We start from the raw sequence: 55,608 nt of genomic DNA on the forward strand, positions 1-55,608 counted from the left end.
TCAATCGTGGGCTCGTTCACGTCGATCTTTTGGAAACGTCGCAGCAATGCGCGGTCTTTTTCGAAGTGATTGCGGAATTCTTTGTACGTGGTCGATCCCACGCAGCGGATCGTGCCGCCTGAAAGCGCAGGCTTCAACAGGTTCGAGGCATCCATCGCCCCGCCGCTGGTTGCGCCAGCACCGATAACGGTGTGAATTTCGTCAATAAACAGGATCGCGTGCGGCATCGCTTCAAGCTCGGTGACAACCTGCTTCAAACGCTCTTCAAAGTCGCCGCGATACCGCGTACCAGCCAGCAACGCGCCCATATCGAGCGAGTAAATCACCGCAGGCTCAAGCACCTCGGGAACGTCGCCTTCAACGATTTTGCGCGCAAGACCCTCTGCGATAGCGGTTTTGCCAACACCGGGGTCACCCACATAAAGCGGGTTGTTTTTTGAACGGCGGCACAGGATTTGCACCGTACGGTCAACCTCTGGCCCGCGCCCGATAAGCGGGTCGACCTTGCCGTCTTCGGCCTTCTTGTTGAGGTTGACGGTAAACTGATCAAGCGCGGTTTCTTTCTTGTTTCCGCCCTCTTTGGCAGCCTGCTCCTCATTGGGTGCAGCGTCTTCGCTCCCACCAGCAGCGTTCGATTCGATCTGGCGTCCGCCTTTGCCAATGCCGTGGCTGATATAGCTGACGGCATCGAGGCGGCTCATATCCTGTTGCTGGAGGAAATAGACCGCGTAAGAATCGCGCTCAGAGAACAGCGCCACCAGCACATTGGCCCCTGTCACAGTGTCCTTACCCGAGGACTGCACATGCAAAATCGCGCGCTGGATCACCCGCTGAAAACCGGCGGTAGGCTGCGGATCGGCGTCCTCTTCGGTCTTAAGCGACTGATATTCCTGATCGAGATACTGTTTCACCACCTCGCCAAGCTCAGCCAGATCCACGCCGCATGCGCCCATAACCGCTGCGCCATCTTCATCGTCAATAAGCGCGAGGAGCAGATGCTCCAAAGTCGCATATTCATGACGACGCTCCGACGCGTGGGCGAGCGCGTTGTGAAGTGTGCGTTCTAAATTTTGAGCAAAACTAGGCATGAGAGGTCTCTTTGGGGGTGTCCCTAAGGAGTGAGAGGTAGGCGGGGTTTACAGCAATATGGGGCCGATGTTTGAAAATACGACTCCAAATTGGTGGCGGAGGCGATGAGGCATCATGATCCTGAACTCTTAAACAGAGCATCGGCTGCCGCTCGGTGTTTTGCGGCACGTTCACTATGCACTTGAACTCGCGCAATTTCAGCTTCGAGAAGCTCAACGCGCGCGGCCAATTCATCCTGAGAGTAGGGTGCAAGATCTTCGCTAGCCAATTTGCTAGCAGCATCGCCCTTGGGGCGCGGTAGATCACCGTCTTCCATTGTTTACAAACATCACCCGCACACTGGCTTGCTGTCAATGGCTAAGGCAGGTATTTACCCTAGGCAAAATACGCGTTCGATTGATTATGGCGCATTTGTGCCATGAAGACGCAGATAACACTGCTACATCGTCACGATGCAATCGAGCTTGGGGAACAGCGAATGGTCGGGGCCGCTATGCCAGAATTACCAGTGACAATGCAGGCGATTGGCTTTGAAAAGCCGGGTGGACCACACGTCCTTGCGCTTGAAGAAACGCAGGTGCCCACACCGGGCCCATCTGATGTCCTGATCAAAGTGGCTTTTGCAGGGGTCAATCGCCCTGATTGTGTCCAACGCTCTGGCAATTATCCCGCGCCCAAAGGGGCATCACCCATTCTGGGGCTGGAGGTGTCGGGCGAGGTGGTTGCTGTTGGGCGTGAGGTCCCGCGCGAGCTTATCGGTAGTGTCGTTGCAGCGCTTACTCCCGGCGGTGGATATGCTGAATATTGCACCGCGCCTTGGCAGCATTGCTTGGCGCTTCCTGAAGGTATGGATTTGAAACAGGCGGCCGCTTTGCCAGAGACGCTTTTCACCGTCTGGCACAATGTTTTTGAACGCGGGATGGCCCGCGATGGCGAAACTTTGCTGGTTCACGGAGGCACAAGCGGCATTGGCACGATGGCGATTATGCTTGCCAAAGCGTTCGATCTCAATGTGATCACAACGTGCGGAGATGAGGCAAAATGCGAGGCGGCGCGCGGGCTCGGTGCAGATCTTGCGATCAATTACCGCGAAGAGGATTTTGTCGAAGCGGTTAAAGCACACACAGGTGGCAAGGGCGTCAACATCGTGCTCGACATGGTCTCTGGCGATTATGTCCCGCGCAATCTGCAATGCCTTGCCGAAGACGGACGCCACGTAACTATCGCTGTTCTGGGCGGGGCCAAGGCCGAACTTTTCATTCCAATGGTGATGATGCGCCGTTTGACATTGACCGGTTCGACCCTGCGCCCGCGTTCTGATGCCTTTAAAGCCGCCTTGGCCGATGAGATCGCGAACAACGCTTGGCCGCTCTTCACCTCCGGGGAGCTTGCCCCTGTGATGGATCAAACCTTCCCGCTGGCAGAGGCGGCATCGGCGCATGAACGAATGGAATCGAGCGCCCATATCGGAAAGATCATGTTACAAGTCTCCCCATGAGCTATCCCGTCCTCCAGATCACCGGCGATTACGCCTTCGTTGAAATTCGAAGAGGGCGCGCTGCAGAACGGTGGGAGGACATGGACTTGGTTTACCAGGGGTCTGCCACTCGCGGTACTGAGTGGGAGGGGGCAGAGGGCGAGAAACTGTGGGGGCGCCACTGCCTTTGGCCAAGCGATCCCAACTCCACCCTTTCGCAGCCATATGACGTGTCGTCGCGCGCCGGGCTCGCAGTAGGACAGCCGCGATTGTTGCGCTTCCCGACGCGTGTGGGCGCGTTTCGAGGTTTTGCGCAATTGGAAGCATTGCCCGATGCAGTTCAGGAAGAAAGCCTGCCGCGCCTCTTGCTCCATGAGGATCCGAAAAGCGGCAATTGCTACAAGATCAAACTGACCGCTGCGATGTTGGGTCTGCCGCTTGAGACCAAGCAATACGATATTCTTCAGGGTGAGACGCGGACGCCGGATTTTCTGGAAACCGTGAATTCCAATGGCCGCATACCTGTCCTCCAGATTGGTGAAGGCGCTGAGGCGCGTTTTCTGCCTGAAAGCAATGCTGCGTGCTGGTATCTCGCCTCCGGCTCCCACCTTATCCCGGATGACCGTTTTGCAGAGGCTGATTGCTTGCGCTGGATGTTCTTTGAGCAATATCAGCACGAACCCAATGTCGCGACTTTGCGGTTTTGGTTGCGCTTTGTGGGCGAAGACGCGCTTTCAGAAGAACAGCGCGCGATGATCCCTGCAAAACGCGCCGGAGGGCAAGCGGCGCTTGACCTGATGAATAGCGATCTTGCTAACAAAGCCTTCCTTTGCGGGGACGAGGTGACTCTCGCGGACATCGCTCTATACGCTTATACGCACCTCGCGGATGAGGCTGGATTTGACCTTGGTGCTCTTGCGCATCTCAAAGCGTGGATTGATCGAATCGAGCAGCTTGAGCGGTTTGTGCCCATGGGTTGAATGCCGATGCGCGCACGGACTACGCTACGCGCAAATACCTAGATTTGGCACAATTGAGCTGTTGCATTGCAACATCTGTGTCACAACTCGCTCAATTTTCTCCAAACTGTCATTCCCTTGTGAATCGTTCGTAACAAAGCCGGTCCATTAAATAGTCCCGACGCAAACTGTGATTGCGAGGGACGAACCATGAACGATTTTTTGCTGTCCAAGCTTCCTCCAAGTACGCTTTCAAGGGAAATGGCCAATGTCGCCAATTTTCCTCTCAATGCACCCAAGACACCGGAACCCGAAGGCGGCAAGCGCACACAGTATCGTACGATTTGGATCAGTGACATTCACCTCGGCACCAAAGGCTGCAATGCGCAGATGCTGATCGATTTCCTCGACCGCAATGACAGCGACACCTTGTATCTTGTGGGCGACATTATCGATGGCTGGCGGCTCAAAAAGAAGTTTTATTGGCCCGCGGCGCATAACGATATCGTCTGGCGCCTGCTGAAACGTGCCAAGCGGGGCACAAGGATTGTCTACATCCCCGGCAATCATGACGAAATGTTTCGCCAGTTTTCAGGTCTCAATTTTGGCGGCATTGAAATTCGCCGAGTTGCCTTTCACGACACCGCTGATGGCCGCCGTTTGATGGTGCTTCACGGCGATGAGTTTGATGCCGTCATGCTTTCCCAGCGGTGGCTCGCATTCGTGGGTGACTGGGCTTATCACGCCGCCATGCGCCTGAACCTTGCGGTCAATGCCGTGCGCAAGGCGATGGGCAAGCCATATTGGTCGCTTTCAAAAGCGGCTAAGCACAAAGTCAAAAACGCGGTCGAATTCATCGGCAAATACGAAGAAATCGTCGCCAAAGCGGCGGGCGAACGCGGGGTGGATGGAGTTGTGTGTGGTCACATCCACACCGCCGAAATGCGTGAGTTCGAATTTAACGGCAAGCGGGTTGAATATTGGAATGATGGCGACTGGGTAGAGGGCTGCAATGCTCTGGTTGAGCATCACGACGGGCGCATGGAAATCCTCAACTGGGCTGATGAGATCGCAGCGCGCCCGATTGAAGAAAAGCCGCTTAAGTCAGCAAAAGCCCAAGCAAAAGAAAAGCAAGCTGCATGAATGCACCCATCCCAATTGAGGTTGGCCCAAGCGGATTAACCGGCGCTCTCAAAGCTGCACACGCGTTTAATCCGAGCCCGCCGCACTCAATCGTCATAGTGACAGACGCCTGGCACCCCCAGGTTAACGGCGTGGTGCGGACCCTTTCAAAGACCTGCGATGTGCTGCGCGGATGGGGGCATGATGTGAGTGTCATCTCACCCGATCAATATCGCAGCATTCCCGCGCCCAGCTATCCGGAAATTCGGCTCGCCCTCACAGCTCCGGGAGCGGTGGGCAGGCGGTTGGCGAAGATGAACCCTGACGCGGTTCACATTGCAACCGAGGGGCCCCTTGGATTTGCCGCAAGGCGCTATTGCGTCAAACGGGGCGTGCCCTTCACCACCGCTTATCACACCCAGTTTCCGGATTATTTGGCCCGCCGCACGCGTCTTCCTGCGAGCGTCTTTTGGCCATACATCCGGTGGTTTCACAGGCCTTCACAAAACATCATGGTCGCAACACAGACCATTCGCGAACAGCTTCGCGTGCAAAACCTTGCTCACCTTGTTCATTGGAGCCGCGGGGTAGATCTCGCCTGCTTTTCTCCACGTGCGCCGCGCCCGGTGGAGTATGACGATGTCAAAGGGCCTATCCTCTTATACGTCGGGCGTGTGGCGGTTGAGAAGAACATCGAGGCGTTTCTCGATTGCGATTATCCTGGCGCCAAAGTGGTGGTGGGCGATGGCCCCGCGCGTGCCAGCCTTGAGGCGCGTTATCCGCACGTCAAATTCATGGGTAAGCGTATGGGAGAAGAGCTTGCAAGCTTCTACGCCCATGCTGATGTCTTTGTATTCCCGAGCAAAACTGATACTTTCGGCCTTGTGATGATCGAGGCTCTAGCATGCGGCACCCCGGTTGCCGCTTTCCCGGTGCCAGGCCCTCTCGACATCGTTGAAGAGAAGGTCGGCGCGCTGGGCGACAATCTTGCCCGTGCGATTGATGCTGCGCGATATTGTGACCGCCGCGTCTGCGCTGAATATGGCGCGACCTATTCATGGGAAGCGGCGAGCGAGCAGTTTCTCGCAGGTCTTGCCGCGTTAGAAGGCGAGGCGGCTGCCGGGCCCTAAAGCAATTCCTTGCCCCGGGCGCATCAATCGCCTATCTAATGCTGTGCAACGGCCGCTCCCTAAGGGGCGGCCCTTATTATTTCTAACGGAGACACCCCAATGGCTACCAAGGAACAGCCAAAGCCGCTGATGCCGCATGCCACAGCCACTTGGCTGGTCGATCACACGGGTCTTGGCTTTGAGCAGATTGCCGAATTTTGCGGCATCCACATTCTCGAAGTCCAGGCGATGGCTGATGATCTGGCTGGCAGCAAATACACGGGCCGCGATCCGGTGCACGCCGGTGAGCTGACGCTTGAGGAGATCAAGCTTGGCGAGGACGATCCAGAATATGCTCTTAAAATGCATAAGGCCCCGGTCGAGGTCACCCGCACTAAGGGCCCGCGATATACACCTGTCTCTAAGCGTCAGGATAAGCCGGATGGTATCGCATGGCTTTTGCGCAATCACCCTGAGATTTCCGACGCGCAAATCGGCAAACTGATCGGGACAACGCGCAACACCATCGGCGCCATTCGTGAGCGTTCGCACTGGAACATCCAGAACATTCAGCCAAAAGATCCCGTAACGCTTGGCCTGTGTGCACAGCGCGAACTCGATGCGGTGGTCGCTAAAGCTGCAAAGCGTGCAGGTATCACCGAAGAGGCACCTGTCGCGGATGAAGCGGCGCTCGACACGCGCTCTGACAAGGACAAGCTCATCGAAGAGCTTCGCGCTGAGCGGGCGGCCAATGAGAAGGCTGCGGCACAAGCTGCACAAGAGGCCGAAGCTGAGGCCTGGCTTGCCGAGAAACGCGCTGCCGAAGAAGCAAGCGCGGAAGAAGTGATCGATGCTGAAGCCGCTTTTGCCGCTCCTGCCGAGGAAGCAGCGCCGGCTGAAGAGACAGCTCCGAGCGAAGATTCGGTCAAGAGCCCAGCTGAGCCAGAATCAGGCACCGACATCGGCGGCTAATCACAAAGCTCTTCTCAATCAAAAGGGCGGCCCGCTTGCATGCGAGGCCGCCTTTTTTGTGCCCCTTGCGCAAGGCTAAACCAGAAGTGAGGCGATATCGCTTGCGCGGTGCGATAGGATCACTATGGCTACTGACATGTATGTTAATAACGTCGCTTATCACCATCCCACCCCTTGGGAGACCACGTTTGAGCCTTTGACGCTTCCCGCGATGCTTGAGCGCACGGTGACGCATGACCCGGATGCGCCGTTTCTGCACTTTATGGGCCGTACATTCTCCTATAGCGTGATCCATGCGCAGGCTTTGAAGTTTGCCAATGGCCTTATCGCCATGGGTATCAAGCCTGGCGACCGGGTCGGTCTGTTTTTGCCCAACGTCCCGATTTACGCGAGCGCTTATTACGGTGCCATGATGGCGGGCGCCGTGGTGGTGAATTTCTCACCGCTGTATTCGGTTGAGGAATTGAGCTGGCAGGTTGCTGACAGCGGCACGCGGATGCTTGTCACTGTGGACGTTCCCGAGCTTTATGAGACAGCCGCCCAAGTTCTCGCCTCCTCACAGCTTGAAACTCTTATCGTTGGCTCTCTTGGGTCCATGCTACCCCTGGTTAAGAGCATTGCCTTCAACCTGTTCAAGCGCAGTCAAATCGCTAAGGTCGAATGGGGTTCTGATACGGTTGCTTGGGCAGATGTGTTGAGCGATGCCGGTGCCGATTTGCCGACCATCACACACGAGGACCTTGCCCTTCTCCAATACACCGGCGGCACCACCGGGCGGCCCAAAGGCGCGATGCTGGGACACAGTCAGCTTTCCCAAAACGCGCAGCAGACAGCGGCAATCAATCCCTTTGGGGAGCCGCGTAAGGAAGTCTTTATGGGGGCGCTTCCGTTCTTCCATGTCTTCGCCAACACCTCGCTTTTGAACCATGCCATGGTGAGCGGCGGCTCGATTGCGATGGTGCCGCGCTTTGAGGCGAAGCAAGTGCTTGAGACGATTGAAAAGCTTGGCTGCACTGGCTTTCCGGGCGTGCCGACGATGTTTCAGGCGCTGCTTGATCACCCCGACTTGACCAAAACCGATCTTTCGACCCTCAAGGTTTGCATTTCGGGCGGCGCGCCTATGCCTGCCCAGGTTCATACTCGCTTTGAAGAGGTCACCGGCGTGCGCCTTGTCGAGGGCTACGGCCTCACCGAAAGTTCCGGCGTTGTTTCTGCCAATCCTTATGCTGGCACGCGCAAAAAGGGCACAATCGGACAGCCTGTTGCGGGCACCGAAATCATTTTTCTCGACAAAGAGGACCCGGCCAAACTCGCAGCAGAAGGCGAGCCGGGGGAGCTTGCCTTCTACGGGCCCCAAGTGATGCGCGGATATTGGCAACGCCCCGAAACTGATGCCGATGAGTTCGTGGAACGCGGCGGCAAACGCTATCTTCGAACAGGCGATGTCGCGGTCGTTGATGAAGACGGTTTTCTCAGCATCGTGGATCGCATCAAGGACATGATTGCGGTCGCCGGCTTCAAGGTTTTCCCAAGTGTCGTCGAAGAAGCGGTGATGAAACACGAGGCTGTCAAAGAGGTGCTCGTCATCGGCGTGCCCGATGAATATCGCGGCGAAGCACCGCGCGCCTTTGTGGTGCTTGAACCGGGAATTGATGCAAGCGGCGATGACATCAAAGCGTGGCTGAACGAGCGTATCGGTAAGCATGAGCGGGTTGATCAGGTGGTGATCCGGGAAGACCTGCCCAAAACCATCATCGGTAAGCTCGACCGTAAGGCGCTGCGAGCAGAAGTCCTTTAGGGTGAGCAAAGGCGCTTTGGAGCGTGCAAGTTTTCCAACCCACCAAACGAAAACGCCGCCTCCCTTGCGGGCGGCGACGTCTTTATCTTTGCTAAGGCGCTAAGCAATCAGGTTGCAATAAGCGGCTCTGCGCTTTGTTTGGCGGCTTGCGTCGCCTTGGTAGCGGGCGCAGGTGCAGCGGCAGGTTTGCTGGCGTTTGGCGCAAATCGCCCGTCGACCTGAGCGCCTTGTTCAATTGTCAGCGCGTCATAATGCACATCACCGTCAATCTTTGCGGTTTTGAGGATCACCAGCTCTTTTGCGGTGATCGAACCGGCGATTGTTCCCGACATCCGCGCGCTCTCAGCGGTGATTGCGCCTTTGATGGTGCTGGCTTCGCCTTGAACAATGCTGGCGCACTTAATGTCACCCTCGATCGTACCATCGACATGCAAATCAGCCGATGCACTCACATCGCCTTTGATTGTGACGTCTGAGCCGATCACTGAAAAGGTAGAGTTGTTAGCCATGCCTCGTGCCTTTGGTTTAGCGCTGGGCGCTGGCGGAGCGGCTGGGCTCTGTTCCGCGGGCTTCTTTGAGAACATTGGGGGCACTCTCCAGGAAAGGACGCGGATTGACCGCGCGTCCATTGATACGAACTTCGAAATGCAGGTGTGGTCCAGTTGACCTTCCGGAACTTCCTAAACCACCCAAGGTTGCCCCTGCATTGACGGCCTGACCTACATTCACGCCTATGCTTGCAAGGTGCGCATACCGGGTGACGATGCCATTTGTGTGGGTTACTTCAACAGTGCGGCCATAACCGCCTTTCCAACCAGCGAAAGACACCTCGCCTTTGGCAGCGGAATAGATTGGTGAGCCATATGGCCCTTTGAAATCGATCCCATTGTGCATCGCGCCGCGGCGGTTGAAGGGATCGCGGCGATAGCCAAAATTCGAGGTAATCCGTGTGACGGCCGCTGGAACCACCCGGGGCACACCCTCAAGCGCGAGTTCCAGTGCTGACATACGCTCAAGACTAAGACCAAGACGCTCAAAACGAGGGTCCAAAGACCCATCGGCAGAAGTGGCCAAAAGCTGAAGCGGGCCACCCATCGCGCTTTGCGATTCGGCGCGTGCCGCCCGCTCCATAGCGCGCGGATCAAGGTTGAGTTTACGCAGAGCCTGTTCTGCCTTGCGCGCTCGCCAGTCGGCATAACGGGTCATATTTTCGACATAGGCAAGCTGGCGCGCTTCGATTTCAGCAAGACCTTTGGCCTGCGGGAGGAAAGCGCCGACTTGTTCAACAGTCTTGGCGGTTTCATCCGAGCTGTCGGTCACATTGGTATCGACCGTCTTGATATCGTCGGGGAGCATTTCCGACATGGCTTCAAGAGCCTGCTGCCGGGTTTCAAGGTCAGCGACGACATTTTCGAGATCCCCGCTGTAGGCATCAATACGTTGTTCTGCCTTGGCGACTTCTGCTTTCTGCGCTTGGAAAGAGGCCACCTGCAATTCGGCGGAATATTTATTCCATGCCATCACGCCCATCGATCCGGCCCATCCCACGGCCAATACGATTGCGGCGGTTGCAGCGCCCTTTTGAAGGCCTGACGAGACCTTGATGAAGCGCACTTGCCCCTGAGATCGCATAAAGAACTCGCGGTCGGGGAACCAACCTTCAAGCCTTTCTGCGAATGTACGCTTGGTTTTGATGTCTGACAAAGCGAATGACCCGACTATTTTTGTGTTTTTATTGCGCAGGACGCTAGCGACGGATTCACTAAAGTGCGAATCTCCAACCCCTGCGAAAGGTTGAAACGAAGACTTAGCACGACGAAACGTTCATCCCAGAGCAATCCCCTAATGCGATGCTAATAGCACGGTCAGCTCAGCCTGGGGGACAGCGCTTAGGGATGTCCCGTGTATGAACAGATTTGCCCTCGTTCGTGTGCCGAGTCGCTGCGGAAAATCGCTGCTTTTTGACCGATTCGCGGGCTAAGCGCCCCTAGTGAATGGTGCGTGGAGGGATGATCAGGCATCATTTGCCATCTATCCTGACACTTTCTCAACCTGATGCTAATGGGACCCGCATGAATGAGATATCTTCGATCCCTAATTGCGAATCGGCTTGCGGGTCAGTGACACCGGCAACCGCGTGCCCTGACACCCTGATTGCCCAGCTTGCAGCGGCTGGTCGCACGGCTCAAACCGCGCTTGCGCGCATGACCAGCGATGCGCGCGCTCAGGCCTTGCGCCTTGCTGCCAGGCATTTGCGCGCTGAAGCCAACACGATCTTGAGCGCCAATGCAAAGGATGCAGAAGCGGCGCGCGCAAATGGCCTGTCAAAGGCGATGATCGACCGGTTGACGCTTGATAAGGCCCGGCTTGAGGGGATTGCTGCCGGAGTGGAAGCCGTTGCGAGCTTACCTGACCCTGTTGGCGAGATTATCAATCAAACTGAGCCGGCCAATGGGCTAAAGCTGGCCCGCATCCGCGTGCCGATCGGCCTTATCGGGATCATCTACGAAAGCCGCCCCAATGTCACCGCCGATACCGCTGCGCTTTGTGTGCGTTCGGGCAATGCAGTGCTCCTTCGTGGAGGCAGCGAAGCGGTGCATTCCAACCGCGCGATCCACCAAGCGATGGTTGCCGGGTTGGTCGAAGGCGGCGTGCCCGCAGCAGCGGCCCAATTGGTCCCAACACAAGACCGTGCAGCTGTTGGCGCAATGCTGACCGCCAGCGGGCTTATCGACATGATCATCCCTCGTGGCGGTCGCAGCCTTGTGGAGCGTGTACAGACCGATGCGCGAGTTCCTGTGCTCGCGCATTTGGACGGCATTTGTCACACCTATGTCCACTGCGCCGCGGATGCTGAGATGGCAAAGCGCATCGTTCTGAACGCCAAAATGCGCCGGACAGGGATTTGCGGGGCAATGGAGACTCTATTGATCGACAGCCGATTTGGCGATGCCAAAGCTCTGGTCGCAGACCTTATCGATACCGGCTGCGAAGTGCGCGGCGATGAGCGCATTCAAGCGCTTGATACGCGTGTGATCGCGGCAAGTGAGGGGGATTGGGGCACTGAATTTCTCGATAGCATAGCCGCTGTCCGCATGGTCGACGGGCTTGAGCAGGCAACCGCGCATATCGCTCGGTTTTCCTCCAACCACACCGATGCGATTGTCACAGATGATGAGGCGGTTGCTGAACAGTTCTTGACCACCGTCGACAGCGCGATTGTGATGCACAACGCCTCTTCGCAATTTGCTGATGGAGGTGAGTTCGGGCTTGGCGCAGAAATCGGGATTGCCACCGGGCGCTTGCATGCAAGGGGGCCCGTCGCACTTGAGGGGCTTACCACTTACAAATGGCTTGTACGCGGGACCGGACAGGCCAGACCATAAATGTTCACCGGACTTCTTGGTGGCAGCTTCAACCCTGCGCATGGCGGGCATCGCCGTATCACGCGGTTCACTATCGATGCGCTTGGGTTGGACGAGGCTTGGTGGCTGGTGTCCCCTGGCAATCCGCTCAAGTCCAAGGCAGGCATGGCGCCGCTGAGCGCGCGCCTCCAATCGGCACAAAAACAGGCGGCCCGCGCGCCCATTGTCCCCACCACCATCGAGGCTGAGCTTAGAACACGGTTCACTGTGGATACTCTTCGTGCGCTCCAAAACCGCTATAAATCCCGGAGATTTGTGTGGCTTATGGGGTCTGACAACCTTGCGCAGTTTCACCGCTGGAAGGACTGGCGCACCATTGCGCGCACAATGCCGATTGCAGTGATTGCGCGTCCGGGATATACCAAGGCGGCTATGACGAGCCCCGCCATGGCCTGGCTAAGGCGCTACCGTGTGTCTGTGCCGGTTTTCCGCAAAATGGGGCGAGACGGCTTTGGGAGAGCGCCAGCACTGGTGTTGTTATATTTTGACCCTGACCATCGTTCAGCCACGGCTATTCGCCGCGGGCGCGCTGATTGGGCAAAGGAATATCGCGGCAGCCCTGCGCACCCACGAGTTTTTCGGGATCGACTGACTTTTCGGCAAATTAAGGATCGGGATGCGTGAGGGTTTTGATGACCTTTGCGCAAACCTCATGGTCAAACCTCCTTGCTTGCCAAAAGCCCTGCCAGACCCCATGTTTCAAACCGAACAGGAGAATGAACGTAGCCTATGACACAGGCACAATACGCCTCTGGGAAAGAGGCAACATCCGCTTTCAAAGTGGTATCTGCAATGTCTAAGGGCGATGCAGCCGATGAACTCTATGCATTGATCATGGCCCAGCTGGACGATGATCAAGCGCAGGAAATCGTCTCTATCCCGCTTGAGGGTAAGAGCTCGGTTGCCGATCATATGGTCGTTGCGAGCGGGCGTTCGTCCCGGCAGGTGGCTGGTATTGCTCAAAAATTGGCTGAAAAGGTCAAGCAAGGCGGCTTTGGTCCGGTGAGGATCGAGGGCCTGCCACAAGCTGACTGGGTTCTGGTCGATTGCGGCGATGTTGTGGTCCACCTGTTCCGCCCCGAGGTGCGCAGCTTCTACAACCTCGAGCGCATGTGGTCGTTCGAAGGTGGTGAGCCGCGGCAGGGAAGAGCGTAGTTTGATTGCGCACGCCCATCCGGGCGCGCGTCCTCGCTAAACGTCCTCCGGTCGCTGCGCTCTCTGCGGACCCGCTGCGGGCGGGCGGTCGCCCTTGCGGTCCCTTTCGGGACCGTTTTGCACTGGCCGTCTTGAAAGGTCTCTTCGATGCTTCTCCACATCATAGCTCGCGGGAAAATCGCTCGCTCGCCGGAGGCGGAGCTTGTCGCGCGCTATGAAAAGCGGCTGACGTGGCCGTTGAAATTGACCGAACTTCCTGAAACCGGGGGCAAAGTGCCGTCCCCTCAAAGCCCTCATAAGACCGTCTTGCTTGATGAGCGCGGCAAGGCGCTGGCGTCCGAGAAGCTTGCCTCCACCCTCGAAAATTGGCGCGATACCGGGACACGCGAGGTGCGATTTGTTCTGGGTGCAGCCGATGGTCATTGCGAACAAGAACGCGCCCAAGCCGACCTTTTGTACGCTTTTGGGCCTGCCACCTGGCCCCACCTGCTGGCCCGAGCGATGCTGATGGAACAGCTCTATCGCGCAACAAGCATCCTTGCAGGTCATCCCTATCATCGGGCAGGGTAGCCGCAGTGCGCACACCATTCTTCCTTCTCGGGCTTACCGGAGCCATATCAGCCGCCCTTTTGGTGGCTGTCCCGCAAGGCTGGGCGCAGCGCGATGTCCAATTGCTCGAACCCGAAGAAGCGCAGGCTGAGCTGACCCGTGCGACACGCGAAAGCGAACGTGCAGAGGCGCGCGCAGATCGCTTTGCCAAGGAGGCCGAGACTGCCAATGAGGCCGCGGACAAAATTGCGCGCGAAGCAGCCTCGCTTGCGGCCCGTATCCAAGCCGAAGAAGCCAAGATCACCGCCGCGCGTGCCCGCTTTTCTCTGCTCCAGAATGATCGTAAGCAACTTGCCAAACGTCTCTCTGATCGGCGTGAACCGCTCGTTCGGCTAACAGGCGCTTTGCAGACGACTGCGCGCCGTCCTTTGGCTTTGTCTGCGTTGCAACCTGGTTCGCTCAAGGATCTTGTCTATGTGCGCGCGGTCCTTGCGTCCGCTGTTCCAGAAATCCGAACGCGCACCGCTGCATTACGCGCCGAACTTGAGGAAGGGCGGCGGTTGGAACGCCGCGCCGCCCGAGTGCTTCAAAGCCTTCGCAATTCAGAAAACGACCTGCAATCGCGCCGCACACAGCTCGTGGCTCTCGAAGCAGAGCAACGGCTTGCCTCGACAAAGGCGCGCAGCAACGCGGTGCGTGAAAGTGAGCGGGCACTGGCGTTGGCAGAGGAGGCGCGCGATTTGGATGGGCTCGTCGATACGCTTGGCGAGGCGGCCAAACTGCGCGCTGAGCTTGCAGCGCTTCCCGGCCCAATCGCGCGGCCCGCTGATCTTTCGGCGAGGATAGAGGAGGTCTCGGCCACCCCGAGCACGACGCCAGCCATCCCATCGCGCCCTCCGGGATTTCAGCTCCCCGTTCAAGGTCGCACCCTGGCCGGTTTTGGCGAAGTGCGTGACAGCGGTTTGCGGTCAAAAGGCCTCACCCTTGCTCCTGCGCCTTCTGCCCAAGTGGTCGCGCCAAGCGCTGGTCGGATTGCTTTTGCAGGGCCCTATCGCGGCTTTGGGCGAATCGTAATCATCGAGCACCCCGGCGGCTGGACTTCGCTCGTCACAGGCTTGCAAAGAACAGAGGTTGAGGTGGGCCAAGAGGTCATCGGCGGGGCGCCTTTAGGCGCCGCGAGCGGGGGTGCGGAGCCCATTTCAATTGAGCTGAGGCGTGATGGTGAACCCGTTAACCCACTCAATTATCTTGGTTAATTTGTGGGCAGCGTTAACACTTCTATCCCACAAATGACCCGGTGAGGGACGGTAAATCATGCCACCCAGGTCTCATCTGGCGTTCAGGCCGCGATATCTATACACCTTGGGGTTCAAACAAGGATGCAAGCCCATTATGAAAATCGCCGGTCTTTTGCGCGGCGCTGCACTGGTCACCGCTGTAGCGCTTATCCCAGCCACCACCGCCACTATGGCTCAGGTCGATGGAAGGGCAGGACCCGAACTTGCTAAAATCTTCGCGATTATGCAGCGGGTTCAAGCCAATTATGTAGAGCCTGTTGAAGACGAAGTGCTCGTGCGCGGCGCGATTGACGGCATGCTCTCAGCGCTCGACCCACACAGCGCTTACCTCGATGGCAGCGATCTTCAGCGTTTGACCACTTTGATCGACGGCAATTATTCAGGCCTTGGCCTGTCGGTCGTTCAAGAAGAGGGCGCGGTCAAAGTCATCTCGCCTTTTAAGGGTAGTCCCGCGGATAAGATGGGCATCAAGGCGGGCGATTATATCACGCACCTTGAAGGCAAACTCATCGTTGGCGGCGACCTTGATGATGCGGTTGCGCAAATGCGCGGGGAAGCGGGCACTTCGATCGACCTCACCATCTTCCGCCCCGGCCGGGACGAGCCGCTCGAGCTGACCGTCACGCGCGGGGTGATTGAGCTGGAGCCGGTCACCCACGAACTCCAAGCGGGCAATATCGGCTATATCTCGGTCAATGAGTTTTCCGCTGATGTCGGCAAGGATGTGTACGACGCCTGGGCTGCGCTTCAGACCGAGGCAACCGGGCGCATGAGCGGCCTTGTTCTTGACCTGCGTTCCAACCCCGGTGGTAGCCTGGATGAGGCTGTCGCGCTTACTGATCTGTTCTTGGAGAAAGGCGAGATTGTCTCGCAGCGAGGCCGTTCGTGGGGAGAGACTTTCGAATTCCAAGCCGACGACCTCGACTATTACCTGCGCCGCCGGATGAGCCGTTCTCAAGCTCAGATATTCATGGGTGAGATCGCGCGCGATGTGCCGATGATTGTGCTGATCGATGCCGGTTCAGCTTCGGCCTCTGAGATTGTCGCAGGCGCTTTGCAAGATCATGGCCGTGCTCTCGTCATGGGTCAGCGCAGCTTTGGTAAGGGTTCGGTCCAGACGCTTTTGCCGCTTGGTACAGATTCAGCGCTAAAACTTACCACGGCGCGTTATTACACCCCCAAAGGCAAGTCGGTGCAGGAAGGCGGGATTGCGCCCGATATCCGAGTGCCGCAGCTGTCCGATCCTGACTTTGCCCTTCGTGAAAAGTACCGCACGCGTGAAAGCGATCTTCGCGGTCATCTTGTGAATGAACTTGGCGTTGCGGATGAGGAAATGGTCGAAGACACCGTGGCCGATCCGCGCTTCCAGCTCACAACAGAGCAATTGGAAGAGCAAGGGGTTGAAGACTTCCAGCTGCACTACGCGCTTGAGACACTGCGCCGGACCACGGTGAGTTCGGTGGCCCTCAATTCGCGTGGGTCCAAGGGCGGGTAGTCAAATCGGGGGTGGCTCCCTAAATCAGCGATATGAACGCAATATCCCAAGCACGCGCCCTTGCGGTGTTCATTCCCGCCGGCCTTTTGGGCGGTGCCTACATCTCTGAGTATGGCTTTGGCCTTTTCCCTTGCGAGATGTGTTGGTGGCAGCGTTATCCCCATTTTGCCGCTGTCGCTTTGGGCCTCATCTCATTTGCAGCTCAGCCAGCAAGGGTTTGGGTGGCGCTTGCAGGGCTTGCCATTATTACATCGGGTGTGATTGGTGGGTTTCATGCAGGGGTCGAATATGGCTGGTGGGAAGGGATAACCGGTTGCACAGCCCCGCAAGCGCAGATCGATGTGATGGATATTAACGCGGCCCCCTTGGTGCGCTGTGATGTGGCCCCTTGGGATTTGTTTGGCATTTCACTTGCCGGTTGGAATTTCCTGATTTCTTGCATTGGCGGTGCGGCCGTTGTGGCAATGGCCGCGTATAAGAAGTAGTATGATATTCAGCGTCTTTTTTGGAGTTTCCTTATGGACCGTGATGAACTGCACCGAATGATCCGCGTTGATCAAGCCGGGGAATTTGGCGCAACACGCATTTACGAAGGCCAATTGGCAGTCATGGGTGACCGCGGGCCACAATCCGCTGAAATCCGCCATATGGCCGACCAAGAAGCGGTTCACCGCGCCAAGTTTGACGAACTCATGGCAGAGCGCGGCGTCCGTCCCACCGCTTTGCAACCGTTCTGGCATATGGCCGGTTACGCGCTTGGCGCTGGTACAGCCTTGCTTGGTCCAAAGGCTGCGATGGCGTGCACGGCGGCGGTCGAAACGGAAATCGACAAGCATTATTCCGATCAATTGGACCGCTTGGCAGAAACGAATTCTGAGCCAGAACTGGCTGAGATGATCGAGCAATTCCGCCAGGAAGAGCTTGAACACCGCGATGCCGCACTGGAGCACGGGGCCGAGCAAACGCCTGCCTATCCATTGCTTTCCGGCGCGATCCGCCTGGGTTGCAAGATTGCGATCAAGGTGAGCGAACGGGTTTAAACTCTCTTCAGTCGCGGTTCAGTGACTGCTATCTATCCAGACGCCTCGATTACGCCCTGATTTAGGAACTAACCCATGTCGAAACTCGCCAAGCTTGCCTTTATCGCTCCAATTGTGAGCCTTGCTACTATGGGCACTGCCGTGCCAGCAGCTGCGCAGGACAAGGCCGGTGACCGGGTCAACATGGTCATCGCCTACAGCGAAGAGGAATGTCCTGAACAGTCCGCTGAAAATGAAATTGTGGTGTGCAATATCATTTTGGTCGAAGGTGATCGTTATCGTATCCCCTCAAGCCTGCGCACGAGCAGTTCGCTTGGAAATCAAACGCAAGCACAGCAGTTCGAGAAAGTCCGCTATATCGGTGAGTTTGGCGCGTTCTCTTGCAGTCCGGCAGGCGCTGGCGGCTTTACCGGCTGTACGCAGCAATTCATCGACGCGGCCTTCAAAGACAGAGAGAGCGGCGAGGGTGCGCGCTTTGCTCAGCTGATCGAAGAAGCTCGCCAAGACCGCTTGTCGACCATCGATGGCGACGCAGCAGCAGAACAGAGCCGTGTTGAACAGATTGAGCGTGAATACCTTGAACGTCTAGAGCGTGAACGGTCTGCTGCGCTGCCGGGCGAGGATGGCCCGCCTGCAGTTGTCGAAGACCCAGACGGTTCGCAATAACGCGACTGGGCAATCAGACTTGATAATAGTCGCGATACCAGGCGACGAACTGCTTGATCCCCTCACGCACGTCCGTCTTGGGCGTGTAGCCTGTCAGCTCTGTTAGCAGCGTTGCATCAGCCCATGTGGCAGGCACATCGCCTTTTTGCATTGGCATAAAGTTGCGGATCGCTGTGCTGCCGCATTCCGCCTCAATTGCGTCCACGAAATCGGTGAGCTTCACTGTGTCGCTATTGCCGATATTGACTACGCGGAAAGGCGCGGCGGGGCTCAGCGAATCCCATTCGGGGATGTCTTCGGGTGTCTCTGGGCGCTCAGGCTTTGCATCGATCAACAAGCGAATGCCCCGCACAAGGTCCGTCACATAAGTGAAGTCCCGGTGCATCTCGCCGTGGTTATAAACGTCGATGGGATCGCCGTTCAAAATGCCGCGCGTAAACTTGAACAAAGCCATGTCCGGGCGCCCCCAAGGGCCATAGACAGTAAAGAAGCGGAACATGGTAGTCGGCAGGTTCCACAAATGGGCATAGGAATGCCCCATCGCTTCATTCGCCTTTTTCGTGGCGGCGTAGAAGGTCAGTTGATGATCGCTCTTTTGCTGCTCGTGAAACGGCATATCGGTGTTCGCGCCGTAAGCGGAGCTGGTGGATGCCATCAGCAGATGCTCGACCTCAAGCTCCCTCGCGCACTCCATGACGTTAAACGTGCCCACAAGGTTCGCATCAAGATACGCGCGCGGGTTCTCAAGGCTGTATCGTACACCCGCTTGGCCAGCCAGATGCACGATCACATCGGGCTTTTCCTCCATCGCAAGCGCGTGAAGCGTCTCAAAATCCTCCAACATACCCGCCTTGCAGGTGAAACCCGCATTCTGGAGCAGCATCTGATGCCGCCGCTCTTTAAGCGCGACCTCGTAATAGTCCGTCATCCCGTCATAACCGACGACGCGAAAGCCTTCATCCAAAAGGAGCTGCGACAAGTGGTAGCCGATAAATCCGGCCGAGCCTGTGACGAGGACGGTTTTCATTAGCTGACAGAGATGTCGGGCGCGTCCACCTGCTTCATGCCGACGGTGTGATAGCCGCTATCGACATGGTGGACCTCGCCTGTGACGCCGGATGAGAGGTTGGAGAGCAGGTAAAGCCCCGATCCGCCCACATCCTCAAGCGTTGTCGTGCGGCGAAGCGGCGAGTTCAGCTCGTTCCATTTGAGGATATAGCGGAAGTCGCCAATGCCGCTGGCTGCAAGCGTTTTGACAGGGCCAGCGCTGATCGCGTTCACACGGATGTTCTTGGGGCCAAGGTCATTGGCGAGATACATCACGCTCGTTTCCAATGCCGCCTTCGCCACACCCATCACATTGTAATGCGGCATATATTTCTCAGCGCCATAGTACGTCAGCGTCAGGACCGAACCGCCTTCCTCAGGCATCAATTCCGCTGCACGCTTGGTCACAGCGACAAGCGAATAGGCGGAAATATTCATCGTCATGAGGAAGTTATCGAGGCTGGTATCAAGATATTTGCCGCGCAGCTCATTCTTGTCGGAAAAACCGATCGCATGGACGACGAAATCGAGGCTGCCCCAGCGCTCTTTGATCGCGTCAAAGCCTGCATCAAGCGAAGCCATATCCGACACATCGCATTCAAACACAAAGTCGCTGCCAAGCTCGGCTGCCAAGGGTCCAACGCGCTTGGCCAAAGCCTCACCTTGGTATGAAAAGGCGAGCTCCGCCCCATGCTCGGCAAGCTGTTTGGCAATGCCCCAAGCCAGTGACTTGTTGTTGGCGAGCCCCATAATGAGGCCTTTTTTGCCTTCCATGAGTTTGGTCACGGTGTGTCTTCCTTCTTGCTTGTCTCCAGAACTTCGATTTCATTTTCGGGTTCTGCAAGACTTGCGTTCAATTCTGCTCCGATAACGAGGCCGAGGCCCACTAGCCAGAAAAAGAACAGTGCGATGATGATCCCGGCCATGCTGCCATAGATGAGATCGTAGGTGACTGCCCCGCTCAAGATCGGTGGCATAGCCGCTGTGACGCCTATCCACCACACGACGGTGAACAATGGACCCGGCCATTTGGGATATCTTTTATCCCTATACCGCGCCGGGGTAAGCGACCAGAAAAGGATGTAGAGCGATGCGCCAAGGCCAAGTGCGGGAACCACTCTGGATATTCTGAGCCCGGTAATGGTCTCGGAGAATTGGGGCGAGAAACTGAGGATGAACTGCTGCACAGTGCCGATCAATACGCTGGCGATGAGGGAGACAACCAGGATTACGACCGCCCCCAAAATAAGCGCCGCTGAAAACAATCTCGACTGCCAGAAGGCAAGCTGTGCCTTTGTGCCATAGGCGCGCCTCAGGATCTCACGGATGGTCTCAACCAGGCTTGATACCGTCCAAAGCGCAACCCCTGCACCCAGCCATAAAAGCCAGCCTTGCGGGGCATCGACGATCTCTTCTGCCACAGGCCCGATTGCCCGGCTCACTGTCGGAGGCACTGCGATGAGCACCGCCGTCACCATTTCCAATGCGCGCTCACGCCCGCCAATAATCTCAAACAGGGCTGCGCCGATGATGAAGAACGGGAAGATTGCCAGCATTGAGAGATAGGCGAGATTTCCGGCGTGAATAAATCCGTCCTGCCATGTCCCTGCCACTGTGCGCCGAATAATTTCGAAGGCTCTCGAGCCTGGCCCTGCAAGCTGCAGCAAGCGGTGCCTTGCACCTAATCCGGGTTCGGCAACCGAAGTGTATTGAGCGACCGGTGCGGATTTGGCAAAATGATCCGGCCGCGTAAGCGCCCTTAACCGGCGCGCTTCTGGCGAAAGCGAGCGGACTTCGGTGGCGATATCCGTGCGCTCTTCCGTTTGATCAGGAAGGGGGCTGTGTCCCAAGGGTTGGCTCACAGGCGCGCTCTGTTACAATCCGAACTTAGAGCGCGGTTTGGCCGGGTCTTTCCAATCGCCCAGCTTCTTCTTCAGGCTGTCCAAATCCTCGGGCATTTGAATTTCGAGCGTAACGAGCTGATCACCGCGCGTTGGCTTTTCCGCTGTGCTCTTCTTCTTGGTCCATCCCTTGCCGGTCAGGCGCATAACAGTGCCGCCATTGGCACCGGGTTTCAAAGTCAGCATCACCGGGCCATCGACCGTTGGGCATTTCACTTTGCCGCCATTGATCGCCTCATCAAGAGTGATGGGCAAATCCATCCGGATGTTGTCGCCGTCGCGGATGAAAAAGGGGTGAGAGGCAACTTCCACCATAACGATCCCATCGCCGTGGCCACCGGGCCCTGCGTGCCCCTTGCCTTTTAGCCGCATTTGGGTGCCGTCTTCTACACCTGCGGGGAGTTTCAGGCTGATCGCTTTGCCGTCGGCGAGCGTGATCCGCTGATCTTGTCCTGAGGCCGCATCCACGAAAGGCACGGCCAGCCGGTATTGAATATCTGCGCCTTTTTTGGGTGGTGGCGGGGGTGGCCGCCTTCCGCCAAAGCCACCTCTGGGGGGCTCAGCTGTGCGATTGCGTCCGCCGCCAAACAGGCCTTCGAACAGATCGCCCAGATCCATATCGTCGGCGCCAAAGCCTTGGAATTCCTGATCGCGAAAACCGCCACCTCGCGCGCTGCCATAACCGGCTCCTGCGCCTCTCGGGCGGCCCCCACCCATACCTCCACCCATTCCGGCAAAGGGGTTTAGCGGGTTGCCCTCGGCATCGATCTCACCCCGGTCAAACTGCGCGCGTTTGTCCTTGTCGGAGAGAAGGTCATAGGCCTTGGTCGCGTCCGAGAATTTCTCTGCCGCTTTGGGATTGTCCTTATTGCGGTCAGGATGCAGCTCTTTTGCAAGCTTGCGATAGGCGCTCTTCACCTCTTTTTCAGAGGCGGTGCGGGCAAGGCCAAGGGTGGAATACGGATCGCGCATGGTGTCTTAGCTAGGTGCAACAGTGACTTGAGGCAAGCGTCTAGCGTGCAAAGGTTAAGGTGGGAATATCTTTCCTACCGCGCCTCCGGCTCCTATTTGGCTTCGTATGACCCATGAGAACCGCCTTTTTGCACCTGTTTTGCAGCCCATTTGGGAGGGCAGAACTTTTCCGACCCTGAACAGTGTGCCAAGTGTGCCAAACTTTGACCAACCTGCTGATAAGGAACACATTTCATGATTAACGCCGATAAGCTCAACGAAGCCCAATTGGCAGACAGTGTGATTCCCGCTGGCAGCGATCCATACACGCTGTTTGATGCATGGTTTGCAGAGGCCAAAGAAAGCGAGATCAACGACCCCAACGCGATGGCGATTGCGACTGCGACGAGCGATGGGATGCCGTCTGTTCGCATGGTGCTATTGAAAGGGCACGGGGCCCATGAAAGCGGGGAGGGTGGATTCACTTTCTTCACCAACGCTGACAGCCGTAAAGGTAGCGAAATCCGCTCCAACATGCAGGCGAGCCTGCTGTTCCACTGGAAGAGCCTTCGCCGTCAAATCAGGATCGAGGGGCCTTTGCAAGAGGTCAGCGAGGCCCGCGCCGATGAATACTTCCACTCTCGCGCGTACAACAGCCAGGTTGGCAGTGCCGCCAGTGATCAATCGCGTCCTTTGGCGGACCGTCAGGAATATCTCGACCGGGTGAAGGCATTGCACGCAGAGCATGAAGCGGCTGGAGAAGTGCCACGGCCATCGCATTGGACTGGCTTTACGCTGAGGCCGCGGCGTATCGAGTTCTGGATCGACCGCGACAACCGGCTGCATGACCGGCGGCTCTTCACGCTGTCTGGCGCGGGCGATGCGCTCAAATGGACAGACACGCTGCTGTATCCGTGACGCAGGCTATTCCCTATTGGCACATCGATGCCTTCAGTGCCCGGCCCTTTGGCGGCAACCAAGCAGCGGTGATGGTGCTTGATAAGTGGCTTGCCGATGAAACTCTCATCAATATCGGTGCTGAGAACAACTTTGCCGAGACCGCCTTTCTGGTGCGCGATGACACTGGGGAAGCGGATTGGGAGCTGCGTTGGTTTACGCCGACCTCAGAGATACGCCTTTGCGGCCATGCGACGCTGGCCAGCGGGCATATGCTGCTTAGTGAGCATGGCGGCGAACGCGTAACCTTCCGAACCCGCGAATCTGGCATCCTCGAAGTGAAGCGCGTGGGTGATGGCTATGAGGTGGGTCTTCCTGCCATTGCAACGCAGGCCAGCCAGTGGGGTGAGGCCGCAAAGTGTCTTGGGGGATCGCCGATAGCGATGCAGCGCAGCGACTTGGGCTACAACATCTTCCTCTATGACGATGAAGCAGCAATCCGCGCGCTTGACCCCGATTACCGCGGGCTTGCCGCGCTGGGTGATGAGCTGTTCGTCTGCACCGCTCCTGGAACCGCCACCGACATCGTAAGCCGAGTGTTCGTACCTGCTTACGGCATTGACGAAGACCCGGTGACTGGCGGCGCCCACGCGGTGCTGACGCCTTATTGGACGGCCAAGCTGGGGCGCGAAAGCTTCACCGCCTATCAGGCAAGCAAGCGCGGCGGGTCACTCACATGCAGGATCGACGGCGACCGGGTTTGGCTTGGCGGGCCGTGTGTGACTGTGGTGAAGGGGGATTTTTTCCTGTGACTACTTACTGGGATATAGCGCCAGAATATCCGCTGCTTCCTGCAACATCGGCGGACGCTCTTCGCTTGAAGAATGGCCCAGCCGCACCAGCGTCAACTTCTGATCAGGAGAGACCAGCACATATTGCCCCATATGCCCGATAAGCGAGAACAGGCTTGCAGGTGCACGGTCGGGGAAGAGTGGGTGAGGCCATTTAAGATCAGGCTCAGGTCGGTTGAGCCAGATCTGATAGCCGTAGTGTTCCGAAGCGGGGCTGGGTGTCAGCATCTTCTCGACCCAGCGGCTTGGCACCAATTGCTCACCCGAAGGCGCGCGGCCATCATTGCGCAGGAACTCACCAAACTTGGCATAGTCGCGGGCCGAGGCGTGCATCAGGCTTCCGCCGATCAATGTGCCCGCCGCGTCATACTCAGGGACCATGGAGGTCATGCCCAATGGGCCAAACAAGCGCTCTTCAAGATAATTGGCAACAGCAGTGCGCCGTTCATCAGGGTCAGAGCTGTCAGTAAGGGCGCTGGCGGCAATATCGGCGAGGATCACGGTGGTATTGGAAGAATACTCAAACATCTCACCTGGCACAGCTTCAAGCGGCTGTTCCTTCGCCCACTTGGCCATGTCATCGCGGCCATCAAGGAAGAGCATGCGCACCTCCGCGCTCTCATAGGGTGGATCGCCAGCTTCGGTATGGCGCAGGCCCGCTCGCATCTGCAGGAGGTGTTCCAAAGTGATCTCGCCGCGCGGATCGCCATTGCGCTGCCATGCGGGAATGGGAGCCGCCGCCTCCTCGCTCAGCAGGCCGTCTGCCACGAGCATGCCGATAAGGACGGCGGTAACGGTCTTCGCCATCGACCAGCTGATATGACGGGTCTCGCTATCATACCCATCGGCGTAGCGTTCCGCCGCGATCTTGCCATCGGCAAGAAGCAGCACTGCGCGGGTCTCGCCAAGACCCTCTTTGGTGAAAAGCTCATCCACCTGCCGCGCCAGCTGATCCATGGGTGCGCCGGCATCCTGGGAGATGGCATCCAATGCCTCTTGGCTCAAGGGCGGCGGGGCACTGGGTGCGGGTTCGCTGCAGGAGGCGAGCAAGAGGGCTGGCAGAACCGCAGTCGTGGCGGTAGAGAATTTGAAACGAGCAGTCATGGCTCTTCATTCGGATAAGGATAGACGCAAAGCAATGCCTAATTCAGGGGCAAAATCGGGCGCTAAACGCTTCTCTCTTTCGCGGATCGTATTGATCATCGTGCTGCTTGTGGTCGCGGTCATTGCTGCGCTGGCTTGGTTCTATCGCGCACCCATCCAAGGCTATGCCGGGGTAAGCACAAGCTATGCTGCACGGGTGGCCTGTTCTTGCCGGTTTGTGGCGGGCCGCGACCTTGAAGACTGCGCTAAGGATAAGCTTGCAGGGATGGAAATGGTCTCCTTGAGCGAAAATCCCGAGGCGCAAAGCGTCACCGCCAGCATCCCTTTCGTCAATTCGACAACGGCCACTAACCGCAAAGGCTATGGCTGCGTGCTGGAGAGCTGGGAAGGATAGACGCGGCGCTTAGGACGCGACTGAAGTCGTCGAATCGATCCAGCCGCCGCCGATCACCCGCTTATCGGCATAGATCACCGCAGCTTGACCCGGTGCGACACCAAACTCAGGGGTCGCGAAGTGGATGCGGATCGTCGCATTGTCGCCCATCGGCCCCTCAAGCGTGATCGGAACTGGCTTTGCCAGACTTCGGACCTTTGCAGAGAGCTGTGCTCCGTCGGGGATAGCCCCAATTCGATTGGTCTCAATGACCTCGGCGCTCTCCACGGCCAACATACGCTTCGGCCCAACACGTACTTCTCTGGTCTCAGCATCAAGTTTGATCACGTAAAGCGGCTCTGGCTGCCCGCCGATATCAAGGCCTTTGCGTTGACCTACAGTATAATGGACGATGCCCTTATGCTCGCCCAGCGTCTCGCCGGTGGCGGCATGGACGATGTCACCGGGGACACCGCCCTCAGGGCGAAGCTTGGTCACGATCTTGGCGTAATTGCCATCAGGCACAAAGCAGATGTCCTGACTATCGGGCTTCATCGCATTGCGAAGGCCAGCAGCTTCGGCGAGTTCGCGCACTTTGGTCTTGGGCAGCCCGCCCAAAGGAAAGCGGATGTAGTCGAGCTGTTCTTGGGTCGTGGCGTAAAGAAAGTAGGACTGATCGCGCGTTTCATCATTGGCCCGGTACAAATGCGGGCCGCCCTCTGCCTCAATGCGCTGCACATAGTGTCCAGTGGCGAGGCAATCTGCACCAAGTTCGCGCGCCATGCGGAAGAGGTCAGTGAACTTGGGACCCATATTGCAGCGGATACACGGCACCGGCGTGCGGCCAGCGAGATACTCATCGGCAAACTGATCGACCACGTCTTCTTTAAAGGCACTCTCATGGTCGAACACGTAATGCGCTATGCCCAAACGATCAGACACTGCGCGCGCATCAGCAATATCATCCCCCGCACAGCACGCACCTTTGCGTCCCGTCGCTGCTCCATAATCATAAAGCTGCAAGGTGATGCCAATCACCTCGGCGCCTGTATCAGCGGCGAGCGCAGCTACGACAGACGAATCGACGCCGCCGCTCATCGCGACAACGATTCGGCTGTCACTTGCAGGCTTTGAAAGATCGAACAAAGCAGCCGTATCAAGCCCAAAAGTGGGGCTGAGCGTATCGGTTTCAGACAATTTCATGGTCGCAGCGCCATATAGTCAGCGCAAATGCAATTGACCATAGCTAGGCAATTTTACGAGTAAGACTTTTGATTTTACACGTATTTCTTGGGCATTAACCTAAGCCAACTTTGCGTTGCTCTGCCGCCTGGCACTTTTCCTAAGCAGAGGTAAAGCCGGGTTTTACCACATTTTGACAACCGCCTCTTATACCTTGGGCCATGTTCGAAAAGGCCAAGCCTCCAGCGATTCCCAACGCAGAGCGTCGCACCGCGCGTCGCGTTCAAGATATCGACCCTGCAGCATGCGGGCCGACCACTGATAGCGACCGAGCCGAAGCGATCCCTCTACGGGCTATTGAATGGAGCGAGCTTACAGCGAGGCTGAGCGCTGCGCGTGACCTCAGACAGCTCCTACGCGCAGACATCGGCGCTGAGGTGACCGCTGAGGAAATGGGCTTTGCAGACGCTGCAGCGCAGTTTTTTCGGACCGGTGAAGATGATGAAGGCGGTGTTAACCATAGTACTTTAGAGGGCCGCAAAGCCTCGTCTGGCAAGTACAGTAACGCAATTAGCAATGGGGACAAGAATGCCCCATTTGCGACACACGACAGTGCGGACAATTTCGCGACCACGCGAGATGTGCCGGGCGATGCGAGAGAAGAGCAATGATTGAGAACCAAGATATCAGACCGGCACAAGTGATCGGCCCACTAGGGGAGCCGCTTACGGTTGATGATTTGCCTTCGCCTTCGACGAAGCGTTGGGTCGTGCGCCGCAAAGCAGAGGTGGTTGCTGCGGTGAACGGCGGCTTGCTTACAATTGACGAGGTGCTTGAGCGCTACGGGCTGACCCTTGAAGAGTTTGCCTCTTGGCAGCGTGCGGTTGATCGCTCAGGGATGCAGGGCCTTCGCGTGACCCGAATCCAGCACTACCGCGATCTTTATGAGCGCCAATTGAAGTACTAGTCTCAACGCTGCGTACCCCTATCGGTCGCGCAGTTTTTACAATCCTCCCAATTTTCTCTAACGTCGAATTGAGTTAGTTTGACAGCATCCCCTTTTGGAACCCTTACTGATGTGAGGGGTAAGGTTAGGCAAAGGAGAATTATTATGGGTTGGATTATTGCACTTATCGTTGGCGGCGTCGCAGGTTGGCTTGCGAGCATGGTGATGAACCGCGATGCCTCGATGGGCATTTTCTGGAACATCGTTGTTGGCTGCATCGGCTCTGTTGTTGGCAATATGATCGTGGGACCGCTCTTGGGCATTACGGGAAGCGTCCAATCATTCTCGCTTACAGGACTTATCGTTGCAGTTGTTGGCGCAGTTGTATTGCTTGGCATTTTGAACCTGATCCAACGCGGCCGCGTTCGCGGCTAGACGCGTCACGACATGGCTAAGAAGTGATTTTGGGGCTGTGACCGGCCCAAGAAATTGAAGAATGGGCGGTGTGGGTGTAGACCTGCCACCGCCCTTTCTTTTGTTACCTTTTCTCTTGCCGGCGTCCAATTTACCAAACACCTTTCGTCTAGGCTCAAAGTCACCGGTCGAGGTGCGCATTGCGCATTTTGGTGCAATGGCTAAGAAGGATTGCACAGGGTGACTTATACCTATAATACACCAATGCGTACCCACCAGCTGCGGGACAATTGGAAATTCGCGTCACCTTTTGAAGGGCAACAGGTATGAACTACGCAAGCACCATCTCAGCACAGGAGCAAGGCGACGCCGCTGCAGATGCAGTTGCGCATTATGAGGCAAAGTCGGGCTCTTCCATCGGTAAGGCGCTGTTGATTGCGGGGGCTGGACTGATTGCTTTGCTCCTTGCCCTTGCGGCCTACTTCGTTCTCACAGGAGACGAGACGACGGGGTCTGACGATGACAATGCGCAAGCGCCAGTTGTGACCGTAATTGCGCCGGGCCGCACTACAGTGAGCGGCGCTATTGAGGCGCCAGGCACAATAGCTGCCCGCCGCCCTATGCCGGTAGGAGTTGTAGGCGAAGGCGGGCAAGTTCTCTCGGTGCGTGTTGATGCCGGTGACTGGGTCGGGCAAGGGCAGGTCCTTGCAATTATCGACCGCTCGGTACAGACCCAGCAAGCTGCCGCGCAAGAAGCGCAAATCGGTGTTGCGCGGGCTGATGCACAGCTTGCCCAGTCCAATCTTGATCGCGCCTTACAACTTGTCGAGCGTGGGTTTATCTCAAAGGCGGAGATAGATCGCCTGACAGCCACACGGGATTCTGCCGTTGCCCGCATTAAAGTTGCAGAAGCCCAGCTTGCTGAACTGCGGGCTCGCAATGCACGCCTTAATGTGACCGCGCCTGCCTCAGGCTATATTCTGGCCCGCAATGTGGAGCCGGGACAAACTGTGGGCGGTGCTTCTGGCGCGCTCTTTACGATTGCGCGTGGCGGTGAGTTTGAGATGCTCGCAGATCTTGGTGAAACTCAGCTGGCCTCGCTTTCTGTTGGCGTCTCGGCGAGCGTTGTCCCTGCCGGATCAGACAAGAGCTTTGAGGGTCAGGTTTGGCAATTGTCTCCGGTCGTGAACGAGCGTACCCGGCAAGGCACTGCCCGGATTGCCTTGTCTTATGCCCCCGAATTGCGGCCGGGTGGATTTGCTACGGCGACGATCAACAGCGGTTCTGTCACGGCTACGGTTTTGCCGGAAAGTGCGGTTCTCGCAGATAGCGAAGGTAGCTTCGTCTACGTTATCAATGAAGACAACAAAGCAACGCGCACTCCGGTTGTAACCGGTATGGTGACGCCAAATGGGATTGCTATCACAGAAGGGCTGAGCGGTGACGAGGCAATCGTCCTTCGGGCCGGTGGTTTCCTCAATCCTGGCGAAACCGTGAGCCCAAGGCGCGAAGGCGAAGAAGAGGCACCTGCGACAGGTCCCGAAGCAGCAGAACCTGAAGCAGACAGTTGAGAGGCATCTGATGAGGCGCTGTCATCGTAATTTCCAAGGTGCCCCGTTATCTCGGCGGATGAGGCGCAGTATGAGACAGGGCGCTCAACAGGGCGCTCAACAGGGCGCGCAACCGGGCACGAAACAGGCCACGAGACAAAGGCAGACAGGAAACCCATGAACTTCCGCAATCTCTCAGCTTGGTCGATTACGAACCCGGTGATCCCGCTTGTCCTGTTTACCGCCCTTCTATTTGCAGGGCTGGTGAGCTTTCGTGCCATGGACATCACCAACAACCCTGATATCGAATTTCCCGCTGTGACCGTTGGTATCTCTCAGCCCGGCGCTGCGCCGAGCGAGATTGAAAACCAAATCACCCAGCAAGTTGAGAGCGCCGTTCGATCAATCAACGGTGTGAAGCAAATCTCTTCGACAGCAAGTGAAGGCTTTTCCAACACGTTCGTCGAGTTTGAGCTTGGGATTGATCCCAACATCGTTGTCTCAGAGGTCAAAAACGCAGTTGACCGCGTTCGTGGCAGTCTGCCTGACGGCATTCAGGAGCCTCGCGTCAATAAGGTCGAGGCCGCTGGCGGCTTTCTTGGCATTTATGCGGTGCAAGCCGATGATATGACCATCGAGCAATTGAGTTGGTTTATCGACGACACGGTTTCCAAGCGGTTACTTGACGTACCTGGGATGGCTGAAGCTGGTCGATTTGGCGGTGTGGACCGGGCCATTGAGGTGGTCCTTGACCCTGCAAAAATGCAAGCCTTTGGTGTCACCGCCTCGCAGATCAACGGTTTGCTTAGGCAAAACAATGTCGATGCCGCAGGCGGCCTTGCCGAGGTTGGTGGCACACGCCAATCCTTGCGGGTGCTTGGCAACAATGACAGCGCGTATGAATTGGCGCAGCGCCAAATTCAGCTTGGCGGTGGTCGCACAGTGCGCCTTGCTGATGTTGCGACCGTGCGCGATGGTTATTCAGAACGCAATTCGATCAGCGAGGTGGGCGATAAGGAAGTCGTCAATTTCTTCATGAGCCGTGCAAAAGGCGCCTCTGACGTTACGGTTTACGAAGAGGCTCTGAAGAAAATTGACACGATTCAGGCCGAAAACCCTGACCTTAAATTCATCCCGCTCTTCAACACCGTTAAATACACCAAGAGCCAGTACGCAAGCTCTATGCAGGCCCTTATCGAGGGTGCTGTGCTCGCAGTGGTTGTTGTTTTCTTCTTCCTGCGTGATTGGCGCGCAACCTTTATCAGCGCTGTAGCGATCCCGCTCTCGGCCATACCGACCTTCTTTTTCATGGACATACTTGGGTTCAACCTGAACTTTTTGTCCCTTCTGGCGCTTGGTCTTGTGGCTGGCGTTTTGGTCGATGATGCTATCGTGGAGATTGAGAATATCGTGCGCCACATGCGCATGGGCAAAACCGCTTATATTGCCAGTATTGATGCTGCCGACGAAATTGGTCTTCCGGTGGTGGCAACGAGCTTTTGTATCGTGGCGGTCTTTTTGCCGGTCGGCTTGATGCCTGGGATTTCCGGCCAATTCTTCCAGAACTTTGCCATCACAGTCGTGATCGCGGTCCTCATGAGTTTGGCGGTCGCGCGGATGATAACGCCGCTTATGGCGGCATATTTCCTTTCGGCCAAAGGCCATGCTGAACATGGCGGGGGCAAGTGGATGGATCGCTATCTGCGCGTGCTTACCTGGACCTTGGACAGCAGCACGATGTTCAAGATGCGTGAAGGTATTGAGGGGCCTCGATCGCGCGCGCTCTATACGCTTTGCCTTCTTTTGGCTTCACTCATCCTATTGGCCGTTCCGGCCTTTGTAGTCTTCCAGCTTTGGGGATTGGTAGGAGAATTCAATCTTCACACCAAAGTCGCCGGCCTTGTTTCGGACGATGAGTTTGGGTTTGCTTTCAAATTTGTCTCAAAAATCTTTGAAGTCACACAGCTTTTCGCAATCACTTTAGTGGGTGGGGTCGCGACTTGGTTGGTGCTCAAACTGCTCGAAGGTTTGGCGAGCGTTTTGCGATCAGCACATCTTTTGGCAGCAATTGGCAGGGTTCTTCTCGGTATCGTGATGGTGACTGCGATTGCCGCCTTGGGCTTTGCAGTGCTCGGAGGAATAGCGAACCTGCTGATGACCGCCGCACTGGGCGAGATCGATACAACGTCCTTCAACATTCCCCTTATGTTGGTGGGTCTGGTTGGCTTGGTTGGACTGGTGGTTGGCGGATACTTTGGTGTTCTAGCGGCCTTAAAAGTGGCTGCCCAGCCAGACAACGTGCGTTACCTCACTGCGCGCTTCCATGACCACCGGGTTTGGATGTTGGGCATGGGATGGATGTCGCTGCTTGTGACCGTCCTACTTATCGGGAGCGTTCCCGGCCAATTTCAGCCAGATATCGATGACACCAATGCGGAAATCGCTATCGAAATGGTTCCCGGAACGACGCTTGCCGGGACCAAGCGCGTGGTCGATCAGGTCACCGAACTTCTTATGCAAGAGCAAGAAGTGGAGCGCACTTTGGAGCGCATCCGCATCGGTGAAGCTACGATCTACGTGACACTCAAAGAAGATCGCGAACGCAGCTCAATCGTCTTCCAACGCGAGATGGCGCCTGTCCTTAATACAGTCGCTGATGCCCGTATTCGCTTCGTCGCTGAGAATTTTGGCGGGGCAGGCTCGGGCCGTGACTTTACTGTGATGCTTGCAGGCTCCGACCCGGTCTTACTCAACGAAACCGCGACCAAGGTGATTGAGGAGATGAAAGGCCTCAATACGCTTGTAGCTCCGCGCATCGGCGCAGACCTCAGGCGGCCTGAGATTATTATCACTCCCAATGAGCAATTGGCAGCCGAGCTGGGCGTTTCAACTCTTGCCCTTAGTCAAGCGATCCGTATCGCCACTCTGGGTGAGATTGAGCAGAACGCTGCAAAGTTCTCTCTGTCAGACCGTCAGATCCCAATCAATGTCAGGCTAAGCCAAGACGCGCGCGGGGATATGTCGACAATCGAGAACCTGCCCGTGCAAACACTTGATGGCGGTACGGTGCCCCTGTCGCGCGTCGCTACCATTGAGTTTGGCTCAGGCCCCACCACGATCCAACGCTATAATCAGAACCGCCGTGTTTTCATCGGAGCTGACCTTGCGAGTGGGTTCTTGCGCGGCGAGGCACAGGCGCAGATCGAGGCGTTGCCTACACTGCAGAACCTGCCTCAAGGCGTGATCCGCGACGCGGTGGGTCAGGACGAGATATTTGGAGAGCTCATCAACAATCTCATCATCGCAGTTATCTCAGGTGTGTTGTTGGTGTTTGCCTGTCTTGTGCTGCTTTATAAGCGTCTCATGAGCCCGCTGGTCAACATGACGTCCCTTGCGCTCGCGCCATTGGGTGGGATCATGCTGATCTGGCTTGTAGGCATGCCTCAGTCGATGCCGGTCTATATCGGTATCCTGCTGCTCTTGGGGATCGTATCCAAGAACTCCATTCTCCTGATCGATTTTGCGATTGAAGAGATGGAAAAGGGCACCGGCAAGCTCGCAGCGATTATGGACGCAGGCCACAAGCGGGCTCAGCCGATTGTGATGACCACGGTTGCTATGACCGCTGGCATGATCCCGACATCGATTTCCCTCACCGGCGACGGCGCCTGGCGCCAGCCGATGGGTATTGTGGTGATTGGTGGGCTGATCCTTTCCACCTTGCTTACGCTTTTGATTGTTCCGGCAGGCTTTAGCCTTGCTGATGGCGTTGAGAAGCGAGTGGGTCCATGGCTGCGCAGAACATTGCTCACATACAAACCGGGCGATGATGGTCAGCCAGTGCTTGAAGCACCGGTCCCGCCGCCAACGCAAACAAAGCCGCAGATACCGCCCCCGGAGCAGAGCCTGCTGAGTAATTCACTCTTCCTGCTTTCCCAATTGCCAGCATTGGGGCAGATAGCGCAGCGCTATGGCTAACGAGGCACAATCCATTCCCGCAAAGTTTGGCGGGCAGCCGCTATCCCCCGACCGCGCTCGGCGTATGCGTTGGACAGCGACCGGCCTGCTGGTCGCTATGGGTGCCTTGTTCTTCACAACCCATGGCCTTGTCCCAGCGCATCCTGCATGGGGCTATGTGAACGCCTTTGCCGAGGCCGCAATGGTGGGAGGGCTTGCCGATTGGTTTGCCGTGACCGCGCTCTTCCGGCATCCCTTGGGCCTGCCCATCCCGCACACCGCTATCGTACCATCCAATAAGGACCGCATTGCTGACACCATGGGGCAGTTCTTGAAGGAGAACTTCCTTACCCCAGCAGTGGTTGCGCGCCGAATGGCCGGTATGAATGTGGCGCGTGTGGTGGGCGATTTTCTCGCAACCAAGCCTGACGAACATGGCGAAGACGCCCGCTCACGCATTACAGGCGGGGCAGCAGAGCTTCTCGCTGAGGTTCTTGAATCGCTTGATCCTGACCGCTTGGGCAATCAGGTGCGATCAGGATTGGGCAGGCAGCTTGCAAAGATCGAAGTGTCCCCGCTGGCTGGACGGATGCTGGAAAACACCATGGCCGATCAGCGTCACTTGCCGCTTATAAATGGCTTTGTGCGTTGGGCGGGTCTCACTTTGGAAGACAATGAAGAGACCGTACGCACGATCATTCATGACCGGGTCAAAGGCGTATTGCGCTGGACCGGACTTGATAAGACAATTTCCTCAAACGTCCTTGATGGGCTTTACAAGCTGCTTGCAGAAGTGCTCGTTGACCCAGAGCATCCTTTGCGCGGCAAAATCGAAGAGGGCCTCCAAGAGCTCGCCAAAGACCTGCGCGATGATCCCGAGACCCGTGAGCGGGTGGAGGAGATGAAGCGCGAACTGTTAGAGAACCCTGCGGTGGCCGAATGGTGGATGGGCGTTTGGGAGCGCATCCGCCAATCCATGATCCGCCGCGCGCGTGATCCGAACAGCGAACTTGGCTCGGATATGCGTGTAGGGCTTGCTGACCTTGGAGAGGCATTAAAACAGGATGTGCGTTTGCAGATGCAGATCAACCGTTTTGCAAGGCGAACGGCTGCCGGGATTGCGACGCGTTATGGCGCTGAGATTGTGACGCTGGTCTCAGAAACGGTGAAGCGCTGGGATGCAACGACGATTACCGGCCGGATTGAAAATGCAGTGGGCCGCGACCTTCAATTCATCCGGATCAACGGCACGATTGTGGGCGGTATGGTCGGCATGACGCTGCACTTTATCGTGAGCTTTATGTGAACGTTAGAACCTTCGGCTCGTGCTTAATGTGACCAGCGAATAAGACCGTATCGGATCACCTGCCTCATTTTGCCCTGGTACAAATCGAAGGCGGTTCATGAAAATCTTACAGCCGAGCTCATGTGCCTCGGTATCGCCACCATCGCCAAGGCTATGACAACTTTCAATACGGCCCTTTTTATCTATGATGAAACGCCATTTGAAAGACTGTTCGGACATTGAATTGCGAACGCGATTGGGCAGTCCTCTCATAAACTTGTCCCAGATATCTAGAGGGTTCTCATCGTATGGCGGTATGAACGACGTATGGTCATCAGCATCAAGGCCCCAGCTGATCAGCAAATCCCTTGTACAGGCATTTAGAGCTTCAAAAACTGGCAGCATCTCGCCGGTTTCGAGTGAGAGAACCCTATTGTTTGTTCGCAAAACGACACGCTCCACATTGCCCGCCAAAGAGAGGTCAACGCCCATCATACGTCTCTGATTTACGGGCACATAATCCGCCTCAAGTCTTGCCGGTATTACCAACATCGTACCAAAGCTGCTGTGTGTGCCGCTTGAGAATTGCTCCACTTTTGTGAGAAATGCATCACTGCGTAAGCCCAGTTCTAGGCTTCGGTTGGTTTTCCAGCCAGCAAACTCTGGTCCAGCGACTATGATCCTAAAACCACGATCAGGCGCAAACTGCTCCAAAGCAAAAATGTGCCTGGATTCCTCGCTTCCAAACATTCGGGTAAGACGACAGCTCTCCTCGCCGTAGTCGAGGTTCCAAGCTGAGATCGGCTGGAGCGTCGTCGCTTCTTTAGCAACGTCTTGCGGATACACGTCTTCAGCAAGCACAGGACTTGCAATGACGAGCCCTCCGCCTGTTGCGATGGCGATGACCGAAGAAAGAAACCGAGCGCCCATGCAAAAACCTCCGCCACGCAAAGTAGCGGGGCGGAGGCCTTTGACAAGTTTGAGCATGGTGTGTGCTGCTTAAAGCGCGCCAGTCATTTCTGGCACTGCGTTAAACAGGTCGGCGACAAGGCCGATGTCTGCAACCTGGAAGATCGGTGCGTCTTCGTCTTTGTTGATCGCGATGATGACTTTGCTGTCCTTCATGCCGGCCAAGTGCTGGATCGCGCCTGAGATACCGATGGCGATGTAGACTTCAGGAGCCACGATCTTGCCGGTTTGACCGACCTGATAGTCGTTGGGTACATAGCCGGCGTCAACCGCAGCGCGCGATGCGCCGATGGCTGCGCCCAGCTTGTCTGCAAGCGGGTTGATGACAGCTTCGAAAGTCTCACCGTCTTTAAGAGCGCGCCCGCCAGAGACGATGACCTTAGCCGCCGTCAACTCAGGACGATCGCCGCCGTCAGCGACTTCGCGGCTTACGAAGGTTGAGATGCCAGCATCGCCTGCACCGCTTACGTCTTCGACAGATGCAGAACCGCCTTCGGTCGCCGCCTTTTCAAAAGCTGTGCCACGAACGGTGATGACCAGTTTTGCGTCCGAGCTTTCAACGGTCGCGATCGCGTTGCCTGCGTAGATCGGACGGGTGAAGGTTTTTGGACCCTCAACCGAAAGAATGTCTGAAATTTGCATAACGTCGAGCTGAGCGGCCACGCGCGGGGCAATGTTTTTGCCCGATGTCGTCGCAGGCGCGAGCAGAGCGTCATAGTCAGCCATAAGGCCAGCCACGAGAGGCGCTACGTTTTCAGCAAGACCTTCGCCATATGCTGCATCGTCAGCTTTGAGCACTTTTGAAACGCCAGCGATTTTCGCTGCCGCCTCAGCCGCGCCGCCGCAGTCTGAACCTGCAACCAGAGCGGTCACATCGCCAAGCTTGGCTGCGGCGGTAACCACTGCAAGCGTCGCGTCATTCACAGAAGCATTGTCATGCTCGACCAGAACCAGAGTGTTCATATTGTCTTGTCCTTTCCTTAGCCGGGCCGCTTAAGCGATCCCCAGCTCCTTGATTTTCGCAACGAGAGCAGCGACGTCCTCGACCTTTTCACCAGCTTGGCGAACGGGTGGTTCGGCCACATTGGTGGTGGTGAGACGCGGCGCGATGTCGACGCCAAAGTCCGCAGGGGTCTTGGTGTCGAGAGGCTTCTTCTTCGCTTTCATGATGTTTGGAAGCGAAGCATAGCGCGGCTCGTTCAAGCGAAGGTCGGTGGTGACAATCGCTGGCATGGTGAGCTTCACCGTTTCAAGACCGCCGTCAATCTCGCGCTTTACGATAACCGCATCGCCGTCGACTTCGACTGTGTTGGCAAAGGTGCCTTGCGGGCGGTTCATCAAAGCGGCGAGCATTTGGCCGGTTTGGTTGCTGTCGTCAGAGATCGACTGCTTGCCGAGCACCACGAGGCCGAGCTGTTCTGCGTCAGCGATGGCTTTGAGGATTTTGGCAACCGCGAGTGGCTCTACTTCCTCGTCGGTTTCGACGAGGATCGCACGGTCAGCGCCCATAGCAAGCGCTGTCCGCAGGGTTTCTTGAGCCTTTGCAGGGCCCACAGAAACCGCGATGATTTCTTCTGCCTTGCCTGCCTCTTTGATGCGGATCGCTTCTTCAACAGCGATTTCATCAAATGGGTTCATGCTCATTTTGACATTGGCAAGATCAACGCCCGTGCCATCGGCTTTAACCCGCGGCTTGACGTTGTAGTCGATCACCCGTTTGACGGGGACGAGGATTTTCATGGCTCTACCTTTCCCATTGGCGCATGCTCAAAAAGGGATCTGAGACATGCGTGAAACTCTTATAATGGCGCCCTATCTCGCGTTTACGTAAACGTCAAGTTGCGCCTTGGGGCGAGGATTTTTGCCTCGCCCTGTCGAATATGGGTGTCGCCATCCGACATAGCTACGTCAACCCTTTGCGTGGTCGCTTTTTTGATAGCATTGCGCGGGGTCGAACCTTTTGAAGCGGAGAACTGCAATGTTTGCAATTGTGAGAGTTTTGGCGCCCGTTTTAGCGGTGTTTTCGATATCTGGCGCGGCGCTGGCCGAAGATGGGCAAAGAGAAACGAGACTTGGCGAAGAGGGATTCGAATCGCCTGCGGCCACACTTGATCAGATGGACTGGCTAGTCGGCCAATGGGCCGGCACCGGCATTCAGGGGGCTCCCGCGATGGAAAGCTGGCTCCCTCCAATTGGCACCGTCATGGTTGGGACCTTCGTCCAAGAGACCGGGGAGGGCGGCATCATGTTCACAGAGCACCTTTATCTGATGGAAGAAGAGGGCACGCTGGTTCTGCGGCTAAAGCACTTCACCGCCGATCTGACAGGGTGGGAGGAGAAGGATGACATGCTCACCTTCCGCCTTGTGGCGATTGAGAAGTGCGCGGCCTATTTTAATGCGCTGACATTGCGGTGTAGAGACGCCGATCAACCAAGTGAGGGTCTTGTCGCAGCAGTTCGGATGCAATCGGGGGCGGAGCTCTTGTTTGAATTTCAACCCTTTGACGTGGGATTAAAGAATTGAAGCCAGCCATTATCTTTGCTCTTTTGGTGTCCGCCTCTCAGCCGCTGCATGCTCAAGAGGGCTCCCACAAGAATGCCTTGCCGCAAACCTCGCTCACCGATCTCTCTTGGCTAGTTGGCGATTGGGAGGGTCGAGACAGCGTTGGAGACCGCGTGATCGAACGCTGGCATGCTCCAATCGACGGCGTCATGGTCGGCACATTCGTACAAACCAAACGGAAAACCGGCACAACGGTCAGCATTGATTGGTCCGAGCTCTCCCACCTTAAAGAGGAGAACGGAACGCTCGTCTTATACACTTTGACGATGCAAGCAGGCTTTGAGCTCGAAGAAGCCATAACCTACCGAAGGCCGGCAATGAATGTGGAGCCCTGCAAGCTTCAATTCGAAGATTTGATCATAGAATGCTCTGACCGCCAAGAGCCCGGTTCCGGCCTTATTGTCACTTACGGCCAAGATTTCATGAAGGATGGGACCGGCATTTACACCGTCACATACAAAAGGGCGGGCCACGATTAAATCGCGCCCGCCCATTTAGTATCGTGTCGGATTTGGAGGCTTACGCCGCCTTTTTCACCTCAGCGACGATTTTCTTAGCTGCATCGCCAAGATCATCAGCAGGCACAATGGCAAGACCGGAGTTGGCAAGGATTTCCTTACCGGCTTCCACATTGGTGCCTTCAAGACGCACGACCAGCGGAACCTGAAGGTTCACGTCCTTGGCCGCCTGCACAACGCCGTTGGCGATGATGTCGCATTTCATAATGCCGCCAAAGATGTTGACGAGAATGCCTTCGACCGCAGGGTCTTTAAGGATGATCTTGAACGCCGCTGTCACTTTCTCAGTGGTTGCGCCGCCGCCTACGTCGAGGAAGTTGGCCGGGAACGCGCCGTTCAGCTTGATGATATCCATCGTCGCCATGGCAAGGCCAGCGCCGTTCACCATGCAGCCGATATTTCCATCAAGCTTGATGTAGGCAAGGTCATATTCTGACGCTTCAACTTCGGCTGGATCTTCTTCGGTTTCGTCGCGCATCTCTTCGATCGCTGGGTGGCGATAGAGAGCATTTGAATCGAAGCTCATCTTTGTGTCGAGCACGAGGAGCGAAGCGTTGCCGTCTGCGTCTTTCTCGGTCTCAACCAGCGGGTTGATCTCAAGCATGTCGCAATCGCTTGCGGTGAACGCTGCATAAAGCTGCTTGGCAAGTTTCTGACACTGCTTGTTGAGGTCACCAGTGAGGCCCAGCGCAAACGCGACGCTGCGTGCGTGGTGGGCCATAAAGCCTTGTGCTGGATCGATAGTGATCGTGGTGATCTTCTCAGGCGTCTCGTGAGCGACGTCTTCGATGTCCATGCCGCCTTCGGTCGAGGCCACCATAGCAACGCGGCCCGTCGCGCGGTCCACCAGCATCGCGAGGTAGTATTCGCTCTCAATGTCGACCCCGTCGGTCACATAGAGGCGATTAACCTGCTTGCCCTCTGCACCGGTTTGGATCGTCACCAGAGTGTTGCCGAGCATTTCTTTTGCGTGGCTTTCCACTTCATCAAGCGAGAATGCGAGGCGCACGCCGCCTTTTGCATCTTCGGGTAGCTCTTTGAATTTGCCTTTACCGCGGCCGCCTGCGTGGATTTGCGCTTTCACAACGTAAAGCGGGCCGGGCAGCTTCTTTGCGCCTTCGACTGCTTCTTCGACTGTCAGTGCAGCATGGCCAGCGGGAATAGCAATCCCGTGTTCTTTAAGCAGTTCTTTGGCCTGATATTCATGGACGTTCATGAGAGGATGATCCCTTTGGTGTTGATCCCGTGATAAAACTGTTTGCCGGTGGCCTAAGCACGGATTGCGCCCCTTGAAAAGTCTCCAAAGGTCGCACACGAGAGATGCAAGGAATAAACACGCGCCATGATCGATCAAAACCAGTTTCAAGAGATTGTGCGCGAAGCGGGGCGCATGGCTTTTGCACGCTGGCCCGGAGCCGGTCATACGCTCGATTCGTGGGAGAAGAGCCCAGGAAATCCTGTAAGCGAGGCAGACCTGGCGGTTGATAAATTCCTGCAACGCGAATTGGGACGGCTTTTGCCTGCGGCAGCTTGGCTTTCGGAAGAATCCACTGACGATCCATCGCGCCTTGGCCAAGACCTCATCTGGCTTGTCGATCCGATCGATGGGACACGCGATTTTGTTCGTGGGAGAGCGGGATGGGCAGTATCAGTTGCATTGGTCAGCGCTGGCAAACCGTTGGTCGGTATGCTTTCAGCCCCTGCTCGCGAGGAAGAATGGTTTTCGGTCGCCGGACGCGGCGCGACCCTTAATGGCGATGAACTCAAGGCAAGCGCGCGAGCTCAGTTCACAGGCGCGCGGGTGCCCGTCGATCAATTGCCAAGCGCTGATTCTGATCTTGTCGCTGTCGACAAGCCCAACTCTATCGCTCTGAGAATTGCGATGGTGGCAAATGATCACGCCGATTTGGTCGCGACATTGCGTTGGGGCTTTGAATGGGATGTCGCCGCTGCGGCACTGATAGCCCGGGAGGCAGGGGCAAGGGTAACCGATGCCTTTGGTAAGCCGCTCGCCTACAATAAACGTGATCCGCGCGATTTTGGGGTTTTGGTAAGCGCTCCAGCGATCCACTCAGAAGCAGTCGCCCGTATTTCTGGGCGGGCTGATGCGCTCAAAACCAACAGGTAAAAAAGAAGGGCCCTGCCATTGCAGAGCCCTCCTGCGTCATTATTGAGTCCGCGCTTCTTGGACTTGGTCCTGGCTGATCGGGATAATTTTGATTTCAACTCGGCGGTTCAGAGGCTCATCAACGCCATCAGCGGTTTTGATACGAAGGAAGTCGTAACTTTCACCATAGCCGCGTGTTGCCAAACGACTGCGCGCAACGCCTCTCGCTGTAAGATAGGTTGCGACAGCCTGCGCACGTTCTTCCGACAGGCGCTGGTTGAGCGCATCAGAGCCCGTAGTGTCGGTAAAGCCGTATACGTCGATCAGGCTGTTTGGATATTGGATCAAGCTTTGCGAAATTGAATCGAGCGATGAATAAAAGCCCGGGTTGATGTCCGCAGAGCCGCGCGCAAAGGTCACGCCATCGGGTAGGCGCACAAGGATTGCGTCCTGATCGCCGACTTCTTCCACATCAACGCCCGTTCCCTCGAGCGTTTCATCAAGCTCGCGGATTTGGTCGTCGAATTGCTTGCCGATCACAGCGCCTGCGGAGCCGCCAATCCCTGCGCCAATGATGCGGGCGGTATCGCCGCCAATAACACCGCCAAGAACCGTGCCAAGGATCCCGCCTGCGACCGCGCCAATGCCGGTGCGGGACACTTTCTGCTCACCGGTGTTCGGATCGGTTACACAAGCGCTTGTCCCCAACAGGGCAATAGCCGCAGTGCTTGAAAGCATAATCTTTGATAGTTTCATACCGTCCTCCATTAGTGGTCGTGGGCGCGTGCATACATGTGCAATGAGTTAGCGCCAATCGTGAGTTTCTTGTTTTTACAAACCAGCTACACGCCGGTTACCTGATGGTTCCAATCGCATTGCGGATGTCTGAACACTCGCAGTTGCCTCGTCGATCTTAAGAGCTGTCTGGCAAAGTCTGTATTTTATGCTAGCGCAGACAACGTGACACCTTTTCCCTGGACCGAACTCTTCATTATCTTTGGGCTGATTGTGCTCAATGGCGTCTTTGCCATGTCCGAGCTTGCCATTGTTTCTGCCAAGACCAGCCGGCTTAAGGCTAAGGCGGAACAAGGCTCGTCAGGTGCACGTATCGCTATTGGTCTTGCCGCAGATCCGGGCAAATTTCTCTCGACCGTGCAGATTGGGATCACCCTGATTGCGATTATCACAGGCGCGTACTCAGGTGCGAGCCTCGAGGCGCCTGTCGGTGAGCGGCTCGCGGTTCTTGGTGTGCCAGAGGATATGTCGGGCGATGTCGCCTTTGTGACTGTGATCGCTCTCACAACCTATTTCAGCGTTGTTGTAGGCGAACTGGTGCCCAAACAATTGGCCCTGCGTGCAGCTCCTCGCATCGCTGTGGTGATGGCGCGGCCCATGGCGATTTTGGCCAGCATTGCAGCCCCGCTTGTGTGGCTGCTCGATCGCTCGTCCGCTGGGATCATCCGTCTTTTCGGCATTCGCTCGAAGGGACAAAGCTCAGTCACGGCCGAAGAGCTCCAGATGATTTTCGCCGATGCGACGCGCTCCGGCGTGATTGAGCAAGACCAACACCAGATCCTTACTGGCGTTGTGCGGCTGGCAGAACGACCCATACGCGAGATGATGACGCCGCGCACCGAGCTTGATTGGCTCGACGCGGATGCGGATGATGCGTTGATAAAGCAGACGCTTGAAGCGAGCCCGCATTCCATGTTGCCGGTGGCGGAAGGCTCTCCTGATAGCATCCTTGGTGTGGTCAAAGCGCGCGAGCTGCTAGGCCGAATGGTCGCAGGTGAAACTGTTGCAGTGCGCAAGATCATGCACAAGGCGGAGGTCGTGCCGGATCAACTTGATGCGATGGACGCGCTGCGGGTGCTGCAATCAGCGGAGATCGCGATGGCGCTGGTCCACGATGAGTATGGTCACTTTGAGGGGATCGTGACCCCGGTGGATTTGCTCACTGCGATTGCGGGCAATTTTGTGAGCGATCAGGACGAGGGTGATACCCCTGAGGTGATCGAATGCTCGGATGGTTCGCTGCTTGTTTCGGGAACACTCTCAGCCAATGGGCTCGCAGACCGTTTGGGGCTGACTTACGGCGATGACCGCGAGTTTGGCACGGCGGCTGGCTATGCGCTTTATGTCTTGAAGCGGCTTCCGGTGCCTGGTGAGAAATTCACTGACCAAGGCTGGGAATTCACCGTTACTGAGATGGACAACCGCCGGATTGATAAGATCTTGGTGCGGAAGGTCGAAGAGTAAGTGTCTTAGATTTTCCCACGCCCATCCGGGCGCGGGTCCTCGCTAGATGTCCTTCGTTGCGCTGCGGACCCGCTGCGGGCGCCCGGTCGGGCTTGCGACGCCTTCGGCGTCGTTCTGGCTCTACATCGTAGTGAAGTCGCGGAGCACGGTTTCGTTAGAAACCGCAAGGCCGACCGGCCATCCGCAGGTGCCCCGGAGCGAAGCCTTAGGGAAAAGCACCGAGGACGAGGGCGCGGATGCGTCCTCGAAAAACAAAAACTACCCAGGAATTACCGTGCTGGCGTTTTGACCGTCGCCTTCGGGCGCTGCGATAATGTCGCGGGTCACACGGCCTTTTGCAACAGTGTTGGTGCCCTCATCGCCGATCCGCGAGCGGATGCTAGGCGCGGCGGCTCCAGCTCGGTCGAGCGCACTGGTTTCGACATTGCTTCGGGGCGCTGGCCCGCCGAACAATGCATCAAGCGCTTGCTCTTGCGCCGTTCCTTCAGCGGCGCGAGGTGCGCCTGGCGCTGGCGGTGTCAGCGTAAAATCTGGTGGGATTACAAGCGGTGCTTGACGCTGCACGGCGAACTCATCGGGCCGGTCACGGTTGAAAATCCCGCTGCCTCCGCAAGCGGCAAGCATGGCGCTGCCTGACAAAAGAAGAATGGCGGTTTTAACGTTACGCATCAGGAATTCTCCGCTTGGACAGTTTCTTTGTCCGTCTCATCATCCTTTTCGCGCACAAACAGGCTGCGCGCAAGGATGATCACAACGCCAATGGTGATAGCCGCATCGGCGATATTGAAAATAAGGAAGGGCCGAAATGTGCCGATATGTAGGTCGGCATAGTCGATGACATAGCCGAACACATAGCGGTCGTAGATATTGCCAATCGCGCCGCCTAAAATGAGCGAAAGGCCAAGGATATCGCCCAGGATCTTCTCGCGCATCATCCAGATAAGGACGACTAGCCCGATCAGGGCGGTCATACCAACGAGGAGCCAGCGCATCTCCATATTGGTCGCTTGCAGCATGCCCAGCGATATTCCGCGATTCTCGACATAGGTAAGGTCGAAAAAGGGCACGAGCTCGATATTGCGCACATTACGCAGGTCTAAAGGCCCGGTGACATACCACTTCACCAACTGATCAATCGCAGCGACAAACACGGCAAAGCCAAGCCCGATCAGGCGGTTACGGGTGAACAGGTTACTCACCAACAACCTCCGTACAACGCCCACACAGCGCGCCATCTTCCGCAACATCCGGAAGCAAGCGCCAGCAGCGGCCGCATTTGTGGTCGGTGGATTTGGTAACTGTCACCTCATCGCTTTGGCCTCTGGTCACTGTCCCGGTGATGAACAATTCAGCAAGCTGTTCGTCGGTGACGCCCTCAGGAACGGCGGAAGCGGGCACGGTGACGGTCGCCTCATTGCTGGAGCGGATGACTTTTTCACGGCGCAGCGGTTCGATGGCCTCTGTCACGCGCTCACGAAGAGCACGAAGCTTGGTCCACTTTTCGCGGTCAGCCGGGACTTGCGGCACACTTGGCCATTCGAGGAGGTGAACGCTTCCCTCTTGTTCGCCATCTTCGGGATAGCGGGTTTGCCAGACTTCTTCGGACGTAAAGACGAGCACCGGCGCAGCATAGCGGACCAGCGCATGGAACAAGAGGTCCAGCACCGTGCGATACGCATTGCGCGCCGTGCTATCATCGCCGTCGCAATAAAGCGTGTCCTTGCGAATATCGAAGAAGAAGGCGCTCAAATCTTCGTTGCAGAAGTCAACAAGCAGGCGCGTGTAGGTGTTAAAGTCGTACTCGGTCGCAGCCTTCTTCAGCTTTGCGTCAAGCTCCCCCAGAAGCGATAGGACGTAGAGTTCGAGCTCTGGAATTTCGCCCCCATCACCCATATCGCCGACAAAGCCATCAAGCGCGCCGAGAAGATAGCGAAAGGTGTTGCGCAGCCGGCGGTATTGGTCGCCCACGCCTTTGAGGATTTCATCGCCGATGCGGTGATCTTCGGTGAAATCGACACTGAGCGCCCAAAGCCGGATGATATCCGCGCCGGTCTGCTCCATGACTTTGAGCGGGCTGACCGTATTGCCGAGCGATTTCGACATTTTCTTGCCCTTGGCATCCATGGTGAAGCCGTGGGTAAGCACTTGATCGTAAGGCGCACGACCGCGGGTGGAGCAACTTTGCAAGAGCGAGCTTTGGAACCATCCGCGGTGTTGGTCGGACCCTTCGAGATAGAGGTTGGCGGGCCATTGTAGGTCCGGCCAACGCCCTGATTCGAGCACAAAGGCGTGTGTGCAGCCACTGTCGAACCAGACATCGAGGATGTCGGTGACCATCTCGAAATCGTCGGGGTTGTGCGCCTCTCCGAGGAATTCGGCCTTACGGGCTTCTTCCCAAGCATCCACGCCTGCTTCGGCAACCGCTGCAACAATGCGCGTGTTGACCTCAGGGTCTTGCAGGTACGATCCATCGGGGCGCACAAACAGCGTGATCGGCACGCCCCAAGCGCGTTGGCGTGAGAGCACCCAGTCGGGCCGTCCTTCGACCATGGAGCCGAGGCGGTTCTGGCCCTTTTCAGGGATGAACTCGACCCGGTCGATTTCCGACATGGCGCGGGTTCGCAAAGTATCCCGTTCGCCCTGAGCCTGTCGAAGGGCCGCGCCGTCTTGCGCCGCTGCCTCAATATCCTCAAGGCTCATTTCGTGGAGCGCGGAAGGCTTGGCACCGGGTGCGGGCTCAAGGTCCTTATCCATCGGCACAAACCATTGCGGCGTGCAGCGGTAGATGACCTTGGCTTTGGAGCGCCATGAGTGCGGGTAGGAGTGCGCGTAATCGGCACTAGCACTCAGCAAAGCGCCCACTTCGCGAAGATCCGAACAGATTGGGCCTTCGGGCGAGTTGAACGGCTTGTTGATGACGCTGCGGCGGCGCTCTTTGCCGTCTGCGTCTTTGTCATCAGCGCCCAACCACAACCAATCGTCGCGATAACGGCCATCGTCCATCACCGCGAATTGCGGATTGAGACCGTTCGCCTTGCACAGGTCAAAATCGTCCTCACCATGGTCAGGGGCCATATGGACAAGGCCGGTCCCGCTCTCGGTAGTGACAAAATCGCCTTCGAGGAACGGGCGCGGGGCGGCGTAGAACCCGCCGAGATGGTGCATCGGGTGGCGGGCTTTGGTTCCCGCTAGGTCTGAGCCTTTGATCCCTGAACGAAGTGTCTCCACCTCAAGACCCTCGAACTTCGCTGGAAGATCGAGGCTCGCCAGTTCGCGCTCAATTCTGCCTGTCACCGAAGGCAGCAAGTCTGCGGCAACAATGTAAGCCTGGTCGCGCAAGCGCTTGACCATGACTGGCGTATCGAACTTGTCCTCAAAGCGGACAAGTACATACTCAACATCCGCCCCATATGCCAAAGCCTGATTCACCGGGATCGTCCAAGGCGTTGTCGTCCAGATCACCGCATGCGCGCCGACGAGCTCCTCAATCGGGCTCTCGATGATCTCAAACGCCACATCGATCTGCGGGCTATCGGTCAGGTCCTCATACTCAACCTCAGCCTCAGCCAGCGCGGTCTTCTCAACCGGCGACCACATCACCGGCTTTGACCCGCGATAGAGATTGCCGCTTTCCGCAAATTTGCAAAGCTCGGCAACAATCGTCGCCTCGGCCTGAAAATCCATGGTGAGATAGGGATTGTCCCAATCGCCCAAGATACCAAGGCGCTTGAGCTGCTCGCGCTGGGTGTCGACCCATTTCTGCGCATAGGCGCGGCACTCGGCGCGGAATTCCTTCGCGGGAACCTCATCCTTGTTTTTCTTCTTCTTGCGATATTGCTCCTCGACCTTCCACTCGATCGGAAGGCCATGGCAATCCCAGCCGGGCACATAGGGCGCGTCTTTGCCCATCAGGTTCTGCGTGCGGCAGACCATGTCTTTGAGGATATGGTTCAGCGCATGGCCGATATGCATATCGCCGTTGGCATAGGGAGGCCCATCGTGGAGGATGAACTTCTCGCGCCCAGCACGGGCTTCGCGAAGTTTGCGGTACAGATCAATCTCGCGCCAGCGCGCCTCAATGCCCGGTTCCTTCTGTGGAAGGCCGGCTTTCATCGGGAACGCAGTCTTCGGTAGGAAGACGGTGTCCTTATAGTCGCGTTGTGGCTTATCGTCAGACATAGGCGAAGCGCGTTAGTGCATTGCGGCGCGCGGGGGAAGCCTCATTGGCGCGCTCTTCGTTCTTCCAGTGCCGCTTTGCTTGCTTCGACCTCTTCAAAGCTGCGGTTGTCGAGGCTGGGGTGAAGGGCGGGGGCGATGGTAAAGGCGTCTTCAACCCAAATGTAGCCGTTGAAACTGTTGGGAATTTCGGTGATCTGTTCGGGCAGTGTGAGGCCGCGCGGCAAGTTGTCTCGAACAGGGCCGATAACGATCACACGGCCGCCATATTCCTCCATCCGGGCAATCAGCCGGTTGGGCCAGCCCCAAAAAGCCCATTGGTAATTGAGCGGGACCAGTAGAGTTTCACCCCGGCAGCTTTGTGGCAGGACGCCGGTCCATCCATAAAGTACGTAATCTTGAGAGCATTGTTTTGCGTTTTGCGTGTTCCAACTCCACGCCTTGGGGAAAAGCTCGCGGATCCGGCCAATTGGGCCCTCGTGGCCATAGAACGCATCGCCTGCTTCCGCAGGGTCGCGGCCTATAGCAGCAAACTTTGCAGCGATAAGATCGGCTTCCGATGGGTCCTTGGACTTGAAGTTAATCATCAAGCGAGCGTTCGGTGGCAACCCAGCTCCAAGCTCTTCAAAGGTCGGTATAGCGCCTACGAATCCGCCACCGCGAAACGGGAATGTCTCGCCCCCATCAGATGTGTAGCCATAGCCAATATCAAGCGCCTTCAGCTCGGCGAGCGTTGCCTCGCGCACCGGCCCAGATCCTTCAGTGCGGCAGTCGAGCGTCCAATCGTGCCATACGACAACTTCGCCATCCTTTGTGGGAGCCACGTCGACCTCCACCATATGTGCGCCCATTTTGAATGAGCGCCCGACACTGTGCAGCGTGTTCTCAAGATAGCCGTGATAGGGTTCATAGATCCGGTCGGCGGTGCAGGTATCGCGCTCCAGCCCCTGGCGGTCATAAAGCTGATAAAGGCCCCGGTGGGCGATGAGCTTGGGTGAGCCCTTAGGCTTTTCGGCAAGCCAGCTTGCGTTGACGAATGTGAGGATGAGGAAGGCGACAGCTAGAACCAGGACAAAGCCGTGGAGCAAACGCCTCACCCGAGCAGTTCCCTTGCCCGGTTGCAGTCTTTTTCCATCTGCACCATCAAATCATCAAGGCTATTAAACTTCGCCTCACCGCGCAGGAAATGGTGGAATTCGACTTCGATTTCCTGACCATACAGGTCGCGCGCGAAGTCAAAAAAGTACGGTTCGAGCAGCTCTTTGGGCGGCTCAAACTGAGGGCGGATGCCGATATTGGCAGCGCCTTTGAGGATTTCCCCTGTCGAAAGTATCGTACCCGTCACCGCATAGACGCCGTATTTGGGGCGCAGATAAGTGTCGATTGCAAGGTTCGCGGTGGGATAGCCCAATTTGCGGCCGTTCTTGTCGCCGTGCTCGACAATGCCCCGGATCGCGAAGGGGCGGGTGAGCAATTCGGCTGCCAGCTGCGGGTCGCCTTCGCGCAATGCCTCTCGCACTCGGCTGGACGAGATAACTCCCTCACTTTCGACTGCCTCAACCACGCGCGATTTGAGGCCATGCTCGCCGCCAAACTCTCGCAAAAGCTCAACATTCCCGAGCGCCCGCTGCCCGAAGGAAAAGTCGCCGCCGGTCACCACGCCATAAGCCCCGAACCGTTCGATCAGGATGTCGGTGATGAAGTCTTCAGCGCTCGTGCTGGCAAGCTCTGCGTCGAAGTGGAACACCAGCATCGCGGTTGCGCCTGCTGCGAGGTAAAGCTCATGGCGCTGCTCCAACGTGGTCAGGCGAAATGGCGGGGCATCGGGTTTGAAATGGCGCACCGGGTGCGGGTCGAATGTCGCGATGATGGAGGGGCGGCCCTCTTCCTGAGCCCATTTGATGGCCTCGCCCGCGACGGCCTGGTGCCCGCGGTGAAAGCCGTCGAAATTGCCAAGCGCGATTACGGCTCCGCGAAGGGCCTTTGTCACGGGTGAGCGATGATCGAGCCAGCGCATTAGTTGGGGGTTTTCGCTCTGTTGTAGGTAACGAAGGAGAAGGCGGGCCTATCGCCTTGCGCCTCGTGGTCCTCCCGGCTGACTTCCACCCATTCTTCCCCGAGCGGTTTCATGAATACATCGCCTTGAAACTCGGCATGAATCTCGGTGACTTCCACGCGGTCTGCCAAAGGGCGAAACACATCGTAAATGGCGGAGCCGCCAACAACTGCAATCTCGCCGGCGTCATTGCCTTCGCGTGCAGCAGCCAAGGCTTCATCGACCGAGTGCACGACCTCCGCACCTTCGCTCGCCCAATCATCGTGGCGGGTAAGCACGATATGGCGACGGCCGGGAAGGACACCGGGAAGGCTCTCAAAAGTCTTGCGCCCCATGATCATCGGTTTGCCCATCGTCATCGCTTTGAAGCGCTTGAAATCGGCTGGAAGGTGCCAAGGCAGACGGTTCTCAAAACCGATGGTGCCATTGGCCGCTCTGGCATAGATCAGGAATATCTCATGGTTCATGAGGCTGCGTTCAACGCCCCATTTGAGACGCGTGTTACGTGCCCCATTTTGCGGCCCTCTCGCGCCTCGCGCTTGCCGTAGAGATGCAGGTGCGGCTCACCGCTTTCGGCCAGAATGTGATGCGCGCTAAGAGCGTCTTCGCCCACAATATTGCGCATTTCAATCTGAGCAAAACGCGTCTGCGTCTCACCCAAAGGCAAGCCTGCAATTGCGCGAATATGGTTTTCAAATTGGCTGGTTGCCGCGCCTTCGATTGTCCAATGACCTGAGTTGTGAACGCGCGGGGCCATCTCGTTAAAGAGAGGGCCTTGTTTGGTTGCAAAGAACTCCAGCGTTAGCACGCCAACATACCCCAGAGCATTTGCCGTTTTGCGCGCAATCTCACGCGCTTCATCGACTTGCGCCTTAATCATATCGCCTGCTGGAAGCGACGATACTACCAGCATTCCGCCTTCGTGGACATTGGCTGACGAGATCCCAAAAATGGATGGTGCCGTCACTTGCGCGAACGAGGATGACGGAGAACTCCGAGGCAAAGTCCACGAGTCCTTCATAAATGCACGTGCGCCCAGGAAAGCGTATGCCTTCCACGTCATGCGCCGACGCGATACGCCATTGGCCTTTACCGTCATAGCCGTCCCGCGCAGTTTTCAGGATACCAGGCGTGCCGACCGAATTGGCAGCGCGCGCGAGGTCGTCTTCGCTATCCACCCGCGTATATGGTGCGCATTTGCCGCCGAGTTCCTCGACAAAGGCCTTCTCACTCAAACGGTCTTGAGCGACTTCAAGTGCGCGCTTTCCTGGCACCACGCGTTCCTGCGGGATGGCTTCGACCGCTGACACGGGGACATTCTCGAATTCCCAGGTGATGACATCGCATTTGGATGCAAAAGCGGCGAGCGCTGCTTTGTCGCCCCAACCGTTCTCGAAGAAATCCGCGCACACATCAGCCGCTACGTTGTCGCCCGCAGGCGCATAACCGATTGTACGGTAACCCAGCTGCGAGGCAGCCTGCGCCATCATGCGGCCCAATTGACCGCCGCCAAGGATGCCGATTGTCGATCCGGGTGGAAGAGCACTCATGTGGCTACCGGACGCTCCGTTACATCGGCGGTGCGCGCTGCTCGCCAGTCCTTGAGCCGCTGCGACAAAGCTTCATCCTGCAAAGCGAGAATGCTTGCTGCCATTAGGCCTGCGTTCTTTGCGCCCGCCTCACCAATCGCAAGAGTACCGACGGGAACACCTCCCGGCATCTGCGCGATGGAAAGCAGGCTATCCCAGCCCGAGAGCGCTTTGGATTGCACGGGTACGCCAAGGACAGGGAGATGGGTCAGCGCCGCGACCATTCCGGGCAAGTGAGCTGCTCCGCCAGCACCTGCGATGATGACATCAAAACCTTCATCGCTTGCGCTCCTGGCAAAATCATACATGCGGTCTGGCGTGCGGTGGGCTGAGACGATGCGGATGTCGTGCTCGACGTCCAACTCAGCCAGCACTTCTGCAGCCTTTTCCATCGTCGGATAGTCCGATTGGCTACCCATGATGATTGCGACTTTTCCCATTAGGAATCCTTCAGATAATACCGCTCACCCGGCACCATGTTTGCGTCGAAATCGTAAACTATGGGCTGACCGGTGGGAATCTCAAGGCCGGTGATGTCCTCATCGGAGATTTGCGACAGGTGCTTAACGAGGGCTCGCAATGAATTGCCGTGCGCCGAAATAATCACCGTTTCACCGCCTGAAAGCACGGGAAGGATATCGCTTTCCCAATAGGGCAGCACGCGCTCAATCGTGAGCTTCAAGCTTTCGGTGTAGGGCACGTCGATCCCGTCATAGCGCGGATCGGCACCAGGATCATATTTGCTGTTGGGCTCCATCGGCGGGGGAGGCGTGTCAAAGCTACGGCGCCAGATGTGGACCTGTTCATCCCCATGCTTATCGCGCGTCTCTTGCTTATTCAGACCTGTTAATCCGCCATAGTGACGCTCGTTCAAACGCCAATCCTTGATCACGGGAAGCCAAAGGCGTCCGGCTTCTTCCAATGCCAAATTGAGCGTCTTGATTGCGCGTGTCTGAAGCGAGGTGAAACACGCGGTAGGTAAGACGCCTTTATCCTTCATAAGCGTGCCAGCAGCTTTTGCCTCGGTCACACCTTTTTCAGTAAGATCCACGTCCCACCAACCGGTAAAACGGTTTTCAAGGTTCCATTGGCTCTGGCCGTGACGGACAAGAATTAGCTTGGGCATTTTTGCTCCGAGATTTCTGGGTCGTGAGACGCTTGCGGAAAGAGTTGCGCGGGTTAGCTTGGCTTACCGTGTTTGGGAAGGTCTTCGCCTTCCGAATCGCGCATTTCCCTGCTCTGTGATTTTCGTCGGCGCAGATTTTCACGCAGTTTTGCAGCCAAGCGTTCCTCGCGCGTCATTTGCGATGCTTTATCTTCACTCATCCTTAGCGCTCTGCCGCTAGAGCACGCCAAGCTCAAGAGGCGAGTTGCAAATCGCATCACACTGTTCTTGACATTCGCGCCGCGCCTGACGATAGGCGCGCCTCGGTTAGCTGCTGTAGCTCAGTGGTAGAGCGCACCCTTGGTAAGGGTGAGGCCGAGAGTTCAATTCTCTCCAGCAGCACCATTTTCTCGACGCGTGGGCTTCGCGCCCTCGCTTTGTATCGAATCAGTATACAAAAATGTGGTGTTCCGCTGACCATGCTGGGATTTGGTCTAGTGGGCCTACGAGGTCACCCCACCCTTCATTAAGTTTAAGCGGGCCGTCTCCGTAGAGATAACCAGCGCCAAAGCCTGCGTACTCGCGCAGTGTTGACCAATCGTCTGTATACAAAGAGCCTCGTCTGATTTCAGCCAGCTCCAAATCGCGCAGTTTGCTCACGGCACGATTGGCATGGATCGCGCTCACCCCCGACATGTCTGCGATGTCTTTTTGCGTAAACGGTGTGCGCACCACTCGCTGATTAGCCCGTCCAATCAGTTCGAGACGCGCTTGAAGCTCACAATAAATGTGGGCAATCCTGCGAGGTGCATCGAGGCTTTCCATCACCTGTATCCACTTACGGTGCATCGAAGCGTCAAGGAGCGTCGCAAACCACATTGCTCGCGCGATGTGGGGCCGCTCACTCATCACGCGCTCTAGTTTGGCGTGTTCCACAACACCCACGGTCACATCGTCGACCGCCACGATTGAGTGGTCCAGCCGCTTCAACGCAAAGCCATGCAAGTCAACGAAATCGCCGGGCAAATGGATGCCTAAAATGTAGCGGTTTCCGCGGCTTTCGATGGTGCGAAACATAAAACCAGACACCAGCATCGCGCTGATATCCGTTCGCTGCCCCTGCTCAACCAATGTCTCGCGGGCGGGCAGGTCACGGGTTTGGTCGAAGAGACTTTCGACGTATTGCAAGTCATCGTGCTCAAGATGCTTACGAAGTCGACCAGCCAGAAAGTCGCTGGTCAGGGGATATTGTGTTGCAGCAAGGTCGCGGCGTCTCATGTCCATTTGTAAACAATAGAGAAATCAAACGGAGGCGGTCTATTGACAGATGTTAGCCTTTTGAAATTTTGTTTCGATCTTTCGTCAGAACCTTACGAATAGCCTTCGCGAAGGTAGTTTGTGCCTTCGCCATAAAGGTAATCCGCTTGAAAATCGCCATAGCTTTCAAGCCGTTTCAGATCGTCAAAATCGATCCGGCCGCGCGCGAAGGTCACAATCTCTTTCTTGCGCAGCTCGCGCAGAGCTCGGTTCACGTGGATTGTCGTGGCGCCGGTCAGATCGCCCAACTCAGCTTGAGTGAGCGGTGTTTCAAAACCCTTTTCATCGCCTAATTCTACCATTCGCAGGCGATGCCAAATTTCAGCAAAAATATGGGCAATCCGCCGCGCAGTTGTCAGCTGTTCGAGTTTCATAACCCATTCACGGTGCATTGCGGCATCGAGCAAGGTCGAGAACCAAAGCAAGCGTGCCAGGTGAGGCTGCTCCTCCATAATCTTGCGCAAGCGTTCATGCGGAACGTATCCCACCTTGGCTGGCCCGATTGTATCAATATTGTGATCAAGCCGCTTGAGCGCAAAGCAATGAAGATCAACGAAATCGCCCGGGACGTGAAAGCTGACGCCATACCGGTTCTCAGGGCCCTCAATTGTTCTAATGACAAAGCCTTCGATGAGCATTGTCGAATGATCGTACACTTCACCGTGCTTTAAAATGCGGGTCGGCTGCTCAATGAAGGCAATCTCTGATATGCAATCTTCCAGAATGCGCCGTTCGTCGACTGACATATCGTGGCGCAGGCGTCCGGCCAAAAACCGGCCGGTGTTAGGATATCGCGCCAGCTCGCTTTCTAGTTTAATATCCTGCATTCTGCCGCTCTCCTTGCGTGGGTAACGAGGTAGCACCGCTCGCCACTTATGGCGAGTTCAGTTGGCTTTGTGCGCCATGGGGTTCAAGGGTCTCTTCTCAAACGCCTCACCGTATCTTTTAGCTCATCCTTGACCTGCGCCCATGCCAGTAGGGCGAAAAGGGCCGTGCCGCCCAACACATTGCCGATTAGCGTTGGCATGATGTTGCCCAGCAGCATCGAACCAAGCGCGCGGTCCCCGCTCCATGCGAGAAGGAAAATCTCACATGACCCGACAACAACATGCGTAAAGTCGCCTAAGGCGATGATGTAAGTCATCAGGAAAACAAGCCAGAGAAAGTTGTTGCCCGCGCTTGGTCGCATCCACACCAGCGCAGCAATCAGCAGACCTGAGGGTATCCCCTTTAGCAGGGAATCCTTGAAGGAAAGATCTGCGACCTTTCGGCTGATGGTTACCATCGCGTCAAACACCTCTGGGCTCACAACCGGGCTAGCTACAAAAAGTAGCGCCATCGCCGCCGTGCCAATGAAGTTTGCAACAAGGCTGATACTCCATACTCGCCCCAGATTGCTCCAATTTTGCACCGATGGAATGGCGATGGCCGGAAGCACGGGGGTGATGGTGTTTTCGGTAAACAGTTGCAATCGGCAAAAGATCACAAGAATGAAGCCGATTGTGTAGCCTAGACTATCGATGGCGTGTCCGAAGGCCGCTCCGTCCGCTTCGGCATATAATGCAGCCTTCGCGACAAAGGAGAAACTGACGAGCAATCCGGCGGCGACCGCTGACCAGAAAAGAGAGGCTGATGGACGCGCCATCTCCTCAATCCCTTCATGGGCAATCTCGATATAGATCTCAGGAGAAGTTGGCTGCTCGCTTTGCTCATGCGCGCCGGCGGTTTCGGGATCGGCTATATCTTCATTTTCCATTGGAGTTTGGCTCATTTCGGTTCTTGAGTTGGCCCGGACTGCTGCCCATTACTTGAACCATTTCATCGGCCCGTGTGTTCCTAATTTATATGCCGACCGGCACCAAAAGCCGTCGCTCATAGGGCTAAAGACACGCAGGTTTGTCCGAAGAACGCGCGATCCTTACGAAAGGGTGGCTGAAGACATCGCCCGCACGCGCGGCACTCGACATGGCTCACTCCACTGGGCGTGTTTCGTCGAGCAAATCCTCTTGTCCTGCCTCTGAGCGCTCTTGCTCGACCGTTTCGCGGATGGACTGATCGGGCGTCACATCGGCCAAACCCTGCCCTGTTGGCTTTTTCTTTGGTGCTTGTGCGTTTGAGATGGTGTGCTCATCGGCGCTACTAGGCGTGCCTTTTCCGGGCGCTGGAACAGGACCCGCCCCGTGGTCAAAACGCAGCCGATAAATAGGCTCTGGCAAAGTGAAGCCGCTGGTCTCCAACGCATCTTTCGCGGCCCTGATCGCGAGGCTGCGTGATTTTAGAAAATCGGTCTCACGTTGATCCACCCATCCGTAGAAGCGCAAAATTATGCTGGAATCG

56 protein-coding genes, 1 tRNA gene and 1 pseudogene (2 of these 58 running past the window's edge) are annotated in these 55,608 nt (G+C 56.7%); 29 read left to right on the plus strand and 29 right to left on the minus strand.

Annotated features, from left to right (window positions below; all coding sequences use genetic code 11):
* Together clpA and AC0V61_RS07200 are read right to left on the minus strand one after the other, a co-directional pair.
* Positions 1 to 1,088 carry the 5' portion of an ATP-dependent Clp protease ATP-binding subunit ClpA gene (clpA, locus tag AC0V61_RS07195; RefSeq protein ID WP_486156576.1) on the minus strand. 1,315 nt of this gene lie to the left of the window's left edge, so only the first 1,088 of its 2,403 coding nucleotides appear in the window; the start codon lies at positions 1,086 to 1,088; its stop codon lies beyond the left edge, outside the window.
* Between the two features lie 113 nt (positions 1,089 to 1,201).
* Complete coding sequence (locus AC0V61_RS07200; protein ID WP_486156577.1) at positions 1,202 to 1,405, minus strand: DUF1192 family protein; 204 nt, start codon at positions 1,403 to 1,405, stop codon at positions 1,202 to 1,204.
* 198 nt (positions 1,406 to 1,603) lie between these two features.
* Between AC0V61_RS07200 and AC0V61_RS07205 the strand changes: the two genes are divergently transcribed.
* The 6 genes from AC0V61_RS07205 (at position 1,604) to AC0V61_RS07230 (ending at position 8,526) form a co-directional block, all read left to right on the plus strand.
* Complete coding sequence (locus AC0V61_RS07205) at positions 1,604 to 2,587, plus strand: NAD(P)H-quinone oxidoreductase (RefSeq protein WP_486159483.1); 984 nt, start codon at positions 1,604 to 1,606, stop codon at positions 2,585 to 2,587.
* Complete coding sequence (locus tag AC0V61_RS07210; protein WP_486156578.1) at positions 2,584 to 3,546, plus strand: glutathione S-transferase family protein; 963 nt, start codon at positions 2,584 to 2,586, stop codon at positions 3,544 to 3,546. The genes AC0V61_RS07205 and AC0V61_RS07210 overlap by 4 nt, the downstream gene beginning before the upstream one ends.
* 240 nt (positions 3,547 to 3,786) lie before the next feature.
* Positions 3,787 to 4,668 carry a UDP-2,3-diacylglucosamine diphosphatase gene (locus AC0V61_RS07215; protein WP_486159485.1) on the plus strand — a complete coding sequence of 294 codons (882 nt, stop codon included), beginning with the start codon at positions 3,787 to 3,789 and terminating at the stop codon, positions 4,666 to 4,668.
* Positions 4,665 to 5,777, plus strand: coding sequence for a glycosyltransferase family 4 protein (locus AC0V61_RS07220; RefSeq protein WP_486156579.1), 1,113 nt, complete (start codon positions 4,665 to 4,667; stop codon positions 5,775 to 5,777). The genes AC0V61_RS07215 and AC0V61_RS07220 overlap by 4 nt, the downstream gene beginning before the upstream one ends.
* 99 nt (positions 5,778 to 5,876) lie before the next feature.
* The gene (locus tag AC0V61_RS07225) at positions 5,877 to 6,728 is read left to right on the plus strand and encodes a cell cycle transcriptional regulator TrcR (RefSeq protein WP_486156580.1); all 852 of its coding nucleotides are present in this window, start codon (positions 5,877 to 5,879) and stop codon (positions 6,726 to 6,728) included.
* A gap of 124 nt (positions 6,729 to 6,852) precedes the next feature.
* The gene (locus AC0V61_RS07230; RefSeq protein ID WP_486156581.1) at positions 6,853 to 8,526 is read left to right on the plus strand and encodes a long-chain-fatty-acid--CoA ligase; all 1,674 of its coding nucleotides are present in this window, start codon (positions 6,853 to 6,855) and stop codon (positions 8,524 to 8,526) included.
* Positions 8,527 to 8,633: 107 nt separating this feature from the next.
* Here the strand turns inward: AC0V61_RS07230 and AC0V61_RS07235 are convergent, their stop codons facing one another.
* Together AC0V61_RS07235 and AC0V61_RS07240 are read right to left on the minus strand one after the other, a co-directional pair.
* Positions 8,634 to 9,035 carry a bactofilin family protein gene (locus tag AC0V61_RS07235; protein ID WP_486156582.1) on the minus strand — a complete coding sequence of 134 codons (402 nt, stop codon included), beginning with the start codon at positions 9,033 to 9,035 and terminating at the stop codon, positions 8,634 to 8,636.
* Positions 9,036 to 9,051: 16 nt separating this feature from the next.
* Positions 9,052 to 10,230, minus strand: a complete 1,179-nt coding sequence (locus AC0V61_RS07240; protein WP_486156583.1) for a M23 family metallopeptidase — start codon at positions 10,228 to 10,230, stop codon at positions 9,052 to 9,054.
* Between the two features lie 368 nt (positions 10,231 to 10,598).
* Between AC0V61_RS07240 and AC0V61_RS07245 the strand changes: the two genes are divergently transcribed.
* The 9 genes from AC0V61_RS07245 (at position 10,599) to AC0V61_RS07285 (ending at position 18,154) form a co-directional block, all read left to right on the plus strand.
* Complete coding sequence (locus tag AC0V61_RS07245; RefSeq protein ID WP_486156584.1) at positions 10,599 to 11,912, plus strand: glutamate-5-semialdehyde dehydrogenase; 1,314 nt, start codon at positions 10,599 to 10,601, stop codon at positions 11,910 to 11,912.
* Positions 11,913 to 12,575, plus strand: a complete 663-nt coding sequence (locus tag AC0V61_RS07250; RefSeq protein WP_486156585.1) for a nicotinate-nucleotide adenylyltransferase — start codon at positions 11,913 to 11,915, stop codon at positions 12,573 to 12,575.
* Between the two features lie 168 nt (positions 12,576 to 12,743).
* Entirely contained in the window at positions 12,744 to 13,106 is a 363-nt protein-coding gene (gene rsfS, locus AC0V61_RS07255) for a ribosome silencing factor (protein ID WP_486159487.1), read from the plus strand.
* A gap of 147 nt (positions 13,107 to 13,253) precedes the next feature.
* Entirely contained in the window at positions 13,254 to 13,676 is a 423-nt protein-coding gene (locus tag AC0V61_RS07260) for a 23S rRNA (pseudouridine(1915)-N(3))-methyltransferase RlmH (protein WP_486156586.1), read from the plus strand.
* A 5-nt stretch (positions 13,677 to 13,681) separates the two neighbouring features.
* Complete coding sequence (locus AC0V61_RS07265; RefSeq protein ID WP_486156587.1) at positions 13,682 to 14,911, plus strand: murein hydrolase activator EnvC family protein; 1,230 nt, start codon at positions 13,682 to 13,684, stop codon at positions 14,909 to 14,911.
* 136 nt (positions 14,912 to 15,047) lie between these two features.
* Positions 15,048 to 16,448: a S41 family peptidase gene (locus AC0V61_RS07270; protein ID WP_486156588.1), complete on the plus strand. Its 1,401-nt coding sequence runs from the start codon at positions 15,048 to 15,050 to the stop codon at positions 16,446 to 16,448.
* Between the two features lie 32 nt (positions 16,449 to 16,480).
* Positions 16,481 to 16,933, plus strand: a complete 453-nt coding sequence (locus tag AC0V61_RS07275; protein WP_486156589.1) for a disulfide bond formation protein B — start codon at positions 16,481 to 16,483, stop codon at positions 16,931 to 16,933.
* Between the two features lie 33 nt (positions 16,934 to 16,966).
* The gene (locus tag AC0V61_RS07280) at positions 16,967 to 17,488 is read left to right on the plus strand and encodes a demethoxyubiquinone hydroxylase family protein (protein ID WP_486156590.1); all 522 of its coding nucleotides are present in this window, start codon (positions 16,967 to 16,969) and stop codon (positions 17,486 to 17,488) included.
* Between the two features lie 75 nt (positions 17,489 to 17,563).
* Positions 17,564 to 18,154, plus strand: coding sequence for a hypothetical protein (locus AC0V61_RS07285; RefSeq protein ID WP_486156591.1), 591 nt, complete (start codon positions 17,564 to 17,566; stop codon positions 18,152 to 18,154).
* Between the two features lie 13 nt (positions 18,155 to 18,167).
* On the opposite strand, the gene AC0V61_RS07290 is transcribed toward AC0V61_RS07285, so the two are convergent.
* The 4 genes from AC0V61_RS07290 to AC0V61_RS07305 are packed head-to-tail and all read right to left on the minus strand — an operon-like array spanning position 18,168 to position 22,074.
* A complete protein-coding gene (locus tag AC0V61_RS07290) occupies positions 18,168 to 19,181 on the minus strand; it encodes an NAD-dependent epimerase/dehydratase family protein (RefSeq protein WP_486156592.1) in 1,014 nt (337 codons plus the stop codon).
* Positions 19,181 to 19,987: an enoyl-ACP reductase FabI gene (gene fabI / locus AC0V61_RS07295; RefSeq protein WP_486156593.1), complete on the minus strand. Its 807-nt coding sequence runs from the start codon at positions 19,985 to 19,987 to the stop codon at positions 19,181 to 19,183. Before fabI ends, AC0V61_RS07290 begins: the two co-directional genes overlap by 1 nt.
* A complete protein-coding gene (locus AC0V61_RS07300) occupies positions 19,984 to 21,063 on the minus strand; it encodes a YihY/virulence factor BrkB family protein (protein ID WP_486156594.1) in 1,080 nt (359 codons plus the stop codon). Before AC0V61_RS07300 ends, fabI begins: the two co-directional genes overlap by 4 nt.
* A 12-nt stretch (positions 21,064 to 21,075) precedes the next feature.
* Entirely contained in the window at positions 21,076 to 22,074 is a 999-nt protein-coding gene (locus AC0V61_RS07305; protein ID WP_486156595.1) for a DnaJ C-terminal domain-containing protein, read from the minus strand.
* Positions 22,075 to 22,308: 234 nt separating this feature from the next.
* Here AC0V61_RS07305 and pdxH point away from each other — a divergent pair, with 234 nt between their 5' ends.
* Complete coding sequence (gene pdxH, locus AC0V61_RS07310) at positions 22,309 to 22,971, plus strand: pyridoxamine 5'-phosphate oxidase (protein ID WP_486156596.1); 663 nt, start codon at positions 22,309 to 22,311, stop codon at positions 22,969 to 22,971.
* Positions 22,944 to 23,762, plus strand: coding sequence for a PhzF family phenazine biosynthesis protein (locus tag AC0V61_RS07315; protein WP_486156597.1), 819 nt, complete (start codon positions 22,944 to 22,946; stop codon positions 23,760 to 23,762). Before pdxH ends, AC0V61_RS07315 begins: the two co-directional genes overlap by 28 nt.
* Here AC0V61_RS07315 and AC0V61_RS07320 read toward each other — a convergent pair whose 3' ends face one another.
* Entirely contained in the window at positions 23,763 to 24,905 is a 1,143-nt protein-coding gene (locus tag AC0V61_RS07320; RefSeq protein ID WP_486156598.1) for a serine hydrolase domain-containing protein, read from the minus strand.
* Between the two features lie 34 nt (positions 24,906 to 24,939).
* Here AC0V61_RS07320 and AC0V61_RS07325 point away from each other — a divergent pair, with 34 nt between their 5' ends.
* The gene (locus AC0V61_RS07325; RefSeq protein WP_486156599.1) at positions 24,940 to 25,299 is read left to right on the plus strand and encodes a hypothetical protein; all 360 of its coding nucleotides are present in this window, start codon (positions 24,940 to 24,942) and stop codon (positions 25,297 to 25,299) included.
* Positions 25,300 to 25,308: 9 nt separating this feature from the next.
* Here AC0V61_RS07325 and mnmA read toward each other — a convergent pair whose 3' ends face one another.
* Complete coding sequence (gene mnmA / locus AC0V61_RS07330; RefSeq protein ID WP_486156600.1) at positions 25,309 to 26,481, minus strand: tRNA 2-thiouridine(34) synthase MnmA; 1,173 nt, start codon at positions 26,479 to 26,481, stop codon at positions 25,309 to 25,311.
* 200 nt (positions 26,482 to 26,681) lie between these two features.
* Between mnmA and AC0V61_RS07335 the strand changes: the two genes are divergently transcribed.
* The 6 genes from AC0V61_RS07335 (at position 26,682) to AC0V61_RS07360 (ending at position 34,633) form a co-directional block, all read left to right on the plus strand.
* On the plus strand, positions 26,682 to 27,131 hold the full coding sequence (locus AC0V61_RS07335) for a hypothetical protein (protein WP_486156601.1): 450 nt from the start codon (positions 26,682 to 26,684) through the stop codon (positions 27,129 to 27,131).
* Positions 27,128 to 27,427, plus strand: a complete 300-nt coding sequence (gene sciP / locus AC0V61_RS07340) for a CtrA inhibitor SciP (protein ID WP_298306301.1) — start codon at positions 27,128 to 27,130, stop codon at positions 27,425 to 27,427. The genes AC0V61_RS07335 and sciP overlap by 4 nt, the downstream gene beginning before the upstream one ends.
* Positions 27,428 to 27,571: 144 nt before the next feature.
* Positions 27,572 to 27,841, plus strand: a complete 270-nt coding sequence (locus AC0V61_RS07345) for a GlsB/YeaQ/YmgE family stress response membrane protein (RefSeq protein WP_486156602.1) — start codon at positions 27,572 to 27,574, stop codon at positions 27,839 to 27,841.
* 305 nt (positions 27,842 to 28,146) lie between these two features.
* The gene (locus tag AC0V61_RS07350; protein ID WP_486156603.1) at positions 28,147 to 29,391 is read left to right on the plus strand and encodes an efflux RND transporter periplasmic adaptor subunit; all 1,245 of its coding nucleotides are present in this window, start codon (positions 28,147 to 28,149) and stop codon (positions 29,389 to 29,391) included.
* A 156-nt stretch (positions 29,392 to 29,547) separates the two neighbouring features.
* Complete coding sequence (locus tag AC0V61_RS07355) at positions 29,548 to 33,348, plus strand: efflux RND transporter permease subunit (protein WP_486156604.1); 3,801 nt, start codon at positions 29,548 to 29,550, stop codon at positions 33,346 to 33,348.
* 64 nt (positions 33,349 to 33,412) lie between these two features.
* Positions 33,413 to 34,633 carry a DUF445 domain-containing protein gene (locus AC0V61_RS07360; protein WP_486159489.1) on the plus strand — a complete coding sequence of 407 codons (1,221 nt, stop codon included), beginning with the start codon at positions 33,413 to 33,415 and terminating at the stop codon, positions 34,631 to 34,633.
* 3 nt (positions 34,634 to 34,636) lie between these two features.
* Here the strand turns inward: AC0V61_RS07360 and AC0V61_RS07365 are convergent, their stop codons facing one another.
* From AC0V61_RS07365 to AC0V61_RS07375, 3 genes are all read right to left on the minus strand, one after another.
* A complete protein-coding gene (locus AC0V61_RS07365) occupies positions 34,637 to 35,542 on the minus strand; it encodes a hypothetical protein (protein WP_486156605.1) in 906 nt (301 codons plus the stop codon).
* Between the two features lie 69 nt (positions 35,543 to 35,611).
* Positions 35,612 to 36,544 carry an electron transfer flavoprotein subunit alpha/FixB family protein gene (locus AC0V61_RS07370; RefSeq protein WP_486156606.1) on the minus strand — a complete coding sequence of 311 codons (933 nt, stop codon included), beginning with the start codon at positions 36,542 to 36,544 and terminating at the stop codon, positions 35,612 to 35,614.
* Between the two features lie 30 nt (positions 36,545 to 36,574).
* A complete protein-coding gene (locus AC0V61_RS07375; RefSeq protein ID WP_486156607.1) occupies positions 36,575 to 37,321 on the minus strand; it encodes an electron transfer flavoprotein subunit beta/FixA family protein in 747 nt (248 codons plus the stop codon).
* Between the two features lie 238 nt (positions 37,322 to 37,559).
* On the opposite strand from AC0V61_RS07375, the gene AC0V61_RS07380 reads away from it, so the two are divergent.
* Positions 37,560 to 38,105 carry a DUF6265 family protein gene (locus tag AC0V61_RS07380; RefSeq protein WP_486156608.1) on the plus strand — a complete coding sequence of 182 codons (546 nt, stop codon included), beginning with the start codon at positions 37,560 to 37,562 and terminating at the stop codon, positions 38,103 to 38,105.
* Positions 38,102 to 38,623: a DUF6265 family protein gene (locus AC0V61_RS07385; RefSeq protein WP_486156609.1), complete on the plus strand. Its 522-nt coding sequence runs from the start codon at positions 38,102 to 38,104 to the stop codon at positions 38,621 to 38,623. Before AC0V61_RS07380 ends, AC0V61_RS07385 begins: the two co-directional genes overlap by 4 nt.
* Before the next feature lie 40 nt (positions 38,624 to 38,663).
* Here the strand turns inward: AC0V61_RS07385 and sucC are convergent, their stop codons facing one another.
* A complete protein-coding gene (gene sucC / locus AC0V61_RS07390) occupies positions 38,664 to 39,878 on the minus strand; it encodes an ADP-forming succinate--CoA ligase subunit beta (protein WP_486156610.1) in 1,215 nt (404 codons plus the stop codon).
* A 126-nt stretch (positions 39,879 to 40,004) separates the two neighbouring features.
* Here sucC and AC0V61_RS07395 point away from each other — a divergent pair, with 126 nt between their 5' ends.
* Positions 40,005 to 40,790 carry a 3'(2'),5'-bisphosphate nucleotidase CysQ gene (locus tag AC0V61_RS07395; RefSeq protein ID WP_486156611.1) on the plus strand — a complete coding sequence of 262 codons (786 nt, stop codon included), beginning with the start codon at positions 40,005 to 40,007 and terminating at the stop codon, positions 40,788 to 40,790.
* Between the two features lie 39 nt (positions 40,791 to 40,829).
* Here the strand turns inward: AC0V61_RS07395 and AC0V61_RS07400 are convergent, their stop codons facing one another.
* On the minus strand, positions 40,830 to 41,525 hold the full coding sequence (locus AC0V61_RS07400) for a YiaD family glycine zipper/OmpA-like lipoprotein (protein ID WP_486156612.1): 696 nt from the start codon (positions 41,523 to 41,525) through the stop codon (positions 40,830 to 40,832).
* A gap of 204 nt (positions 41,526 to 41,729) precedes the next feature.
* Between AC0V61_RS07400 and AC0V61_RS07405 the strand changes: the two genes are divergently transcribed.
* Positions 41,730 to 43,028 (plus strand): hemolysin family protein, encoded by a 1,299-nt coding sequence (locus AC0V61_RS07405; RefSeq protein ID WP_486156613.1) that lies wholly within the window; start codon positions 41,730 to 41,732, stop codon positions 43,026 to 43,028.
* Between the two features lie 258 nt (positions 43,029 to 43,286).
* Here the strand turns inward: AC0V61_RS07405 and AC0V61_RS07410 are convergent, their stop codons facing one another.
* From AC0V61_RS07410 to AC0V61_RS07455, 10 genes and pseudogenes are all read right to left on the minus strand, one after another.
* Positions 43,287 to 43,697, minus strand: coding sequence for a DUF3035 domain-containing protein (locus AC0V61_RS07410; protein ID WP_486156614.1), 411 nt, complete (start codon positions 43,695 to 43,697; stop codon positions 43,287 to 43,289).
* Positions 43,697 to 44,227, minus strand: coding sequence for a signal peptidase II (gene lspA, locus AC0V61_RS07415; protein WP_486156615.1), 531 nt, complete (start codon positions 44,225 to 44,227; stop codon positions 43,697 to 43,699). The genes AC0V61_RS07410 and lspA overlap by 1 nt, the downstream gene beginning before the upstream one ends.
* Positions 44,220 to 47,207 carry an isoleucine--tRNA ligase gene (gene ileS, locus AC0V61_RS07420; protein WP_486156616.1) on the minus strand — a complete coding sequence of 996 codons (2,988 nt, stop codon included), beginning with the start codon at positions 47,205 to 47,207 and terminating at the stop codon, positions 44,220 to 44,222. Before ileS ends, lspA begins: the two co-directional genes overlap by 8 nt.
* Before the next feature lie 41 nt (positions 47,208 to 47,248).
* Positions 47,249 to 48,301: a glycerophosphodiester phosphodiesterase family protein gene (locus AC0V61_RS07425; protein WP_486156617.1), complete on the minus strand. Its 1,053-nt coding sequence runs from the start codon at positions 48,299 to 48,301 to the stop codon at positions 47,249 to 47,251.
* Positions 48,298 to 49,221, minus strand: coding sequence for a bifunctional riboflavin kinase/FAD synthetase (locus AC0V61_RS07430; protein WP_486156618.1), 924 nt, complete (start codon positions 49,219 to 49,221; stop codon positions 48,298 to 48,300). The genes AC0V61_RS07425 and AC0V61_RS07430 overlap by 4 nt, the downstream gene beginning before the upstream one ends.
* Positions 49,221 to 49,727 (minus strand): dihydrofolate reductase, encoded by a 507-nt coding sequence (locus AC0V61_RS07435; protein WP_486156619.1) that lies wholly within the window; start codon positions 49,725 to 49,727, stop codon positions 49,221 to 49,223. The genes AC0V61_RS07430 and AC0V61_RS07435 overlap by 1 nt, the downstream gene beginning before the upstream one ends.
* Positions 49,724 to 50,810, minus strand: a pseudogene (locus AC0V61_RS07440) (5-(carboxyamino)imidazole ribonucleotide synthase). The gene AC0V61_RS07435 and the pseudogene AC0V61_RS07440 overlap by 4 nt, the downstream one beginning before the upstream one ends.
* On the minus strand, positions 50,807 to 51,289 hold the full coding sequence (gene purE, locus AC0V61_RS07445) for a 5-(carboxyamino)imidazole ribonucleotide mutase (RefSeq protein ID WP_486156620.1): 483 nt from the start codon (positions 51,287 to 51,289) through the stop codon (positions 50,807 to 50,809). Before purE ends, AC0V61_RS07440 begins: the two are co-directional and overlap by 4 nt.
* A complete protein-coding gene (gene gpmA / locus AC0V61_RS07450) occupies positions 51,289 to 51,975 on the minus strand; it encodes a 2,3-diphosphoglycerate-dependent phosphoglycerate mutase (RefSeq protein WP_486156621.1) in 687 nt (228 codons plus the stop codon). Before gpmA ends, purE begins: the two co-directional genes overlap by 1 nt.
* 53 nt (positions 51,976 to 52,028) lie before the next feature.
* Positions 52,029 to 52,175 carry a hypothetical protein gene (locus AC0V61_RS07455; protein WP_486156622.1) on the minus strand — a complete coding sequence of 49 codons (147 nt, stop codon included), beginning with the start codon at positions 52,173 to 52,175 and terminating at the stop codon, positions 52,029 to 52,031.
* A 109-nt stretch (positions 52,176 to 52,284) separates the two neighbouring features.
* Between AC0V61_RS07455 and AC0V61_RS07460 the strand changes: the two genes are divergently transcribed.
* Positions 52,285 to 52,359 (plus strand) — tRNA-Thr (locus AC0V61_RS07460).
* A 42-nt stretch (positions 52,360 to 52,401) separates the two neighbouring features.
* On the opposite strand, the gene AC0V61_RS07465 is transcribed toward AC0V61_RS07460, so the two are convergent.
* The 4 genes from AC0V61_RS07465 to AC0V61_RS07480 all read right to left on the minus strand — a co-directional run.
* Positions 52,402 to 53,232, minus strand: a complete 831-nt coding sequence (locus AC0V61_RS07465) for a Crp/Fnr family transcriptional regulator (protein WP_486156623.1) — start codon at positions 53,230 to 53,232, stop codon at positions 52,402 to 52,404.
* 92 nt (positions 53,233 to 53,324) lie between these two features.
* A complete protein-coding gene (locus tag AC0V61_RS07470) occupies positions 53,325 to 54,098 on the minus strand; it encodes a Crp/Fnr family transcriptional regulator (protein WP_486156624.1) in 774 nt (257 codons plus the stop codon).
* An 83-nt stretch (positions 54,099 to 54,181) separates the two neighbouring features.
* Positions 54,182 to 55,042 carry a formate/nitrite transporter family protein gene (locus tag AC0V61_RS07475; RefSeq protein WP_486156625.1) on the minus strand — a complete coding sequence of 287 codons (861 nt, stop codon included), beginning with the start codon at positions 55,040 to 55,042 and terminating at the stop codon, positions 54,182 to 54,184.
* A gap of 199 nt (positions 55,043 to 55,241) precedes the next feature.
* A protein-coding gene (locus AC0V61_RS07480; RefSeq protein ID WP_486156626.1) for a mechanosensitive ion channel family protein crosses the window boundary here: on the minus strand, positions 55,242 to 55,608 show its end. 1,058 nt of this gene lie beyond the right edge of the window; only the last 367 of its 1,425 coding nucleotides appear in the window; its start codon lies beyond the right edge, outside the window — the gene reads right to left on this strand; its stop codon occupies positions 55,242 to 55,244.

Source organism: Erythrobacter sp. JB1-4, from assembly GCF_057365025.1.

What these genes read in the sequence shown, in the direction of transcription:
- AC0V61_RS07200 (WP_486156577.1), bottom strand. Translation starts at nt 1,405, where the DNA reads ATGGAAGACGGTGATCTACCGCGCCCCAAGGGCGATGCTGCTAGCAAA.
- AC0V61_RS07205 (WP_486159483.1), top strand. Translation starts at nt 1,604, where the DNA reads ATGCAGGCGATTGGCTTTGAAAAGCCGGGTGGACCACACGTCCTTGCG.
- AC0V61_RS07210 (WP_486156578.1), top strand. Translation starts at nt 2,584, where the DNA reads ATGAGCTATCCCGTCCTCCAGATCACCGGCGATTACGCCTTCGTTGAA.
- AC0V61_RS07215 (WP_486159485.1), top strand. Translation starts at nt 3,787, where the DNA reads ATGGCCAATGTCGCCAATTTTCCTCTCAATGCACCCAAGACACCGGAA.
- AC0V61_RS07220 (WP_486156579.1), top strand. Translation starts at nt 4,665, where the DNA reads ATGAATGCACCCATCCCAATTGAGGTTGGCCCAAGCGGATTAACCGGC.
- AC0V61_RS07225 (WP_486156580.1), top strand. Translation starts at nt 5,877, where the DNA reads ATGGCTACCAAGGAACAGCCAAAGCCGCTGATGCCGCATGCCACAGCC.
- AC0V61_RS07230 (WP_486156581.1), top strand. Translation starts at nt 6,853, where the DNA reads ATGGCTACTGACATGTATGTTAATAACGTCGCTTATCACCATCCCACC.
- AC0V61_RS07235 (WP_486156582.1), bottom strand. Translation starts at nt 9,035, where the DNA reads ATGGCTAACAACTCTACCTTTTCAGTGATCGGCTCAGACGTCACAATC.
- AC0V61_RS07245 (WP_486156584.1), top strand. Translation starts at nt 10,599, where the DNA reads ATGAATGAGATATCTTCGATCCCTAATTGCGAATCGGCTTGCGGGTCA.
- AC0V61_RS07250 (WP_486156585.1), top strand. Translation starts at nt 11,913, where the DNA reads ATGTTCACCGGACTTCTTGGTGGCAGCTTCAACCCTGCGCATGGCGGG.
- rsfS (WP_486159487.1), top strand. Translation starts at nt 12,744, where the DNA reads ATGTCTAAGGGCGATGCAGCCGATGAACTCTATGCATTGATCATGGCC.
- AC0V61_RS07260 (WP_486156586.1), top strand. Translation starts at nt 13,254, where the DNA reads ATGCTTCTCCACATCATAGCTCGCGGGAAAATCGCTCGCTCGCCGGAG.
- AC0V61_RS07270 (WP_486156588.1), top strand. Translation starts at nt 15,048, where the DNA reads ATGAAAATCGCCGGTCTTTTGCGCGGCGCTGCACTGGTCACCGCTGTA.
- AC0V61_RS07275 (WP_486156589.1), top strand. Translation starts at nt 16,481, where the DNA reads ATGAACGCAATATCCCAAGCACGCGCCCTTGCGGTGTTCATTCCCGCC.
- AC0V61_RS07280 (WP_486156590.1), top strand. Translation starts at nt 16,967, where the DNA reads ATGGACCGTGATGAACTGCACCGAATGATCCGCGTTGATCAAGCCGGG.
- AC0V61_RS07285 (WP_486156591.1), top strand. Translation starts at nt 17,564, where the DNA reads ATGTCGAAACTCGCCAAGCTTGCCTTTATCGCTCCAATTGTGAGCCTT.
- AC0V61_RS07290 (WP_486156592.1), bottom strand. Translation starts at nt 19,181, where the DNA reads ATGAAAACCGTCCTCGTCACAGGCTCGGCCGGATTTATCGGCTACCAC.
- AC0V61_RS07305 (WP_486156595.1), bottom strand. Translation starts at nt 22,074, where the DNA reads ATGCGCGATCCGTATTCCACCCTTGGCCTTGCCCGCACCGCCTCTGAA.
- pdxH (WP_486156596.1), top strand. Translation starts at nt 22,309, where the DNA reads ATGATTAACGCCGATAAGCTCAACGAAGCCCAATTGGCAGACAGTGTG.
- AC0V61_RS07315 (WP_486156597.1), top strand. Translation starts at nt 22,944, where the DNA reads ATGGACAGACACGCTGCTGTATCCGTGACGCAGGCTATTCCCTATTGG.
- AC0V61_RS07320 (WP_486156598.1), bottom strand. Translation starts at nt 24,905, where the DNA reads ATGACTGCTCGTTTCAAATTCTCTACCGCCACGACTGCGGTTCTGCCA.
- AC0V61_RS07325 (WP_486156599.1), top strand. Translation starts at nt 24,940, where the DNA reads ATGCCTAATTCAGGGGCAAAATCGGGCGCTAAACGCTTCTCTCTTTCG.
- mnmA (WP_486156600.1), bottom strand. Translation starts at nt 26,481, where the DNA reads ATGAAATTGTCTGAAACCGATACGCTCAGCCCCACTTTTGGGCTTGAT.
- AC0V61_RS07335 (WP_486156601.1), top strand. Translation starts at nt 26,682, where the DNA reads ATGTTCGAAAAGGCCAAGCCTCCAGCGATTCCCAACGCAGAGCGTCGC.
- sciP (WP_298306301.1), top strand. Translation starts at nt 27,128, where the DNA reads ATGATTGAGAACCAAGATATCAGACCGGCACAAGTGATCGGCCCACTA.
- AC0V61_RS07345 (WP_486156602.1), top strand. Translation starts at nt 27,572, where the DNA reads ATGGGTTGGATTATTGCACTTATCGTTGGCGGCGTCGCAGGTTGGCTT.
- AC0V61_RS07350 (WP_486156603.1), top strand. Translation starts at nt 28,147, where the DNA reads ATGAACTACGCAAGCACCATCTCAGCACAGGAGCAAGGCGACGCCGCT.
- AC0V61_RS07355 (WP_486156604.1), top strand. Translation starts at nt 29,548, where the DNA reads ATGAACTTCCGCAATCTCTCAGCTTGGTCGATTACGAACCCGGTGATC.
- AC0V61_RS07360 (WP_486159489.1), top strand. Translation starts at nt 33,413, where the DNA reads ATGCGTTGGACAGCGACCGGCCTGCTGGTCGCTATGGGTGCCTTGTTC.
- AC0V61_RS07365 (WP_486156605.1), bottom strand. Translation starts at nt 35,542, where the DNA reads ATGGGCGCTCGGTTTCTTTCTTCGGTCATCGCCATCGCAACAGGCGGA.
- AC0V61_RS07370 (WP_486156606.1), bottom strand. Translation starts at nt 36,544, where the DNA reads ATGAACACTCTGGTTCTGGTCGAGCATGACAATGCTTCTGTGAATGAC.
- AC0V61_RS07375 (WP_486156607.1), bottom strand. Translation starts at nt 37,321, where the DNA reads ATGAAAATCCTCGTCCCCGTCAAACGGGTGATCGACTACAACGTCAAG.
- AC0V61_RS07380 (WP_486156608.1), top strand. Translation starts at nt 37,560, where the DNA reads ATGTTTGCAATTGTGAGAGTTTTGGCGCCCGTTTTAGCGGTGTTTTCG.
- sucC (WP_486156610.1), bottom strand. Translation starts at nt 39,878, where the DNA reads ATGAACGTCCATGAATATCAGGCCAAAGAACTGCTTAAAGAACACGGG.
- AC0V61_RS07395 (WP_486156611.1), top strand. Translation starts at nt 40,005, where the DNA reads ATGATCGATCAAAACCAGTTTCAAGAGATTGTGCGCGAAGCGGGGCGC.
- AC0V61_RS07400 (WP_486156612.1), bottom strand. Translation starts at nt 41,525, where the DNA reads ATGAAACTATCAAAGATTATGCTTTCAAGCACTGCGGCTATTGCCCTG.
- AC0V61_RS07410 (WP_486156614.1), bottom strand. Translation starts at nt 43,697, where the DNA reads ATGCGTAACGTTAAAACCGCCATTCTTCTTTTGTCAGGCAGCGCCATG.
- ileS (WP_486156616.1), bottom strand. Translation starts at nt 47,207, where the DNA reads ATGTCTGACGATAAGCCACAACGCGACTATAAGGACACCGTCTTCCTA.
- AC0V61_RS07430 (WP_486156618.1), bottom strand. Translation starts at nt 49,221, where the DNA reads ATGCGCTGGCTCGATCATCGCTCACCCGTGACAAAGGCCCTTCGCGGA.
- AC0V61_RS07435 (WP_486156619.1), bottom strand. Translation starts at nt 49,727, where the DNA reads ATGAACCATGAGATATTCCTGATCTATGCCAGAGCGGCCAATGGCACC.
- purE (WP_486156620.1), bottom strand. Translation starts at nt 51,289, where the DNA reads ATGGGAAAAGTCGCAATCATCATGGGTAGCCAATCGGACTATCCGACG.
- gpmA (WP_486156621.1), bottom strand. Translation starts at nt 51,975, where the DNA reads ATGCCCAAGCTAATTCTTGTCCGTCACGGCCAGAGCCAATGGAACCTT.
- AC0V61_RS07455 (WP_486156622.1), bottom strand. Translation starts at nt 52,175, where the DNA reads ATGAGTGAAGATAAAGCATCGCAAATGACGCGCGAGGAACGCTTGGCT.
- AC0V61_RS07465 (WP_486156623.1), bottom strand. Translation starts at nt 53,232, where the DNA reads ATGAGACGCCGCGACCTTGCTGCAACACAATATCCCCTGACCAGCGAC.
- AC0V61_RS07470 (WP_486156624.1), bottom strand. Translation starts at nt 54,098, where the DNA reads ATGCAGGATATTAAACTAGAAAGCGAGCTGGCGCGATATCCTAACACC.
- AC0V61_RS07475 (WP_486156625.1), bottom strand. Translation starts at nt 55,042, where the DNA reads ATGAGCCAAACTCCAATGGAAAATGAAGATATAGCCGATCCCGAAACC.